A 54,284-nucleotide genomic window follows, 5' to 3' on the forward strand; every position below is an offset into this window, starting at 1 on the left:
CTTGTCGCCCATCAGCCGTTTCAGGAGCTGACTGACCTCACTCACCACATCCGGCAATTGCAACACGACCGGCCGCAAGGTCTGCTGGCGGCTGAAGGCGAGCAATTGCCGCGTGAGGCTGGCGGCGCGGTTGGAATTGGCCTTGATCTGCTGGATGTCGTCGTAATCGCTGTCGCCGGGCGTATGGCGCAGCAGCATGAGGTCGCAATAGCCGATGATCGCGGTCAGCACGTTGTTGAAATCGTGCGCCACGCCGCCCGCCAGCTGGCCGACCGCCTGCATCTTGGTGGCCTGCGCGACCTGACGGCGCAGGCGCTTCTCCTCGGTCGAATCGCTCAAGGATAACAGCACCGCCGCATCGCCCAGCCCGCGGACTCCCGCAAGGCCCAGCGAGATCGGCTCCTCCTTGTCGCCCGCCAGCCTTACGGCCATGTCCCCGCTTGCCGCAGAACCGCGCGCGAAACGGCGCACTGTGTCCGACAGCACGCCCTTGTCTTCGCGCACGACGAGATCGGACGGGTATTGCGGCAATCCCTGCTGTTCGCGCTCCACCGCGCGCAGGAATGCCTTGTTGGCGAACAGGAAACGCCCGTCGCGATCGGTCAGCGCGAGGCCGAGCGGCAGGGCCGACAGCAGCGCTTCCAACTGGGGGATCGCGGCCGACTGGGCGCCATCGGGCCGGTTGCCGATACCGACCTGCCCGTCGATCAGAACCATGGTGGACGGCGCAGGCGGCTGCCCCTGCTGGCGTGATTTGCGATCCGGCTCCAATGAAACCTGGACGAGCGTCTGCGGAGTGCCCTGCTGGCCTTCGCGGGCGAAGAAGATTCGGTCGCGATCGTCGGTACGCAGCAACTGGACGAACTCGCTGCCCCTCAGATCCGCATCGGGCGTACCCATCGCCCGGGTCGCCATGCCCGGCGTATGGGCCATCACCACGCCATCGCTCGCCACCAGGGCGACTTCGATGCCGGCACGCGACATCATATAGCCGAACGGTCCCGAAATCCGCTCCGCCACACCGTCATAGCTGTTGGCGACCACCATTTCGGTAAACCGCCAGACGAGATAGTCCTCACCCCGGCCGCTGCGTTCGACTTCCAGTTTATAATTCTTGGCGGAAGCGGCGAAGGTCAGATCTTCCGCGGTCCCGACACCGTCCCGCCACGCGACCCGGGCGGCGCCGGTCAGCCTGTCGCGATCGGATGCCTCGAAACCCAACTCCGGAGGCGCAGCCTCGCCTCCGAACCACTGGTCGTAACAGGTATTGGAACAGACGACGCGATTGGCCCGATCGGTAATCGCGATGGCGCGCCGGCGATTCTCTATCGCGGCATGCGTGACCGACCAGTCCGGCTGGCCGTGGCCGTCTTGCTCTGCCGCGCCTCGCAAACCGTTCGTCAGAAGCAGCGCCAGGATCAACACGAGAAGGCCACCGGCATAGGTCGCGGCAACCAGCATCGAGCCTCCGACCAGCCAGATCAGAATGGCGGACAGCAGCGCCGCGCCCAGCAATCCCGCCATCAACGGCAAGGGAGGCAAGCGGTCGGACCCATCGGCGAAGCGTGTGATCATGCCTCGCCCTGTGTCGGTTCGCTGCCCACCGCTTCGCCCTTCAGCGGATCGCCGCGCTGAGCCATGTCGCGAAGGCGTTTTGTGCGCTTGCGCGCCACCATCAGGCGCCAGATCAGGCTGGCCATCAGATACCCGATCGCAGCGCTAACGATCGCCAGCACCACGAAGCCGAAAGCGGTCACGCCGGCCAGTTCGAACCAGCCCGCCAGCGCGCCGCCATCATGCGCGATCTCGCGCGCCGCATCCCCGCCGACGGCATTGTCGAGATTGAGAACGAAGGCCCCGGTGCGGTTCGCCATCACTGCCCAGAAAGGGAAGGTGAAGGGATTGGTCACGAAGGTCACCAGCGCGGCGAGCGGCACGTTGGCGCGCGAGGGCAGCGCCAGAAAGGCGGCAAGAAAGATCTGCCCCAGCGGCACGATGAAGGCCGCGAACAGGCCCAGAGCCACGCCGCGCGGGACCGAGCGACGCGTGAAGCGCCATAATTCCGGGCTGAGGAAACGATGCGCGATCGGCGACAGCCAGCGATTTTCGGCCATCTCCTCGCGCGAGGGCATGTATTTGCGGATCAGGTCCGCCATGAAAGTCTTGGAGCGTCGGTCGCTCAACCCCGTTCTCGCATCAGGCGAGCCTTGTCGCGCTTCCAGTCGCGATCCTTGACCGCCTCGCGCTTGTCGTGCGCCTGCTTGCCCTTAGCCAGCGCCAGTTCCACCTTCGCGCGCCCGGTCGAATTGAAATAGACCGAGAGCGGCACCAGCGTCATCCCCTTGCGCTCGACCGCGCCGAACATGCGCTCGATCTCGCGCGAATGGAGCAGCAGTTTGCGCGGGCGGCGCGGTTCGTGGTTGAGGCGGTTGCCGTGCGAATATTCGGGGATGTTGGCATTGATCAGCCACACCTGCCCGTCGCGCACCTCGGCATAGCTTTCCTTGATGCTCGCCTCGCCGGCGCGCAGGGCTTTCACCTCGGTCCCCTGCAAAGCGAGGCCGGCTTCGTAGGTGTCCTCGATATGATAATCGAACTTCGCGCGCCGATTGTCGGCGGCGACGCGTTGCTTGTCGAAGGTGGTCGGTTTGGGGCGGGCCATATGGGGGCCGCAGATAGGCTTTCGAAGGGCTTACGCCAAGGGGGCCTTACGCGTTTCCGACGACGAAACAGGCTGCTGCGACCAGCGCGCCTGCCCAGCGGTTGGAACGGAAGCGAGCCAGCGGGTTGTCGGGATCGCTCTCGTCCAGCGTCGCGATCTGCCACGCCAGATGCCCCGCCGCCGGAATCAGCGCCAGCAGCGCAATCCAGTCCGCGCGGTAGAGCCAGAAGGCAAGCGCCCAGAGCGCCACCGCGCCGCCATAGCACAGCGCCACGCCGCCCTTCACGAACCCACCCATCCTCAGCGCGCTCGACCTGATGCCGACCAGCGCATCGTCCTCGCGGTCCTGCAGCGCATAGATCGTGTCGTATCCGATCACCCAAAGCGCCGCCCCGATATACATGGCGGCGAGCGCGTCCCAATTATCGGCCCGCAACTGGGTCCAGCCGACGAGCAGCCCCCAGGTGAAGACCAGCCCGAGCCAAGCCTGCGGCCACCAGGTAATGCGTTTCATGAAAGGATAGGCGGCGACCAGCGCAAGGCTCGCCAGGGCGACGATCTGCGCGAGGGCACGCAATTGCAGCAACACGGCCAGGCCGACAAGGCAGAGCGCCAGCAGCCAGGCCCACGCCCGCTTTTTCGATACTCTGCCGCTCGCCACCGGACGGCTGGCCGTGCGCGCCACCTTCCGGTCCAGATCGGCGTCGACGATGTCGTTATAGACGCAGCCTGCCCCACGCATCGCGATCGCGCCGAGCAGCAGCCAGCCGAGCAGCGCGACCTGCCAGCCCGCTCCCGCCAGCCAGACGCCCCAGACACACGGCCAGAACAGGAGCCACCAGCCGATCGGCCGATCGAAACGCGCCAGCATCGCGAGGTCGCGCAAATTCTGCGGCAGGCGCGCGACAAGACCGCGATGCTCGCTATCGGGAACGATGTCGGAATTGCTGGCTGGCATGGCTTGCCTCCTACTGTCCGCATCGCCAACAGGAAAGCCATGCCCGCCACGCACGATCCGAAAACCCCCGCCTGGCCGCCGCGCAGCGCGCCGCGCCTTTTCGTGACCGAGGAACTGGCGGCTGGCTCCATAATCGCGATCGAGGGCAATCAGGCGCATTACCTCTCGCGCGTCATGCGCGTGGGCGAAGGCGATATCGTGATCCTATGCGACGACGTCACCGGGGAATGGGCTGCGCGCATTTCCTCGGTCGGAAAACGGCGGATCGAAGCAGAGGCGGTGGAGCGGCTGCGCGCGCGCGAGGCGGTGCCCGATTTCTGGCTCTGCCCGGCGCTGGTCAAGAAAGATCGTTTCGATCTGATCCTCGAAAAGGCGACCGAACTCGGCGTGGCGCGAATCCGTCCGGTGATGACTCGCCGCGCCGTGGTGGACAAGCTCAACGCAGAGCGGGCGCGAACCGTCACGGTCGAGGCTGCCGAGCAATGCGCGCGCACTGCTCTGCCCGTGGTGGACGCGCCCGAAAAACTCGACGCCTTGCTGCGCGACTGGCCGCAGGACCGCACCCTTTATTTTGCGGACGAGACGGGCGGCGAACCCGCCTCCGCCGCTTTCGCGCGGTACAAGGCGCCTGCCGCCCTGCTTATCGGACCGGAGGGCGGCTTCGACGATGCGGAGCGCGCGGCCATCCGCGCTCTGCCGCAGGCGGTACCGATCGGATTGGGGCCGCGTATCCTGCGCGCGGAAACGGCAGCGATCGCGGCAACCGCGCTGTGGATGGCGGTGGCAGGCGACTGGGCCGCGTAAACGGACGGGGAAAACCCGGCGGAGCGCCCCTCTTGCTCCGGACACTCCACTTCCCCCCTTCCCTCGCTCCGATAGGTTGCGTAACGCCACCCGCCATGAGCACGCGCGACACTTCCGAGCGGGACGATCCCATTATCGAAACCCGCGACCAATTGGTCGCGCCGATGCAGGTCGGCGAGAAACCCAAGGCGGATTGGCGCATCGGGACCGAGCATGAAAAGCTGGTCTATATGCGCGGCGATCACCACGCCCCCTCTTACGAGGAGAAGGGCGGCATTCGCGACATCCTGATGGCGCTGACCGAATTCGGGTGGGAGCCGGTCGAAGAAGGCGGCAAGGTCATCGCCATGCGGGGCAGCGACGGCACGGTCAGCCTGGAACCTGCGGGCCAGCTCGAACTGTCGGGCGCGCCGCTCGAAAACCTGCACGAAACCTGTGCGGAAACCGGGCGGCATCTGGCGCAGGTCAAGGCAGTCGGCGAACAGCTCGGCGTCGGCTTCCTCGGCTTAGGGATGTGGCCGGACAAGGCGCGATCCGATCTGCCGATGATGCCCAAGGGCCGTTACGAGATCATGAAGAACCACATGCCGCGCGTCGGCGATCTGGGGCTCGACATGATGCTGCGCACCTGCACAATCCAGGTCAATCTCGACTATTCGAGCGAGGCGGACATGGCGCAGAAATTCCGCACCGGCCTCGCGCTGCAACCGCTGGCGACAGCATTGTTCGCCAATTCGCCCTTCACCGAAGGGCAACCGAACGGTTACCTCTCCTTCCGCAGCCATATCTGGTCGGACACCGATCCGCACCGCACCGGCATGCTGCCCTTCGTGTTCGAGGACGGCTTCGGATACGAACGCTGGGTCGATTACATGCTCGACGTGCCGATGTATTTCGTCTTCCGCGATGGCCGATATATCGACGCGGCGGGCCTCAGCTTCCGCGATTTCTTCGACGGAAATCTGTCGGTGCTTCCGGGCGAAAAACCGACGCAGAGCGATTGGTGGGATCACCTCTCCACCGCCTTTCCCGAAGTGCGCCTCAAAAGCTTCCTCGAAATGCGCGGCGCCGATGGCGGGCCGTGGAGCCGGATCTGCGCTCTGCCCGCTTTCTGGGTCGGCCTGCTCTACGATCAGACCGCGCTCGATGCGGCATGGGACCTCGTCAAGGACTGGACGATGGAAGAGCGCGAGGATCTGCGCAACGCGGTGCCGAAATTGGCGCTCGACGCGCCGATTCCCGGCGGCGGCAAGCTGCTCGATCTGGCGCGCGAAGTGATGAAGATCGCCCGCGCGGGCCTGTCGGCGCGCGCGCGCCTCAATTCGAGCGGGGACAACGAGACGGGCTTCCTCGAAACGCTCGATGAGATCGTGACAACCGGGAAGGTGCCCGCGCAAGTCCTGCTCGACCGCTATCATGGCGAATGGGGCGGCGATATCGACCGGGTCTACAAATACAGCTTCTAGAGCCGGAGATCAGGCGGGTACGGTCACCGGCCTCAACCCCTTGACCCAGGCGAACAATCGCGTCAGCGGCGCGGTAATCAGCCCGTTTTCGGCCATGTAGTCGTAATATTCGCGGTATTTCGCGTCTTCGCGCAGCAGATGCGCCTCCTCGGTCCGCGCGCGCCAGTAATAGATACCGTTAACGACCAGCAGGAAGAACGAGTTGCGGATCATTTCTACCGGGCTGCCGGTGGTGACGAGGAACGGCAGGGTTGCGAACCACCAGAACAGGTTCTTCGACACGTAAGCCGGGTGGCGCGTCCAGCGATAGGGGCCGTTGGTGATGACGCCGCGATAGGTGAGGTTGGAAAAGCGCAGGCCGAACACGAAGGTCGCCCAGGCATAGAAGAACGTCAGTATGACGAGCCACGTCCCCCAGCACGCGACCAGAAGATCGTTCCCCTGCATCCAGTACAGCCATTCCGGCGTGTTCTGCTGGTAATTCACGAACTGGGCGTTGCCCATGATCCCCCACACCATCGGGGGATAGCAGATCAGCGCCGCGATCCAGCCGCCGAGGAACGGATTGCCGCTGCGGATATGCGCGTCGAGCGGGCGCACGGTCATGATGTAGCCCACCGTGCCGATGATCACGTCCATCATGAACATGACTTCGATCAGGAACAGCGCCGCGCTGGCCGGTTGCGAAAAGGTCTGCGGCAGGTCCGCCGTCACCACGGTAGCAAAGGCGAATGGGACGATCGAGATCATGAAGGCGGTGTAGAACCCCTTGATGATCCAGGCGCGCCAGTGCTTCTTGATCTGCTCCGGTTCCCAGCCCGGCCTGCCGAGGATCAGCGCGCCGAAATGCCAGGCATGATCGCGCGGGTTCAGCATCACCCGGTCGAGCCACAGCACATAGGGCACCGACAGCACGACCAGCGGGAGCGCCGCCCAGGTCAGCACCTTGATCGCGAAGACGTAATTCCCGTCCCAATACCAGCGGCACAGGCAATAGAGCGCGGCGATCACCGCCCAGGTCGTCCACAGGCCGAGCAGCTTGACCATGCTGGTCCCGCGATCGGGCGCGCGGGTCTTTCGCAGGGACCAGTCGATCCCGGTCGAGGGGCGCAGATGCACCTTGTCGACGAAGACCGACCACAGCGCCATCGGCACCGCCGCCGCGACCAGTGCGGCCAGTGCGGAATGCGGCCCGCTCATCGGCTGGCGCGGCAAAGGAAGATCGAAATAGTCGGCAATCGCGGGGAAATTGCGCGACACCGCCACCCACGCGAACAATCCCGCCAGCCCCACCAGGCCGACAAAGGAGGAAACGTCGCTCTGCGGTCTGGCGGCGCGTGGCGGCGCCTGTGCGGTGTTCATGCGCGAAACTCCTACGCCGCAAGGGTTAACATGCGGGTAAGGCCGTGTCTCGCGCGGGGTTTAGCGAAAGGCGTGGATGCGCCCGCTATCGTCAAGGATGTAGAGCGTTTCGTTGGCCACCACCGGAGGCAGGCTGACCGGCTCGCCGAGCTCCTGATAGAGCTGCGCCGAGCCTTCGCCGGTGCTCACGCGCCACAATTCGCCGCGCGAATTGACCAGCCACAGCGAATTGCCCGCCAGCACCGGCCCGGTCCAGAAGATGGGATCCTTCTTCTTCTCGACATTGCGATACTCGGCCAGCTGGGTCAGCCAGCGCACCTTGCCCGTCGAGCGCGCGATGGCGAGCAGGCGGGCATCGTCGGTCAGCGTGAAGATCCACTCGCCCGCAATTGCAGGCGTGGAAATGCCCGCGAGGTTCAGCTCCCAGATCCGCTGGCCGGTGACGAGCTCGTAAGCCGCCATGCGCCCACCCTGGCCGAGCGCGTAGACGCGGCCATTGTCGATGATGGGATCGGCATCGATATCGGTCAGCGTGCCGACCTGGGTCGAGATGCTGGTGCGCGCCAGAGCGTCCGCCCACAGGCTGCGCCCGTTCTCGTAGCGATAGGCCACCAGCTCGCCCGAGCTGTAGCCTGCAATGACCGTGCCCTGCCCCACGGCAGGCGCGGCCACGCCGAACACGCCGGCCTGCGTCGAAGAGGCCGATTCCTGCCACTGGAGCGAGCCGTCATTGGCATCGAGCGCGAAGATCTGGTTGTCCTGCGTCATCACATAGACCGACCCGAACGCGACGGTGGGTGAACCGCGCAGCGGGCCGGATGGGGTGACCTTCCACAATTCGTTGCCGGTCGCCGCGTCCATGGCGATGACCTCGCCCGCGCCATTGGTGCCATAAAGCTTGCCACTGTCGAAGCTCACGCCGCCGCCGAAGGCGCTGTTGCGCAGATTGTTTTCGAGCGCGGCGTTGCGGGTCCATATCCTGGCACCGGTCTGCGCGTCGAAGGCGTAAACCGTGCCGTCCACGTCGACGGCGTAGAGCCGTCCACCGCCGACCACGGGCGCAGCGCCGAGGCGCGCGCGATTGCTCGATCCGGCGATCTGCGCGGTCCAGGCCTTGGTCGGCTGCTGACCCAAAGCGAGATGGCCGTAGGACTTGCTGGCCGTGCCGCCGGCTTGCGCGAAGCTGGCATTGGTCTGCGCGGGCGGCAGCACCACCTGGACGCTGGCCAGCGCGGGATCGACCTGTGCGCCGGTTTCGATGCGCGACAGGATCGGAATACGCTCGCCCACGGTGGGCGTGGTGTTGTCGTCGTCCCCGCCGCCGAACAGTCCGCCTGCGCAGGCCGACAGGCCAAGCGTCAACGCGCCGAAAAGGCCGGTCCGGGCCAGGATCTTCGTCTTGGAAATGCTCGTCATAGCGTTGTGCCTGTGATTGCGCGTCATTCGGCCGCCGGTGCGCCTGGCGCGTCCGGCTCCGCTTCGCGGTCGATACCCTGTTGTTCGAGAAGCGCGTCGACATCCGCAATGGCGTCGACGCCCAGAATGCCCGCCATCTGGCGCGAGCGCGAGCGCAGGCTTTCCGGCGCGGTCTCGCTCTGCGCGATCTGCGAGAACAGTTTGCCCGCCTCAGCCCGGTTGCCCCGTTCGAGCTGCGCCATGGCGACCAGTTCCGCCGCGCTGCCGAAGAAGGGATGATCGGGCTGGGCCAGCGCATTCAGTTCGCTGACCACGGCGCCCTTGTCCATCGTATCGAACCCGGCCGAAACCTTGCGGATCAACGCCAGATCGCGCAGCGGCTGCGGCGCGCTTGCATCCTTGGCGAGCGCATCGAACGCGGCCACCGCCTGTTCAGTATCGCCACGGCGGGCCAGAATCGCGCCGCGCATCATCTTGGCATTCGCGCTCGCCGCACCGCGATCGGCGGCGGCAAGGCCTTCGAGATTGTCGTAGGCCGTCTGAAGATTGCCCGCCTCCAGATTGTCGAGCGCGGCAATCAGCACCTCGCCATCGGCCTCACGCGCAGCCTCCTGCTGGTTCTGCCAGAAGAGATAGCCCGCAAAGGCGACGAGCAGCAGGACGATCGCGCCCGCGATCGGCACGCCGTATTTCTTGCCGAAGCTTTGCAGATCGCCCTGGCGGACGGCATCGTCCACTTCGCGGATCAGCGCGTCGTCTTCGGCGGCCTTGCGGCGTGCCAGTTCTTCTTCGCGGGTAAGGGCGGGTTTTTTCGGTGTGAGAGCCACGAGCGGCTGGTTTCCCGTTCAGATAAGCGTTGCGTTCGGCATCACGGCGACAATCTCGCCCACCGGTTCAGCGGCGTTCATTAGGCGGCGCACCGCGTAAGGGCAATGGGCTGGGGAAACTGCGTGGGCATGACCCGCCGCCTGCGCCCGCATGCGTGAATGGCGGCTGAAACCTTCGCTCAGAGATCGAAGCCGTGCATCGCGCTCGAATAGAGGCGGCGATAGGTAGCGATCATCTTGTCCGCATCGAATTGCGCGCGGGCCTTTGCGCGGTTCGCCTTGCCCACCGTGTCGCGCAGTTTCGCATCGTCCGACAGAGCGACGAGCTCGCTTGCGATCGCTTCCTCGCTCGGCGTGTCGGCGAGATAGGCTCGGTTTTCTTCGGCGACGATGTCCGCGATATCGCCCACTTCGGGCGCCACCACCGCACGCCCCGCCGCCATCGCCTCGACAACGGAGAGCGGGAATTGCTCGCTGTCGCTCGACAGGGCGAAGATGTCGAACAGGCCGACCACTTTGGCAGGATCGTCCACCGCTCCGGGCAGATGGACGCGATCGTTCAGTTCCAGCCGGTCGATCTCCGCCTCGATCCGCGCGCGATCCGGCCCCTCCCCGCATACGATCAGATGCCAGTCATCGGGCATGGCGGCAAAGGCGCGCACCAGACGCGGGAGATTCTTGACCGGGCGCAGACCCGCCATTGTGCCCACCCATTTTTCGCCCGGCCTTTTCAAAAGGCGTGGAATCGCATCGGTCTTGGGCTTGGCGGCAAAGGCACCGGTGTCGATACCGTTGGGAATGCGCTTCACCCGCCCGAGCGGCTGCTGCCATTCGACAAGCGCGATCTCTTCCAGCACGCTCGACGGGACGACCAGGCCAGAGGATTTGCCCAGAGCGATCCGGCGAAACCAGGTCCGCCGCTGCTTGCGTTTGACCAGCTCGCTTTCGTCGAAGCCATCCTCGTGATGGATCAGCTTGGGCAGGTCGAACGCCTCGGAAAACAGCGTGTGCGCCATCACCGCGTCCATCGCGCCCCAATTATAGGTCAGCACGAGATCGTAGCCGCGCATCGCCTTGGCGAGTTTTTGCAAGCGTCCGGGCGTCGGCAATCCCTTGAGCGCGGGAAAATCCGGCTGCAGCGTGACCGCGATCCCCGGTCGGATGCGCTTCGCCGCGCCCAGCTGGTCGGGTTCGGCGGAAACGATCGTATGCCGCGCCTTGGCCCCGAAAGCATTGATCAGCTGGACGCAGCGCAGCTCCTTGCCCCCCGGCGAGAACGTGGAGTGGATGTGCAGGATATGCGGCACGCGCGATGCCTGCCGAACGTCTTGCTTGCCCGCGCGGCGGGGCGGACCCTTGGACTTACTCATGCGAATTCGGACAGGAAAGCGTCGATCGCGGCGCGCGCCTCGGGCTCGTCGAGCGTGGGGGCATGGCCGGTTTCGGGGATCGTCACTGCCTTTGCTTGCGGATGGCGGCGCTGCATTTCCGACAGCGTTTCTGCCGCGAACAGCGTGGATATCTCGCCCCGCACCACCAGTACCGGCTTGCCCTTCAGCGCTTCGAAGGCCGGCCACATATCGGGTGGCACCGCGCCTTCGTCGGCAGCCATGATCGGCTCGGCGATCTTCATGTCGTAATCGTAGGAAATGCGGCCATTGTTGCACAGCACCAGCGTGCGCTTGGCCATCCTGATCCAGTCCTCGGTATCGAAGCGCGGGAAGGCGGCGCCATGCGTTTCCTCCAGCGCGCGCGCGGCATGCATCCAGGTGGGAAAGCTGCGCCCCTGCCCGACATAGGACTTGATCGCGTCCAGCCCCTCGGTCCGCAATTCGGGGCCGATATCGTTCAGCACCGCACCCGCAATCGTCTGGTGGCGAGTGGCGGCCAGAATCATCGTGATGATCCCGCCCATCGACGTTCCGATCGAAACGAACCGCTCGATCCCCTGATCTTCCAGCAGCGCGACGACATCGCCGACATAGGTGGGGACGGCATAGCTCGCCGGGTCGGGCGCATAATCGCTATCGCCCCGCCCGCGCATTTCGGGCACCAGCACGCGCCATCCGCTCGCCAGATGCTCCGCCAGATCGGCGAAATCGCGCGCATTGCGGGTGAGGCCGTGGAGGCAGATTATCGGCGGGCGCGCGGGATCGGCGCCTTCGCTGGCCGGATAGTCACGGTAATGCAGGGTGAGGCCGTCGGCGCTTTGCCAGGTCCGGTCGGTATAGGGCTTGTCCATTATCGGCGCGCTGTCGCTCTTCACTGGCTGTGTCGGTCATACGGAACGGTCGGACCCGCGGTTTCGGCGGGCGGCCTTGTGCCGTATCGGTCTCACCCCCACTATCGCTGGATGAACGACCCTGCGCAAGCCGCCTCCTATCGTCCCGACAACCCCATCGCCGCGCTGGCCGACTGGATCGGCGATCCGGTGGAGGCCGCAGACTTCCCCGAAACCGTACTGCGCTGGCGCAACGATCGCGCGGCGCAAACCGTCGGGCTGGCGGATTTGAGCGATACCGACTGGGTGCGCCATTTCGGGCGGTTCGATCCCTTGCCCGGCAATCTCCCCCACCCGCTCGCGCTGCGCTATCACGGGCATCAATTCCGGGTCTACAATCCCGAGATCGGCGATGGGCGCGGTTTTCTCTTCGCCCAGATGCGGGACGACTCCGGTCGCCTGATGGATCTCGGCACCAAGGGATCGGGCACCACGCCGTGGAGCCGACGGGGCGATGGGCGGCTGACACTGAAAGGTGCGGTGCGCGAGATGCTGGCGACCGAAATGATCGAAGCACTCGGCGTGAATACGTCGAAGACCTTTTCGGTGATCGAAACCGGCGAGCAGCTCGAACGCGGCGACGAGCCCTCGCCCACCCGCTCCGCCGTGCTGACGCGGCTCAGCCACGGACATATCCGCATCGGCACCTTCCAGCGCCTGCTGGCCTTGGAGGAACGCGATCATATGGTTGAGCTGATCGACTATTGCCTGGCGCAATTCCCCGGCCCTCCGCCCCCCGATGACGCCCCCGACCGCGACCAGCCTGCCGCGCGTTTGATGCACCTGGTGGTCGAACGCATGGCCGATCTGGCGGCGAGTTACATGGTGGCGGGCTTCGTCCACGGCGTCCTCAACACCGACAACATGAACATTTCGGGCGAGAGTTTCGATTACGGCCCGTGGCGGTTTCTGCCCCGCTGGGATTCCGGCTTCACCGCGGCGTATTTCGACCATGCGGGGCTTTACGCCTTCGGTCGCCAGCCCGAAGCGTTGCACTGGAATTGCGGACAGCTTGCAGTGGCGTTGCGCCTCGTTTGCGATGCTCCGCCCCTGATCGCCGCGCTGGAGCGGTTCGGTTCGCTCTATATGGAAGCGGTCGGGCGGCGCTGGTGCTGGCGGCTCGGTGTCGCGAGCCGTGGGCCGGAGGCGGATGCGGCGCTTGTGGGCGCATGCGAGCGGGCGACGCGGGACAGCGGCGAAAGCCCTGACGCTTTCTTCCACCGGCACCGGGGCGGGCGGAACGCGGAGGCAAGCCTAGCCGAGGCATTTTCGGGCCATTCGCCTACGGACAGCGCACATCCGTATTGGAACGAAGAACCCGAAACGATGGTAATCGAGGAGGTCGAGCGTATCTGGGCCGCCATCGACGAGACGGACGATTGGCAGCCTCTGGCCGAAAAAATCGCCGCCATCCGCCGCGTGGGCGCCGCGCACGGCGACGCTCCGCAGCCTGCCGGCCAGTAGCAATCACGATTTAGCGCGAAGGCGCCTGGCTCGTCATCTGAAGCGGCTGGAGGTCGATGCCGACCAGTTTCCAGCGGCCCTGTTCCCACTGATAATACAGGTCGAACCCGATCGAGATCGGGCGCATCTGGAACACGCCCTGCACGCGGAAGACGTCTTCCTGGACCAATTGCGGCGCCACCGTATAGGTCGGCGGGACCAGCAACGCGTTGGAAAGATCGATCTGAAGCTCGCGCAGGCCCGCGAAGATCTGGCCCAATTGCGCAGGCGTGTTGTTGATCTGGAACCCTTGCGCCGAGATATCCCGCAGCACCGAGTAATTGCCCGACCTGTTGGCATGATCGACCGCCGCGACGGTGGACCAAATCAGCTTGGACAGTTCGAGTTGCCCCGGGGTCGGCCGAACCGATGGCGGCGGCTGAACGCTGGACTGGGGCGCGGCCTGCTGTGCGGAAGCGGGCACGGAAGAGGCAAGCGCCGCTGCCAGTGCGACGAAAAATGCCGGGGCAGGACGCCCCGGCATTTTCCTGATGTTTGCGATCCTGAACATGGACCGGGTGTAGCCGCTTACCAGGCGATCTGGAAGCCGCCGCGTGCACCGACTTCGCCGCTGTCGAAGCCGACGCCGAGGCCTGCACCCACCGACATGTTGGTCCCGACGCGAGCCGAAACCGCCAGCGTACCGGCAGCCTGATCGTCATAATAACCGACGCCGCCCGACAGGCCGAAATTGGTCCCAGCCGGAAGCATCGGCGATTCCATCGCCAGCGCCATCGCGACACCTTCGTTCGCCCGATCGACCGCGTCGCGCAGCTCGGCAGTCTGGCCGAACAGCGTATTGATCTGCGCAGTCTGGTTGGAGGTCAGCGTCTGCAGCGAAGCGATGTTGGCGTTCGCCGTCGTGATCGCCGCCGAATTTGCACCGATCGACGCAGTATTCGCTGCGATCGACGCATTCGCGGCTGCCACCGAAGCCGTCGTGGCGAGAGCCGAACGGCCCAGCGTCCCGTTGCTGTCCGTCGTCACCGCAAAGACCGTTCCCGTCTGGCTCGCCGTGCTGGTGTCCAGTCCGGCGATGACCACCTGACCGTCATTCACAGCGCGCGCGCCATTGCCGATCGCGACCGAGTTCGCTCCCGAAGCGACCGACTGGTTGCCCATGGCAATCGCACCGCTGCCGGTCGCCGTTGCCGCTTCACCGACCGAGACAGAGCGCACGCCGCTCGCCACGGCAAGATGGCCAAGAGCGGTGGCCCGCTCGGCGGTCGCTTCCGAACGCCAGCCATAGGCGGTTGCGCCCGCCCCATTGGCAAGCGCCTGACCGCCGACCACCGTCGTCGACGGGCCAGTGGCGACAGTTGCACGGCCGTTAGCGCCATCGCGATTGCCGCCGATCGCGATCGAATCGCCGCCGGTTGCCTGCGCAGTGTTACCGATCGCAACCGCGTTGGAACCCGACGCGACGGCATCTTCCGCCCCGGCAAAGCTCTGTGCGCCCGATGCGGTAGTCTGATGGCCGACGGCAGTGGCCATCGCGCCGGTGGCACGGGCCTGCCAGCCCAGGGCGGTCGAGCCGGGCGTGGTCGCAACCGACTCGCCGCCGACCGCCGTCGTCGAATTGCCCTGCGCCAACGCGGTATCGCCAAGCGCCAGCGCGTCGATACCGTTGGCGATCGCCTCGTTACCGATCGCAGTGGAATTGTCGGTCTGCGCGTCTGCATTCTCACCCACGGCTAGCGAACGCACGCCCTGCGCGGTCGCCAGATGACCGAAAGCCTGCGCACGCTCGGCAGTCGCCATAGCCTGCCAGCCGAATGCCGAGGCGCCAGCCTGGTTGGCGACCGCTTGTCCACCTACTGCCGAAGTGCTTTGTGCGGTAGCGCGTGAAAAGGCACCGACCGCCAGTGCGTCAACTCCGGAAGCTTGCGAGGCATAACCCAAGGCGTGCGCGTTTTCCGCAAGCGCTGCAGACGCATTACCCAAAGCGACCGAGCCGAGGCCGGTGGCCTGAGAGCTTACCCCGGCCGAAAACGAACTTACCCCAGTCGCCCGGGAAAATGCACCGACGGCGGTAGAATTGCGTTCCGACGCCTGCGCCGCATAACCCAAAGCGTGCGCATTTTCCGCAAGCGCTGCTGATGCATTACCCAGTGCGACCGAGCCGAGGCCGGTGGCCTGAGAGCTTACGCCAGCCGAAAACGAACTTACCCCAGTCGCCCGGGAAAATGCACCGACGGCGGTAGAATTGCGTTCCGACGCCTGCGCCGCATAACCCAAAGCGTGCGCATTTTCCGCAAGCGCTGCAGACGCGTTACCCAAAGCGACCGAGCCGAGGCCGGCGGCCTGAGAGCTTACCCCGGCCGAAAACGAACTTACCCCAGTCGCGCTGGAAAATGCACCGACAGCAGTCGCATTGCGTTGCGTAGCTTGGGACGAATACCCAATAGCATGTGCGTTCTCACCGACCGCATTGGACGAAGCACCATAAGCAGTCGCCCCTAAGCCTGTAGCATTGGCCTGGTTTCCGAAAGCGCTGGTATCGGTATCGATCGCCACAGCACCCGACCCCACAGCAGTTGCTCCGTCACCTCTTGCAGTCGCATCGCCGCCGCAGGCCAGCGCATCGTCACCGGTCGCGTTCGCGCCGGCCAAGGTCGGGTTGGCCTGATCCTCCGTCAGCACGCATTCCGCATCGGGATTGCTTTGGGCAGAGGCGGTTGAAGGCATGATCCCCACGGCGGCAATCGCCATGAGCGATGCGCCGAATGAAAGGCCGGTCGTCTTGCTGAATTGGAAACGCATGAGTTTTCCCCTTGGTTACCTCGAAACCGGTAACGAAATTGCGCGAGCCGCGATCTCGAACCAATTCGATGGAAATGATCTGGAAAGTGCTGAAAATGGATAGGCGTCGAAACGATCGGTACGCTCTCGTACCGTCGCACGAAGTATTGTCGCTGCGCTCTCCTCCTCCCCGCCGTTCGAACCGATTTGACGTCGCGAGCGATACGGACCACATGCTTGCGCGGCGCGCAGCCGCCTGATCTGCAACGCCAGCAAAATTTCCGCAATCGGACACGATTGCACCTAACCGACGTTGCAACCGAGCAACCGACCCCGATCCATGAGGTTCCCTGAGACCGTGAGCAGCTCCGAACTAGTTTCCTTCGAACCCGCGACCGGACGGGAATTGTGGCGCGGCGGAATCGGCGATCCGGATGCCGCGATCGAACGAGCGCGGGCCGCCCTTGCCGAATGGTCGCGCCTTCCCGTTGCTAACCGGATGGAGCTGATGCGCCGCTTCGCCAACGAAGTCCGCCGTCAGGCCGAACCTTTCGCCGAAGTGATCGCGCGCGAAACCGGCAAGCCGATGTGGGAAGCGCGCACCGAAGTCGAAGCGGTCATCGGCAAAGTGGAGATCTCTATTTCCGCCTATGCCGAACGCACCGGGCAGAAGAAGCTCAACAGCGCGCTGTCCGGTACGGCGGCGGTGCGGCACAAGCCGCATGGCGTAATGGCCGTGTTGGGGCCGTATAATTTCCCCGCCCATCTGCCCAATGGCCATATCGTTCCGGCGCTGATCGCCGGGAACACGGTGATCTTCAAACCCAGCGAGAAAACGCCTGCGACGGCGGAATTCCTGGTAAAATGCTTCCACGCCGCGAAGGTACCCGAAGGAGTGGTGCAGCTTCTGGTCGGCGGGCCGGACGAAGGCAAGGCGCTGGTGGGGCACTGGCTTGTCGATGGAGTGCTGTTCACCGGATCGGCGCGCGCAGGCATCGCGATCAATCGCAAGCTCGCCACCGAACCGAACAAGATCGTGGCGCTCGAAATGGGCGGCAACAACCCCATCGTCATGCTCGACACGCCAAAGATCGACGATGCGGCGGCGCTCATCATCCAGTCCGCCTTCACCACGGCGGGCCAGCGATGCACGGCGGCGCGGCGCTTGATCGTCCTCGATTCCGTTTACGACCGCATCCTGCCCAAGCTCAAGGAACTGACCGAGCGGCTGATCGTGGACGAGCCCTTCGCCGATCCCCAGCCTTTCATGGGATGCGTGATCGACAATCAGACAGCCGATCTGCTGCATGAAAGCTTTCTGGCTCTCATGAGCCGGGGCGGACAGCCGATCCTGCATATGAAGCGCCCGCAGGAAGACCGGCCCTTCCTCACGCCCGCCATTATCGACACGACCGAGATGCACGAGCGCCCCGATATCGAGCTGTTCGGCCCGCTGCTGCAGGTGATCCGGGTGCCCGATTTCGACGCCGCGATCGCGGAAGCGAACAACACCCGTTACGGCCTGTCCGCCTCGCTTCTGGGTGGCGGACCGGAGGATTTCGAGCGGTTCTGGGACAATGCGCGCGCGGGGATCCTCAATTGGAACCGCCCCACCAACGGCGCATCCTCCGCCGCGCCCTTCGGCGGCGTGGGCCTGTCCGGCAATCACCGCCCGGCCGCCTATTATGCCGCGGATTACTGCGCCTATCCGGTCTGCAGCACCGAAATGGAGCAGCCGCGCGCGAGCATCGGAGTGGGTCTCAGCGACGCGTGATCAGGGATTGCTGGTGACGAGGTCGATTTCGGTCACGCCCGAAGGCAGGCGCCGACCGTAGACGACATAAGCCGCTTCGCCCTTGGTGCCGCTCAGGATATTGTCACCGGCCGCCTTCACATGCTCCGCCGAATAGCCGTTGGCGAGCGCGCGGGTGTTATAGAACGCCAGCACCTCGTCGAGCGGGACGGGCGAGCGGAAGCTGACGACGCGCAGCGCACATGCGCCTTCGTCCGTTCCTGCCGCTTCCTTGGTGTTGCCGCGTGGATAGACCGGGAAGGTGCCGGGAAGCTTGGCGGCCCAGGCAGTCGAATATTCGACCTGTTCGGCGCAATTCCCGCCGCCCGGGCTGACTGCTGCCTGCGCAGCCTTCTGCATCGCCTTGGTGACGGTGGCCTGGGTGCCGAGATCGCGCGGGGCCGGAGCCGGGCGCAGCGCGTTCGTGCCGCCGACCAGTTCGGCTGCGCGGCTGCGGGCCGCCGCGATCGCCTCGGGTGAGGTGTTGATCGTCGGCACCGAACCGTCGCCCGAACCCGAGAGCGCCGCATCGCCCTCATTATTGGCGGCCATATCCGGATCGGTCATCAGATCGCCATTGAGCGCCTGCTCGCTCGCCGGATCGCTCGCGCCATCCGCAGTTTGCGCGTCGGGTTCGTTGCTGCAAGCCGACAGAAGCACGAACGGCAGAGCGATGGTAAGAGCGACAGGGGTGAAGCGCATGGGACAATCTCCGACAGGATTTTCCGGAGCCGTAAGCACGCAAGCGTTAAGATCAAGAGCAGCGGCCGGCGCATGCGCCATCGCGGGACAGCCGATCGCCTGAATCTTACGGCACGGAATCGAAGACGCCGCCCACCCCGATCATGGGACGAGCGACGCCTTCCACGGTCCCCTAGGGTCCGCGCTACGACCGTGGGTGGGCACGGTCGAAGTTCGTTTCTACTTTAGCGGCACTTGGTGCTCGATCGGTCGATCGCGCGGCCCAGCAGGGCCCCGCCCGCTGCGCCGAGAATCGCGCCAAGCGTCCGATCGCCATTGCGTCCGGCGACTTCGTGTCCGATCAGTCCGCCGACGCCTGCGCCGATCAGCAGCCCGGTCGTGCCATTTTCTTTCTTGCAGTAATAACGGCCGTCATTCCCGCGCCAGACCTGCGTGTCGCGATAGACCGGCTCTGCGTAATTGCGGTCGTAACGCTGCCCGTAATTGCGATAATCACGGCGATCGCGATATTTGTCGCGCCCGTGATTGAACGCGGTTTCGCCGAATACCGAAGTCTGCGCCGAAGGGGTGGCCGTGTGGTAGGCCGGAGCGGCAGAAGCCGGGCCGGACAGAGCGAGGCCCGTGGCGGCAAGAGCGAGACCGGCGGTCTTGAGCGATAGGGTCATGTCGGTATTCCTTCCTCATTTCGCGAGAGCGGCGCGGGGCTCGTCCGCCTCTGATGTTCAGCTATAAGCGTTCGAAACTGAACGGATCGCAACCGAGACGACAGATTCCGGATTTGCGGCGAAACGACTTTCATCCGGCGACGAAATGAGCGCTTGCCGCCGTCATACCCCGGCCCTAGCGCGCCGAAATGGCCGATCCCGATCCCGATCCCGAACAGACCGACGCGAAATCGGGCCTGCCATCGGCACTCGGCGCCTATACGATATGGGGTTTCTTTCCGCTCTATCTGATCCTCGTCAGCGCGGTTCCGCCTTTCGAATTCGTGGCCTGGCGGATCATTTGGACGGTACCGATCTGCGCAGTGATCGTGCTGGTGCGCCGCCAATGGCCGCAGGTGCGGGCCGCGCTTTCCGACTGGAAAGTCCTGCGCTGGCTGCTGCTGAGCTCGGTTCTGATCGCGATAAACTGGGGCGTCTATGTCTGGGCGATTCAGCGCGGCAATGTCTATGCGGCCAGCCTTGGCTATTACATCAATCCGCTCTTCAATGTCCTGCTCGGCACGCTCGTTCTGGGCGAGCGGCTGACCCGCTTGCAGTGGAGCGCGGTCGGACTGGCGACAGTGGGCGTGTCGCTGCTTGCCGCCGGCGCGCTAACCACGCTGTGGATCAGCCTGACGCTGGCCTGCTCATTCGGAACCTACGGGCTGGTCAGAAAGCGTGTTCCGGTGGGGGCCCTGCCCGGGCTGACCATCGAATCGGCGCTGCTCATGCTGCCCTCCGCTGCGGTTACCTGGTGGTATGCCGCCAGGTACGGATCGTCCTTCGCCATCGATCCGGGCCTCAGCTTCGCAATCGCGCTCGGCGGGCTGGTGACCGCTGTACCGTTGCTGATGTTCGCCGTGGCGGCCCGGCGAATGCCCTATTCGACACTGGGTTTCATCCAGTTCCTGGCCCCCAGCATCGTCTTCGTGCTCGGCCTGACCGTCTTCGAAGAGCCGCTGAAGCCCGTCCAGATCGCATGCTTCGGCTTTATCTGGGCGGCGGTGATCATCTTCGCCTGGGATCTCGTCGCCAAGGCCCGCGCGGCGCGCGTCGTCGCTCCTGCCGGCTGACGATCAGGCTCGCAGCCGCCAGCCGAGCCTTTCCCCGGCATGGAACGGGACCACGCGCGCATCGCCGCCATCGACTTCATCGGGCACGGGAATGTCCGCGCGCTCCAGCGTCACTTCGTCTTCGTTTACGGGCAGGCGATAAAAGCGCGGGCCGTTCAGCGAGGCGAAGGCTTCGAAGCGGTCGATCGCGCCCTCCTCCTCGAACACCGTGAGATAGCTTTCGAGCGCAAAGGGCGCGTTGAAGATGCCCGCACAACCGCAATCGCTTTCCTTCGCATGGCGATGGTGCGGTGCGCTGTCGGTACCGAGAAAGTATTTGGCGGAGCCCGATGTCGCGGCCTTGCGCAGGCCCAGCCGGTGCTCCTCGCGCTTGGCGACGGGGAGGCAGTACATGTGCGGCCTGATGCCTCCCACCAGAATGGCGTTGCGATTGATGTGGAGATGCTGCGGCGTAATCGTGGCGGCGACGTTCTCACCGGCCGAATCCACGAAATCGACCGCCTGGCGCGTCGTGATGTGTTCGAAGATCACGCGCAGTTCGGGCAGGCGCTCGATCAGCGGCGCCAGCACGCGTTCGATAAAAACGGCCTCGCGGTCGAAAATGTCGATATCCGCGCTCGTCACCTCGCCATGGACGCAGAGCGGCATGCCGATTTCGGCCATGCGTTCGAGCACGCGGTCGATCTTGCGAATGTCGGTCACGCCGCTCGCCGAATTGGTGGTGGCGCCCGCCGGATAGAGCTTCGCCGCCGTCAGCACGCCCGATTCGAAACCCTGGGCCAGATCGTCGGGATCGGTATCGTCGGTGAGATAGGCGGTCATCAAAGGCGTGAACGCAACACCTGCGGGCACGGCGGCCACGATCCGGTCGCGATAGGCCGCAGCCATGGAAGTGGTCGTCACCGGGGGCGACAGATTGGGCATCACGATCGCGCGGGCAAACTGGCGGGCCGTGTGCGGCACCACTGCGCGCATGGTCTCTCCGTCGCGGAAATGGAGGTGCCAGTCGTCGGGGCGGCGGATCGTGATCGTGTCTGGGGAAGCCATGGGTTTTCCTATGGCGCGGTGCATCCTATCTGTCACCCATGCCGCATGCCCCAGCCCCGACCCGCCTGTTCGACCGCGCAATCGTGCGCCTGACGCCCGAAAGCGAAGAGGAAGATGTCAAAGGCTTTCTCCAGGGCCTCGTCACCAACGATCTTAACCAGCCGCTTCCGATCTATGCAGGGCTCTTGAGCGCGCAGGGCAAGGCGCTGTTCGATTTTCTCGTTTGGCCTTCGGGCGACAGGGAATTGCTGATCGAGTGCGAAGCGGATCTGGCGGAGGAATTGGTCAAGCGCCTCTCGCTCTACCGCCTGCGTCGTAAGATAGCGATCGCGGTTGATCCGACGGTGGCCGTCCATTGGCACGCTCATCAAGGCGATGGAGGAGTGGCCGATCCGCGGCTGGGCGAGCTGGGCCAGCGCTGGCTCGCGCCTGCCGAAGAAGAGCAGACTTCCGACGAGCGGGAAGGCGCCGATGCCGCCTGGCGCGCGCATCGCCTGCATCTGGGCGTGCCCGAGGGGCGGGCCGAATTGGGCGACATATTGTGGCTCGAAACCAATGCGGTCGATCTCAACGGCGTCAGCTTTTCCAAGGGCTGCTATATCGGGCAGGAAAATACCGCGCGGATGAATTGGCGCCAAAAGGTCAATCGTCGCCTGGTCGTCGTTCAGCTCGACCGATCGGAAGAAAAGCGCCGCAAGGCTGCGTATCCCGAACTGGGCCTCGCAGTCGATCATCTGCGCGTGGCGGATATCGATCCCGCGTTCGCGCCGCCCTGGATGAGCCTGGAACCGGCGAACTAGCCCGGCGGGAGATCGACGCCGATCGTGGCGATCGAATTGACCAGCATCCGCTCCGCCCGGTCGCGCGCGGCAGTGTCTGGCAGGCCAAGCGACCGCGTCAGCGCGCTACCGATCAGCGCATCGCCCATAGCCATCAGCACCAGTGCCAGCGTCGCTTCGTGCAGGCGCGACAGCCCTTCTGGACCGGTGCATTCGCCGGGCGCGATCTCGTCGATCAATTCGTGGATCGTCTCCACGATCGGTGCCAGCGCATCCTCGTTCCCGGTCAGGATCATCCAGCTGGCGAGTTGCCCCGCCCCTTCCTTGTCGAAGGCATCGAATGCCAGATCGACAACTTCGCGCGGGGTGCCGAGGCCGGCACGCGTGGCGCGCACCGCATCGGCGATGGCATCGCACACGGTCGCAGCCAGATGACCGGCCAATGCCTTCTGAAGGCCCGCCGCCGACCCGAAATGGTGCAGCAGATTGGCATGCGTGCGGTCGATACGCCCCGCCACGGCCTTCAGCGTGACCGATTGCGGCCCGGTCTCGATCAGCAGTCCCCGCGCCGCTTCGAGAGCGGCGAGGCGCGATTCTTCGGGGCTGAGACGCTTACGGGTGGCCATTGCGACGGAAGGGAAACCTGTTCGGCTGAGAAACTTTATGGGGAAACTTTATGGTGCGGAAAAACCTAGATCGCCCAGACCCGCGCGGCAAGCCGCATCGGAAAAATACGCGGTTCAGCCTCTCGCTCTAAATTCTTGCGAGAAGCATTGGACCTTATTGACACTCTTGTCAGTAAGCCTTACTTACATCTCTGTCAGTAACGTATACCGGACCTTTATCCATGAACGCACAGACTGGTTTCGAGACCGCCAAGCCGATCGGCGCGCCGACGCCCGCCGATCTGACCATCACCGTGCGCGACGAGCGCTTCAATCGCGACGCCACGCCCAAGCGCTGGTGGGCGGGCGAACCGTTCGGCACTGCCTGGCACAACGGGCTGTCCGCCACCTTTCCGCGCGGCGAGGCCTTTTTCATCGAAGCGGTGAAGGCGCACCGCCCCCAGGGTGGCGACGGCGCCGACCCCAAGCTAACGGCTGAAATCCGCGCTTTCGTAAGGCAGGAAATCAATCACACGCGCGAACACATTGCCTTCAATCGCCTCGCCGAAGACCATGGCTACGACATCAAGGCGATCGACAAGCGCGTCGAGGAATTGCTCGCCCTCACCAAGGGCCGTCCGGCGATCGCCAATCTGGCCGTCACCATGGCGCTCGAACATTTCACCGCCATGATCGCGGCGGAATTTCTCCAGAACCCAAAGCATTTCGAGATCTCCGATCCGGAAGTCGCCGCCATGTGGCGCTGGCATGCGGTCGAGGAGATCGAGCACAAGGGCGTCGCCTACGACACCTGGAACCACGCGACTCGCGATTGGAGCGCCTGGCGCCGCTGGCGGGTCCGCAACCTCGTCATGCTGATCGTCACCGGACGCTTCCTCAAGAATCGCTGGATCGACACGCTGATGCTGCTCGAACAGGACGGTATCACTGGCTGGAAGGCGCGGTGGGGCCTGTTCAAGTACCTTGCGGTCACGCCCGGCGTCATCCGCCGCTTGGCCCTTCCCTGGCTGTCCTATTTCAAGCCTGGCTTCCACCCGTGGGATCATGACGATCGCGCGCTCATCGGAAAATACGACGGCGAATTTTCCGACGCGCTGATGCCCGCCGAATAGGCGCTCCGCTCGAAAACGAAAAAAGGCCCCGCGAGACATCGCGGGGCCTTTTTTGTCGCATTATGGCACCGAGCTCAGGCGGCGACCGGCAATTGCGGTGCATCCTGAAGATCTAGCGCAAACATCACACAATCGGCTGCACCGCCTCTGCCGCAGCTATGGCGCTTTGCGATCTGGCCGGTCGGCTTGAACCCGGCCTTTCGCAGCACGCGCCCCGATGCCGGATTGTCCGCGAAATGGCCTGCGGACAGGCGGGCGTGCCCCAACAGCCGGGCAATTTCGATCACAGCGCGCGTCGCCTCGGTCGCGAAACCGCGCCCCCAATACGGGCGGGCTATCCAGTAACCGAGTTCGGCAGCGCCTGGCCCCGAGTCGCCATTCTGATCGATGCCGATGCACCCGACGAGCCGGGACTGCGAGGTGATGAGGAAACGGGGATACGAATCGCGCTGAGCGCGCAGGACGAAGGTCTGCGCATCTTCGCGGCTGTAGGGCCACGGCGCACTCGCCAGATTACGGACCACACCTTCGTCCGCGATACCGCCGAAAATCGCTTCGGCATCTTCCGGCCAGGCAGGCCGCAACAGCAGCCTTTCGGTCACATGGAACATCGTCTGTCTCCCCTTCGAACCACGTGCAGGTCTCCTAGGCCGGCCGCGTGACGATTGCGTGATGACGAAACAAAGTTTCGCCGTGTCGGTTGCAGAGGGAGAAACGATAAAAGGGAGCGGAACCTCCCCGACAAATCGGGCTGGTCCCATCTCCCTCTACGAATGCCGGTGGTAAACCCGGCTGGGACCGTCCCGATGGACGATCCCCTTATCGAACCGTCCGGTTATTCCGCGGCTTGCGCCTGCATGTCGACCGATACGTATTTGCGGCCGAGCTTGCCCGCGTGGAATCGCACGATTCCATCGGTAAGCGCGAACAGCGTGTGGTCCTTGCCCATGCCGACATTGCTGCCCGGGTAGAACTTGGTGCCGCGCTGGCGCACGATAATGTTACCGGCGACCACGTCCTGGCTGCCGAACTTCTTCACGCCGAGACGACGGCCGGCCGAATCGCGACCGTTGCGGGACGAACCACCTGCTTTTTTATGTGCCATGGTTAGCGATCCTTACTTCTTGTCTTCGGACTTGGCGGCGGCCTTCTTGGGCGCTGCCTTCTTGGCGGGAGCCTTCGCGCCCGTCTCGGTTTCGTGCGTGCCGGACTTGGCGGGCGCCGCATCCTTCTTCGGAGCGGCCTTCTTCGCCTTCGGCGCTGCCGTATCGTCAGCCTTGGGAGCAGCTTCCTTCTTCGACGCGGCCTTCTTTTCGGCCTTCGAATCGCCAACCGCAGTGATGCGCAGCAGCGTCATCTGCTGGCGATGACCGGCCTTGCGGCGGTAATTGTGGCGGCGGCGCTTCTTGAAGACGGTGACCTTCTCGCTCTTCGCCTGAGCGATGATCTCGGCCGACACGGTAACCTTGCCCGCATCTTCCATCTTTTCGCCTTCACCGGCGAGCAGAACGTCGCCCAGCGTGATCGTGTCGCCGGCATCGCCCGCCAGCTTCTCGACCGCGATCTTGTCTCCGGCGGCAACCCGGTACTGCTTGCCGCCCGTACGCACGACTGCGAACATGGTGCTTATCTCTCAATCAGTTTGTTTTGCCGCGTTCCCCCTCGACGAATTCGAGTAAAAGCGCGGCGCGCCCGTCAGGCCGCCGAAAGCAGCCCCGGAAAGAACGGTGCCGTTAAGGTAACCCGCTCGCGAAGTCAACGCCGGAATCTTCCGAACCGCTTGCTCGATAGCTCCGCGCTGGCGTCGGGCCGCCGCCGTGCTATCAGGACAGCACCATGCGTCCAGCCCTTATCGCCGCGATCGTCCTCCTCCCCGCCCTCGCCGCGTGCCAGACCGCGCCCGATGGCGCATATCCCTCGCTGGCCATCCGCGATGTCGAGCGGGTGGAGGGGCGGTACGAGCCGATTCCGGGCGATCCCATCGACGTGCCGCCGGTCGAAGTGCCTCTCGACGGCCCGCTCGATCAACGCCTCGCCGCTTTGCTGGAACAGGGCCGCAGCGCCCATGCGCGTTTCACGCAAGCAGCCCCGCGCGCATCGCGCCTCGCTTCGGCGGCCAATGGCGCGAGCGTCGGCAGCGATGCCTGGGCCTCCGCGCAAGTCGCGCTAGCCGATCTCGATTCGATCCGCAGCGTAACCGCAATCGCTCTCGCGGATGTCGACCTGCTCTACATCGCGGCGAGCGTCGAAGGGACGACCACGCCCGCTCTTACGGACGCACGCCAGTCCCTGCTGGCGCTGGTGCAGGAGGAAGACCGGACACTCGCCGATCTACGAGCGCGGGTGCGCTGAACGCATGAGCCTCGCCTGCGCCTCGTGTCCGGTGCGCGACCGCGCCGCATGCGCCGTACTCGCCCCCGAAGAGCGGGCGGCGCTGGCCGAGGCCGGGCATACCCGCACCCTCGCACGCGGCCAGACGCTGTTCGCGGCGGGCGATCCAGTAACCAGCTGCGCCACGCTGGTTTCGGGCGCGCTCAAGATCGCGAGCCTCGATGCCGATGGAAGCGAACATATCCTGGCCCTCGTCCATCCTTCCGGATTTGTCGGCGAGTTCTTCCAGCCTTTCGCCGCCTATGACGTGATCGCTCTCGCCGATAGCCGGTTGTGCGTGTTCGCCGGGCCGGACATGGACTCGGCGATCGCGCGCTATCCGGCGCTGTCGCGTGCGCTGCTCCGCCGCGCGCAGGAAGACCTCCATGCCAGCCGGGCTCTACTGGCGATCGGAAGCAAGACCTCGGCCCGGGCGCGGGTTGCCGCGATCCTCATCGAATTCGCCCGCGCCGCCAGCGATTCGCCGTGCCACCCGGCGCGGACATTCGACCTGCCTTTGTCGCGCGGCGACCTGGCCAGTTTCCTCGGTCTCACCATCGAGACCGTCAGTCGACAGATCACCGCTCTCGAACGCGAGGGAGCGATTGCACGCACCGGAAAGCGCGGGATCGAACTGATCGACCCCGCGCTCCTCTCCGCTGCGGCGCAATGACGATCACACGAAGGCGCGGATCGTCACTACCGCCATCCCCCAACCCAGGATCAGCACCGGCAGGATCAGCATCTGGATCGCCGCGTCGCCCCCTTCGAGCCGGCCCGTATAGGTCGCGATTCCCCGGCGCATCAGTTGCTGCAGTTTCAGGGGACGCTTGCCATGGTCCGGAGCGATCCCTGTCCACAGCGCCGGAACGCCGAAACCTGCCACGATGAACAGCGCGAAGATCACCATCGGAATGGCAAGGCCGGGGCTGGCGAAACCGACGGCCATGACCGCCACGAAACCCAGATAGAGGGCCACCGTCGCAGCATAGAGCGCGACCGGCATTTCGAAGCTGCGGTCGACGACGACCGGCTGCACCGGATCGGCGTGCAAGGCGGGGAGGATATCGGGAAGGACATCCGGCGCGGACTTGCGCTGGGTTGCGATCGGCTCTGCATGGATCCGGGCCCGCTGCGCCATCCGGTCTCGTGCGATGTGCTTGGACATTGTCTGTACTCCCGTTGCTGTGGGAGCAGGAATGCGCCGATCGCGGCGCGCGCACCTTGATCTCGATCAAACGGGAGAAATTTATTGCCAGCGGGCCAGCGCCGCATGGTCGTCGCCACGCGGTTCGATCCAGTGCCAGGCGCCGTTCGCACCGTCTCCGCGCCGTTCGCGCTTCCAGAACCATGCGGCGGATTTGAGGTGGTCCATCAGATAATCGACCGCATCGAACGCGGCGCGGCGATGGCGCGCGGCGGCGGCCACCAGCACGATCCCCTCGCCCGGCTGCATCGTGCCGACCCGGTGCCAGACGAGCACCCCGTCGAGCGCGAATCGATCCAGCGCCTGCCCGGCGAGCTTTTCCATGCCCGGCAAAGTCAGCGGTTCGTAATGCGTAAGTTCGAGCGCCTTTACGTCCTCACCCGGCCGCACCTTGCCGAGAAAGCTGGCGATCCCGCCCGCCTGATCGTGCATTGCATTGAACGCGGCCAGCGCCTCGCCCGCCGACAGCCCCTTGTCGAGCAGGCGGACATCCGCCGGGCTTTCGAGGGTCAGCCTAGCCACCGCTGACCGGTGGGAGCAGCGCCACTTCGTCGCCATCCTCGGCTCGCAGCGCGGTCTTGTCGGCCAGAACTTCTCCCGCGCAAGCGACATGGACGCGGGCGCTCCGCAATTGCTCGGCCACGACGGAGCCGGCCACCGCCAGCAATCCGTCCCAATCGAGCGGTGCGGACACTTCGAGCGAGTCGGTGCCCGCCGCCTCGCGCAGCGGGCCGAGAAAGACGATCCGGACCGCCATCAGCCGCCCGTCACCGACATATGGCGCGGTTGCGAGGGCGCTTCGCCCGGCCCGTCGATCGCAAAGGAATGGCGCAGGGGCTTGATCGCCATCGCGCGCTGCATCGCGGCCTGCAACGCGCCGTCTCCGTCACCCTCGCGCAAGGCGGCGCGCAGATCGACGCGCTCTCCGCCGCCGAGGCAGGGATAGAGTTGGCCGGTGGTGGTCACTCGCACCCGGTTGCAGCCTTCGCAGAAATTCTGAGTCAGCGGCGTTATCAGGCCGAGCCTGCCGCCTGTTTCAGCAACGTCAAAATAACGCGCCGGGCCGCCGGTCCGGTGATCGGACGAGGTCAGCGTCCAGCGTTCTTCCAGCCGGGCGCGAACGGTTTCGAGCGAAAGGAAATGATCGAACCGATCCTCGTCCACCTCGCCCAGAGGCATCGCTTCAATCAGAGTGACCGAATGGCCTTCGGAATGCGCCCAGGCGATCAGGTCGGGCAACTCGTCCTCGTTCCGGCCCTTCAGCGCCACCGTGTTGAGCTTGACCTCCAGCCCCGCAGCCTTGGCCGCAGCGATCCCTTCCATCACCTTGTCCAGCGCATCGCGCCGGGTCAGTTCGGCAAACAGCGCCCGGTCGCGCGTGTCGAGCGAGACGTTGACGCGCATGACGCCTGCCGCCGCCAGAGCGTCGGCATGCTGCGCCAATTGCGTGCCGTTGGTGGTAAGCGTGACTTCGTCGAGACCGGTTCCAATCTGCCGCCCCAGTGCGCGGACCAGATCCATCATGTCGCGCCGGACCAGCGGTTCGCCGCCGGTCAGGCGGATACGCCGGACGCCGTGGGCGATGAACGCCGTGGCCAGCCGATGCAGCTCTTCCAGCGTGAGCACTTCCGCCTTGGGGAGGAAGCGCATCTTTTCCGGCATGCAATAGGTGCATCGCAGATCGCACCGATCGGTGACCGACAGGCGCAGATAGGTGATGCGGCGTTGGAATGTGTCGACGAGCATGAACGCCCTATTGTGCCGGATCGCCCGCGCCCTGGCCATCCCCTTCGAGATATTGGCCGGTTATTCCGGGCGCTTCGGCGAGATAGGCTTCGAAAGCGTCCAGCACGTCGCCTTCTCCAGCGACCACATTGGCGCGGGCTGGCGCGTGGGCGCGCGCAAGACCCGTGGCGAGCGCCAGCCGCCATTCGCGGTGCGTATGATCGGCCGGCGGCAGGGCGATCATCACATCCTCACCGCTCGTCATGATCGCTTCGACCGACGCGAGATGATCGCGATGGAACGCGCCCGACGCGGCGAGCGGTGCCGCGGGCAGGTCGACCACGGTCACTCGCCGCATCAGCGCCGCTCACGGTGGAGCGTGATGCCGATCTTCTCGCCCGCTTCGGCAATGGCGAGTTTCACGATCTTCACCGTCACCGCCTCGATCCGCTTATCCTGCAGGAACAGGGTCTCGCAGATGTGGTCCGCCACGGCTTCGATCAGCTTGAAATGCACGCCTTCCGGCAGTGCCCCGGACGCGGCGAACTTCAGATCCATGTAATTCTTGGAATGTTCGAGCGAGGTGTCGGGATCGTACTGGTCCAGCGGCTTCATCCGCGCCTGGATCGTGAAGCGCAGCGGTTGAGGCTTGCCGGTCTCCTCGGAATAGATTCCGGTGAGCACGTCGTGTTCGAAATCGGCGATTTCGAGGATGAGCGAATCGGTCATGCGTCCGCCCTAGCCCGGATTGGACCAGCGCGCGAAGATCGCGGTGGGAAGCAGGCGCGGATCGTCGCCCTGTTCCGCAACCGCCAGATCGCCGTGCTCGATCGTGCCGGGCAGGTCGGCGAACACCTCTGCCAGCAACCCGCCGAGCGCGAGGCTGCTCATGCGGACGGCATAGACGGTCAGGAAGAGGAAGCGGCTGTCCGCATCGAGCAGCTGGCGGCAATCCGAGACCAGCGGCGCCAGCCCCTCCTCGATCCGCCAGGTCTCGTTCTTCGGCCCGCGCCCGAATTTCGGCGGGTCGAGGATAATGCCGTCATAGCGATTTTCGCGCCGCACTTCGCGGCTGGCGAACTTCATCGCATCGTCCACCAGCCAGCGGATCGGCCGGTCCTCGAGTCCCGAAAGAGCCGCGTTCTCGCGCGCCTGAGCGACCGATTTCTTGCTCGCATCGACATGGGTGACGGGGCCGTGCCCGCTCAGCGCGAGCGATCCCACCCCGGTATAGCCGAACAGGTTGAGCGTGGGGCGCGGTTCGCCCGCGCGCCCTTTGAGTCGCTCGCCCATCCAGTCCCACACCGGGGCCATGTCTGGGAAGAAGCCGAGATGGCGGAACGGCGTACACTGGGCGGTGAAGCGCACAGTGTCGCCCCAGCCCAGTTCCCAGCCATCTTCGGGAACGTCCGGCGATAGCTGCCACCGCCCGCCTCCATCCTCGTCGCTGCCCGGCACGAATTCGCCATGCGCGTCCCATTCGGCAAGGCGCGGCGCCCACAGGGCCTGCGGTTCGGGCCGGATGAAGCGAAAGGGGCCGTAGGCCTCGAACTTGCGGCCATGCCCACTGTCGAGCAGGCGATAGGCATCCCACCCTTCGCCCACCATCAGAACCGGATTGCGGACCAGCTCCGCCATCAGCGCGCCTTGGCGAGGATATGCGCCTTCACCGCCTCGTAATCGCCCGGCAATTCGTCGAAGCGCTCCTCGCGCGCGAACAGGTCGCCGACGCGGGTGGGCAGTGGGGGGCGCGTGCCCGTGGCCCGCTCCACCGCATCGCGGAACTTGGCCGGGTGTGCGGTGGCGAGCGTGACCGTGGGCACAGTGGCGGGCAGATCCTGAAGCCGCGCCGCATGCAGGCCGATCGCGGTGTGGGGATCGATGATCTCGCCCGCTTCCTCATAAGCCCAGCGCATCGCCGCCGCCATATCGTGCGCATCGGCGCGCGCGCTGGCGAACAGGGCAGCGCCGCCGCGCTGCGCGTCCGTCAACCGCATGGCCCGCGCGCCTTCGAAGCCGCGCATCTGGTCCGCCATTGCCACGCCGTCACGCCCGCCGACATCGAACAGCAGCCGTTCGAAATTGGAACTGACCTGGATGTCCATGCTGGGCGAGGCCGTAGGCGTGACGTCTCCGGCGGAGTAATCCCCATCGGACAGCGCGCGGTGGAGAATGTCGTTCACATTGGTGGCTACCACCAGCCGTTCGATCGGAAGGCCCATGCGCGCGGCGACATGGCCTGCGAACACATCGCCGAAATTGCCCGTCGGCACGCTGAAGGCGATGCGGCGCTCGGGCCCGCCGAGCTGAAGCGCGGAAGTGAAATAATAGACCACCTGCGCCATCAGCCGCGCCCAATTGATCGAATTGACCGCCCCGATCCGGTGTTTCGCGGTTACGTCCTCGTCGGCGAAGATCCGCTTCACCATCGCCTGCGCATCGTCGAAACTGCCGTCGATAGCGATGTTGTAGACGTTGGGCGCCAGCACCGTCGTCATCTGGCGGCGCTGAACATCGCTCACCCGGCCTGCGGGGTGCAGCATGAAGATCTCGACATTCTCGCGCCCCGCAACCGCATCTATCGCGGCGCTGCCGGTATCCCCGCTGGTCGCGCCCACGATGGTAAGGCGGCTGTCGTCGCGCGCGAGAAACTCCTCGAACAGCAGGCCGAGCAATTGCAGGGCCACATCCTTGAAGGCAAGCGTCGGCCCGTGGAACAGTTCGAGCAGCCACTGACGGTCGTCGAGCTGGACCAGAGGTGTCACCGCAGCATGCGCGAACCGGCCATAGGCCTGCTCGCACAATTCGCGCAGACGCTCTGAAGAAAGGCTGTCCCCGACGAAGGGCTGCATCACGCGCGCCGCCAGCTCCGCGTAGGGCAGGCCGCGCATCGCCGCGATCTCGGCGGAGGAAAACTCCGGCCAGCGTTCGGGCAGGTACAGCCCGCCATCGCTGGCAAGACCTGTCAGCGTGACCTCGGCGAAATCGAGCGTGGGCGCCGCGCCGCGAGTGGAGATATATCGCATGGGTCCGCCGGTTAGCTCCGCCGGGCCAAGCGAGCAAGCGAGGCCCGCTTTACGCCCGTGAAGATCGGCTCACGCCGATGGGCGACGCCGCCTCAGCGCAAGCCAGTAGATCACCAGCGCAGTGAGCGCGAAGAAGAACCACTGGCCCGCATAGGCCAGATGATTGTTCGGAATCCCCGAAGGATCGGGGCGGGCAAGCGGTTCGAGCCCCGCGACCGGCGGTTCGCTGGCGACGAGCCGCGGCCCGGGCGCGATCACCCCCGTAACCTCGCCTCCGCTCCATTCAGCCGCGGCCGGTTCGCGCGTCCAGCCGAGATCGATGGCCACAGGCGCGCTCGCCCCCTTCACCTCGCACGAGGCGCGCTGCGCCCAGCCGCTCTGCCCGCTTGCACTGCGTCCGGCAGTGGGCTGGACGCCGAGCACGCGCAGGCAGTCGAGCGAACTGCGGCGGAACCAGTCCTGCTCCCCGTCCCCTCGAATCGGGAAGGCGACCGGGGCGGCGATGCCTTCGGCGGCGGCGTAGCGCGCGAGCAGCGCCTCCTTCTGTTCCAACCGCTGCAATTGCCACACGCCGAGTGCGACCATGACCGCAGCGGCGGCGAGGACGACTATCGTGGCGAATATGGGCACGCGTCTCACTCGTCGCGCCCCGCTTCACCGGCCTTGTTGCGGTATTCCGCGATCAGGAGCAGCGCCTTGGACACGCGAAGCCCTGCCAGCACCGCCGCCACTGTGACCGGAACCCAGATCACGATATGCACCCAGAACGGCGGGCGCACCGACAGGTCGAGCCAGATCGCAAGCCCGGTAATGAGCGCGCCGATGATCAGCGTCAGAAAGCCTGCCGGACCGTCGCCCACATTGAAGCGCGTGAAATCGAGCCCGCAGGCGCGGCACCGCTCCGCGAATTTCACCGGACCGTCGAACAGCGTTCGCGCGTCGCAGCGCGGGCAGCAACCGAAAAGGGCGGCCTCTGCGAGAGAGGGCCGCCCTTTCGTGTTTTCCGGCGTATCGTCCGGAGAACCGGGCTGCTCCGTCAATGGATTTCCGCGCCCCAGCCGCCCCAGACATAGACGACCACGAAGAGGAACAGCCACACCACGTCGACGAAGTGCCAGTACCACGCCGCCGCTTCGAAGCCGAAATGCTGGCGCGGGGTGAAGTGGCCGAGATAGGTGCGGCGCAGGCAGACGATCAGGAAGATCGTGCCGATCAGAACGTGGAAACCGTGGAAGCCGGTCGCCATGTAGAAGGCGCTCGAATAGGTGTTGCCGCCGAATGCGAACGGGGCGTGCATGTATTCGTAAGCCTGGATGAAGCTGAACACCACGCCGAGAAGGATCGTGGCCCACAGGCCCTTTTTGAGGCCTTCGCGATCGCCATGGATCAGCGAATGGTGCGCCCAGGTCACCGTGGTGCCAGAACACAGCAGGATCAGCGTGTTGAGCAGCGGCAGGCTGAATGGATCGATCACCGCCTCGATCGCTTCGGGCGGCCAGACCCCGCCGACCACTTCGGACAGAACGCTGGGGAACAGCGAGAAGTCGAACCAGCTCCAGAACCAGCCGACGAAGAACATGACTTCGGAAGCGATGAACAGGATCATCCCGTAGCGCATGTGCAGCTGGACCACCGGCGTGTGGTCGCCGCGCTCGGCTTCCTTCACGATGTTGGAGAACCAGGTGAAGAAGGTGGCGATAAGACCGGCGATGCCGAGACCCAGGATCAGGTATCCACCCGCCATGTCGTGCATGAAGAATACCATGCCGGTGGTGAACACCAGCGCCGACAGCGAGCCGACGAACGGCCAGATATCGGGTTCGAGAATGTGGTAGTCGTGATTTACGGTGCCGGCCATGGTCTCGTATCGTCCTGTTGGTCTGTCGCCTTCGCCCTTATCGCGCGCGTGGCCGATGGTCTAGGGGCTAGTGTCCGGTTTCCCTATCGCAGGCGTCCCGCTCACCCTTCGGGCGAATCCTTCGCCTTGTGGAAGGTGTAGCTCAGCGTGATCTGTTCGACGTCCTTGGCGTTCTCGTCTTCGAGGATCGCGGGGTCGATGTAATACAGCACCGGCATGCGGACTTCCTGGCCCGGCATAAGGGTCTGTTCGGTGAAGCAGAAACACTGGATCTTGTTGAAATAGCGCCCGGTCTGTTCCGGTTCGACATTGAAGGTGGCCGTGCCGGTGATGGGCACGTCGCTATTGTTGCGCGCGGTGTAGAAAGCCATGTCGCGCTGGCCGATCTGGACGGTATCGGTCGATTGGACCGGCTGGAACGTCCACGGCACATCACGCGCGGTGCTGGCATCGAAGCGCACCGAAATCGCCTTCGCCCCGGCGCTCAGCGCGGCCTGCGCGGCGATATTGGCATCGCTTTCGCTGGCGCGCTGCGTCGTCCCGCCGAAGCCGGTGACGCGGCAGAAAAGATCGTAAAGCGGCACTGCGGCATAGCCCATGCCCAGCATGAACAGCGCGCCCAGCAAGGCATAGAGGGCAGTGCGGGAATTGCGGTTTTCGAGAGGCGCAGTCGCCACGGTCAGTCTCCCATGCGAACGATGGTGATGGCGTAGAACAGCACGACCAGGAACAGCAGCACCCCGGCCAGCACCAGATTGCGCGTCTTCTGGCGGCGCTTCAGTTCGGTCTCTTCCTCGGGCGTCATGCGATTACTCCGGCATCGATCAGCAGGCGGTCGGCGACCAGCGCGGCGAACAGGGCGAACAGGTAGAACACGCTGAAGGCGAACAGTCGCTTTTCAGGCCGCATTCCATCGCCCGGTACCGCTTGCCGCATTCCGACCGGCAGCGAAAGCGCAAGGAAGGCAAACGTCAGTGCGAGCGCCGCAATCCCGTAGACCGGGCCCGTACCGCCGATCGCCCACGGGGCAACCGCGACGGGCACCAGCGCCACGCAATAGGCGACGATCTGGCGGCGGGTGGATTTCTCGCCCCGCACCACCGGCATCATCGGAATCCCGACCTTGGCGTAATCCGACTGGACGAACAGGGCGAGTGCCCAGAAATGCGGCGGGGTCCATACGAAGATGATCGCGAAGAGGAGGATCGGCATCGCCGTGATCTCTCCCGTCACCGCGATCCACCCGATCAGCGGAGGGAAGGCGCCCGCCCCTCCTCCGATCACGATATTCTGCGGCGTGCGCGGTTTCAGCCAGATCGTGTAGACGACCGCGTAATAGACGATCGAGACAGCCAGGATCGCGGCGGCGAGCCAACCGATCGCCAGCCCCATCACCATCACCGATCCGGCGGACAGCATGATGCCGAAATCGCGCGCATCCTCGCGCCGCATCCGCCCGGTAGGGAGCGGGCGGTTGGACGTGCGCTTCATCCCCGCATCGATATCGGCTTCCCACCACTGGTTGAGCGTGGCCGCCCCGCCCGCGCCCAGTGCGATGCACAGGATCGCGGTGAAGCCGAGCACCGGATTGATCGATCCCGGCGCGGCAAGCAGGCCGCACAGGCCCGTAAACACGACCAGTGTCATCACCCGCGGCTTGGTCAGCGCGAAGAAGTCCCGCCAGTCGGCAGGCATGGCAAGGGGAGCGGTGGATTGAGTCATCGAATATAGGCCATCGGGGATTTGCCCCGCCTATACAGAGGCGCGATCGAAAGGGAAAGCGGGCTCGGGCAAAGCGGGCGGTGTCAGCCGCGGCTGGCCCGCGTTTGCGACCGCATCAATGCACCTTCCACTTGAAGCGCCGCTCCTTTCCCGATCGACGCTCCAGCGAAGCCATCTTCGCGGCGGCGGCCTTGCGCTTTTTGCGCTCCAGAAGCGCCAAAACCTCCGCTTCTGGCAAAGGCTGTCCGAGGAAATAGCCCTGACCGAAATTGGCCCCCAAATGGAGAGCGGTATCGCGGTCCTCCTCGGTCGCGATAAATTCGGCGACGCTTTCAAGCTTCATCGCCGACAGCATCTTGATGACGCCGTTCAGCATATCCCGACCGGCACTGTTGCGAGCTTCCTGAATCAGCGATCCGTCGATCTTCACCTTGTCGAACCGGATTTCGCGCAGATAGACCAGCGAGGCGAAGCCTGCGCCGAAATCGTCCAGCACGATGCGGCACCCCGCCTGGCGCAACTCCTCGATATTGCGCCGGGCGGCGTCGAAATTGATCATCATCGCCGTTTCGGTAATTTCCAACTGCAGGCGATGGAGGGGAAAGCCGCTCTGCTCGACCAGCGAGACGATCTCGCCTGCGGCATCCTCTGCGCAGATATGGGCAGCGCTCAGATTGAACGAGAGGCGGCAGTCTGAATCCCAGCGGCTTGCAAATTGCAACGCCTTACACAGCAGCGCGGTCGTTATGTCGCGGATTGTCCCGGTGCGCTCTGCGATGGGTATGAATTGGGACGGTGAGATTTCGCCGAGCGTCGGATGGTACCAGCGCGCAAGGGCCTCAAACGAGGATAGTTTGCCGTTCCTCAAATTGACGATCGGCTGATAGGCGAGCGAGAACTGTTCTAGTGCGCCGCGTTTCGACATCGCCGCCTCGATCGCGTTCAGGCGTGTGGCATCGATCCTGATGGCATCGTCGAAGACCCGGATCGTATCCAATCCTTCGCGCTTGGCTACGTAGAGGGCGGAATCGGCGTCCTGCAATGCCTGCGCAACGCCGATCTCAGGGCAATAGAGAATTCTGCCGCCCGCGCTGCTTCCGATCGTCACCAGCGAACCGGACATGCGCATGGGGCGGCGCAGGCGCATCAACGCACGATCGCAATGGGACGCAAGCTCGCCCAATTCCTGTGTGTTCGATGTGCCGCCGACGAACACTCCAAACTCGTCCCCACCAAGCCTGCCAACGATAGCCGAGCCGGGAAGCGCCCTTTGGAGACGTCGCGCGACGAACCGCAGGACGAGATCGCCGGCAAAATGCCCATACAGATCGTTGATCGGCTTGAAGCGATCGAGATCGATCACCGCCAGCATCCCGCCTTGCCCGTTCAGAAGAGCGGCTTCGACGTCGCGAATGAAGGCGTAGCGATTGCGGACCCCGGTCAAGCCATCGAACTCCGCGCGATATTGTGCGCTGCGCCGTGCCTCCATCAGGTCGAAATTGGTTTTCTCCGCCTCCAACAAAGCTTCGTCGGCATCGACCTGCGCGCCGAAGAGCTTCAGGCGCGTCTTGTGGCTCAGCTCCGCAAGATAGAAGGAGATGGCAGTCAGCACCGCTCCCGCGATGGGAACGGCGAGGAGTCCGTTTGGAAATCGAAAGGCGGCGAGCAGAACCAGGGGAAAAGCGAAGCACGCAAAGGCGACGCGCGAGGCATAGATGATGCCACTCAGCGCGGCCCCTTGCGTCAGGGCCGCAAGCAGGCCGACGCCCAAAACCTTCAGCCACAAGAAAGCGTCCGGACCGGCTGCGTCAATCTCGAAAACCAGATCGATGTAGAAATACGCCTGAACGCACGACAACATGACGACCATGACGCCCGTAAAGCGGGCGGTGGCCGCATTGGTGTCCTCGCTCTGGCCCTCGACTGGAGGCGACACCCAGTGACGAAAGCGCAGCAATACTGCCAACAGAAGAAATCCTCCGACAATTTGTGTCGGAAGTCGATCAGGAAAACTCGCTGCAATGCTGGCGAAAGGCACCAGGATCGCAAGATAATAGACGAAAATGATGTCGCGTACGGAGCGGATGCGCTCTCTGCCGAACTCGACCAAGTTCGCGTCTTCACCGGAGAATCCGATCATCCGGTCGAAACGCTCGACGATTTTCACGCAGTTTCCTCCATGGAAGCGCAAAAATACACCAAGGCGTCCTAATTCGCGCTGAATGGCGCTTCGGTAAATTTACGGGGGTGCTACTGCCGTCCTTTCAGCGCGCAGTTCCGACCGGTGATGCCGGAAAGCGACTCGGTGTGGATCAACCGTTCTTCTGGCGGGGCCGATGCTTCCTATACGATCGGTATCGCGGCGCAGCCTGGTCAGGCCTCCAGCCCCTCCAGCCAGTCGATAAGGATGCGCGTGACCGCTTCCGGCTTTTCCTGCTGCGTCCAATGACCCACACCTGACAGGATATGCCCCTCCACCTTGGGCGCGAACATCCGCATCATGGCGACAGGATCGCTCACCGCCCCGAACAGGAAGGTCGCCGGATCGCTTGTCCCGCCGATGAAGAGGCTGGGCTGCTCGATTTTACGGTCCTTATATCCCTGCAGCCACGCGAAATCGCGCTCGTGATTGCGATAGCGATTGAGCGGTCCGCGAAAACCGGACTGGCGGAATTCGGCCTCGTAGAAATCGAGATCGTCCTCGGTCAGCCAGGCGACCGGCGCGGGATCGGGCAGGCCCTCCAGAAAGGTCGCCCCGTAGGGTTTGTCGAAATGATTGCCGGGGGGCGCATCGCCGCTGATCGCGTACATCATCCGCTGGACGAAATCGCGCGGATCCTTTTCCGCCTCGGCTTCGGCAACGCCGGGCTCCTGAAAATATTCCTGGTAGAAGAATTTGCCCTTGTCGGTGAAATGCTGGCGGAAAACTTCGGTAAAGGGGCGCTGCGGTACACCGGCAAACGGTACCGACAGGCCCGCGACGGCGCGGAAATGATCCGGGTTCGTCAGAGCTGTGTTCCACACGATCGGCGCACCCCAGTCGTGGCCGACCAGGATCGCCTTCCGCTCGGGTGAGAGCGCCGTTTTCAGCCCGACAAGGTCGCCGACGATCTTTTCGAGCGCATATTCCTCGATGGCCTGCGGCTTGTCCGATCCGCCGTAGCCGCGCACGTCGATTGCACAGGCGGTGTAACCGGCTTGCGCCACCGGTCCGAGCTGATGGCGCCAGCTATACCAGCTTTCGGGGAAGCCGTGGACGAAGATGACGAGCGGCGCGTCGGACGAGGGATCGCCCTCGATCGCGCATCGCAGGCTGATGTCACCGACATCGACAGTTCGCATTTGGGGCATTGAGCGTCCTCTCACCAGATCGGACGGCACTCTAACCCTTCGCTGCGGGCGAAGTCGAGCGTGCGATGCGCTGTCTGATTTTGATCTCGCATTCGATGCGCACAGCAAAACGGCCGGTCCACTGGGACCGGCCGTCGATTGTTTCCGATTGTCGCGAGGCGTGACCGGATCAGGCGGGCTCGCGCTGATCGGCCGGGCGGTGATCGTGATAGTCGTGATGCTCTTCGATCACAGGCAAGGTTTCGAACTGGTGGAACGGCGGCGGACTGGACAGCGTCCATTCCAGCGTCGTTGCACCCGGACCCCACGGATTGTTGCCCACCTTCTTGCCCGCCACGAAGGCGTAGACGAGATTGGCGAAGAACAGCAGCATGCTGGCAGCCATGATGACATAGCCCCACGAGCTGATCGCGTTCCAGTATTCATAAGCCGGGGTGTAGTCAGGATAGCGGCGCGGCATGCCCTGGAGGCCCAGGAAGTGCTGCGGGAAAAAGATCACGTTCACGCCGATGAAGAAGCCCCAGAAATGCGCGTGAGCGAGAAATTCGCTGTGCATCCGGCCGCTCATCTTCGGGAACCAGTAGTAGAACGCCGCGAACAGCGAGAACACCGCACCCATGGAAAGCACGTAGTGGAAGTGCGCGACTACGAAATAGGTATCGTGGACCACATCGTCGATACCGCCATTGGCGAGATAGACGCCGGTCACGCCGCCCACGGTGAACAGGAAGATGAAGCCCATCGCCCACACCATAGGGGATTTGAACTCGATCGATCCGCCCCACATCGTGGCGATCCAGCTGAAGATCTTCACGCCGGTCGGCACCGCGATCACCATGGTCGCCGCCGTGAAATACATCTTGGTGTTCACGTCGAGGCCGACTGTATACATGTGGTGCGCCCACACGATGAAGCCGACCACGCCGATCGCAACCATGGCGTACGCCATGCCGAGATAGCCGAACACCGGCTTGCGGCTGAAGGTCGCCACGATCTGGCTGACCATGCCGAAGCCCGGCAGGATCATGATGTAGACTTCGGGGTGGCCGAAGAACCAGAACAGGTGCTGGTAGAGCACCGGATCGCCGCCGCCCGCCGGATCGAAGAAGGTCGTTCCGAAGTTACGGTCGGTCAGCAGCATGGTGATGGCGGCCGCAAGCACCGGCAGTGCAAGCAGCAGCAGGAAGGCGGTGACCAGCACCGACCACACGAACAGCGGCATCTTGTGCAGGGTCATGCCCGGCGCGCGCATGTTGAAGATGGTGGTGATGAAATTGGTCGCGCCAAGGATCGAGCCCGCGCCGGCAAGGTGCAGCGCGAAGATCGCGAAATCGACGGCCGGGCCCTGGCTACCCGTAGTGGATAGTGGCGCGTAGACGGTCCAGCCGGTGCCCGCACCGGGGCCGGTGCCGCCGGGAACGAACATCGAGAAGATGAGGCTGAAGAAGCCCGCAACGGTCAGCCAGAACGACACGTTGTTCATACGCGGGAACGCCATGTCCGGCGCGCCGATCATCAGCGGAACGAACCAGTTGCCGAAACCGCCGATCATGGCGGGCATGACCATGAAGAACACCATGATCAGGCCGTGTGCGGTGATGAACACGTTCCACATGTGGAGCGAGGTGTCGAAATCGGACGTGCCGCCCATCAGCTGGGCCCAATAGGTCAGGTACTGAATACCGGGCTCGTGCAGCTCGGCACGCATGATGCCTGAGATCGCGCCGCCGACGATACCCGCGACGATCGCGAAGATCAGGTAGAGCGTGCCGATGTCCTTGTGGTTCGTGGACATGAACCAGCGCGCGAAGAAACCGGGCGTGTGATGCGCGTCATGATCGTGCGCATGATCCTCGGTATGGGCCTGGAAATGGTCGGCGGTGGTAGCCATGGTCTGCTGTTCCTAGCGCTCGGTAAGTCGTCTGTTTCGTTCGATCGGTATCGGGCGGTCTATATCAGGTCGTCGGCGACGTGTCTTCAGTCGGCGGGGCACCTGCGCCCGGCGCGCCGGGCTCGGCGCTTTCGGGACCCTGGATCGGCGCCAGCTCGGGTGCGGCATCCTCGGCATCGCCGAAGGTACCACCCTGGGCGAGCACCCAGGCGCGCCACTGGTCGACCGGAAGAGCTTCGATCGCGATCGGCATATAGGCATGGCGCGCTCCGCAAAGCTCGGAACACTGGCCATAATACACGCCCGGCTCGTCGATCGTCAGCAGGCGCTCGTTCAGACGGCCCGGGATCGCGTCGATCTTGAACCACAGGCTCGGAATGGCGAAGCTGTGGATCACGTCCGCGCCGGTGGTCTGCAAGCGGATCGGCACGCCGACCGGAAGTACGAGACGATTGTCGACCGCCAGCTGCGGCGGCTCGCCCTCGGCGACGGCCTGCGCTTCGTCCTTCATGTTCGAAATGATCTCGAACCCGCCATTGTCGGGATAGGTGTAGCCCCAATACCACTGATACCCGGTCGCCTTGACGGTGACGGCATCTTCCGGCGGCGTTTCGTACTGACGCGCCAGCAGCGAGATGGAGGGAATCGCAATACCGACCAGGATCAGGACCGGAACCAGCGTCCAGGCCACTTCGAGCGCGGTGTTGTGAGTCGTCTTCGACGGGGTCGGATTGGCGCGGCGGTTGTACTTCACAACCACCCAGATGAGCAGAGCGAGCACGAACACGCTGATGACCACCATCACCCAGAACAGGCCGAAGTGAAGGCCGCGCGCGAATTTGCCGATTTCGGAATGCTGGTCCTGCACGTCGATACCGGCATAGACCGGCATGCCCTTACCTTCGGTCGGAGCCATCGGCGTGTAGCTGCTGCTCGGATCCACGACCGCATCGGGATCGGCGACTCCGGCCGCCTGATCGTCGGGCACCTGTTCGAGCGCGGCGGGCGGCGTGATCGCCGGAGCCGGAGCGACCAGATCGCCGGACTGCAGGGTCGTTTCCGATTGCGCCTGCGCCGGGTTCGCCGCGACGAAGGCGGCCGCGAAGGCGAGCGCCAACAGGACGACGAGGCCCGCAAGAATGCGGGAGAGGCCGGGGCGGGATGCGGTAGGATTAAGGATCGACATGCTGTTCCGCTTCGCTAGGCGGGTGCCCCTTCACGCGACAGGAGGGCTCCCCGTGATCGAAAAACGTCCTGGGCAGCGCATAAGCGCCCTATGCCCACGGGCCGGTTCGGAACGGCCTATAAGCGCGGTTTGCCCCGGCCTCAAGCGCGCGGGGAAAAAAATACGTTTTGCCTGGGAACCCAACCCGGTTCGCGCCCGGTGCTCGAAGAGCGGCAGTCTGCCCCAGGCGCTTATGGGGCTTGCAGAACGCACCACAACAGGCTTTGAACCCGCGCCATGAACGACCCCATGACAGACGAAACCATCCTCGCCGAATTTCGCGCCAGCGAAGCCCTGCTCGAAGGGCATTTCCTGCTCTCCTCCGGCCGCCATTCCGCGCATTACCTCCAATGCGCGCGCGTGCTCATGGATGCCGAGCGCGCAGGAAGGCTGGCCCGCGCGCTGGTCCAGCGCCTTCCGCGAGAGCTGCGCAACCGGATCGACATGGTGGTAAGCCCGGCCATGGGCGGGCTTATCATCGGGCACGAAATCGGCCGCGCGCTGGAAAAAGACGCGATCTTTCTGGAGCGCCCCGACGGCGTTTTTCATCTGCGGCGCGGCTTCCGGCTGGAAGCGGGACAGAAGGTGCTGATGGTGGAAGATGTCGTGACCACGGGGCTATCCAGCCGCGAGGCGATCGCAGCGGTGGCGCGCGAAGGCGGCGAGGTGATCGCCGAAGCGGCGCTGGTCGACCGCAGCAATGGGTCGGTCGATCTGGGCGTGCCTTTCTATCCCCTGCTCGACATCAACTTCCCGACCTATGCAGAGGACGATGTGCCGCCGGAACTCGCCGCCATTCCCGTGACCAAGCCCGGCAGCCGCGCCTGAGATGACGCGCGGCTCTCCCCTGCGCCTGGGCGTAAATATCGATCACGTCGCCACGATCCGCAATGCGCGCGGCGGCGATCATCCCGATCCGGTGCGCGCTGCTGAGATCGTGGCCAGCGTGGGCGGAGACGGGATCACCGCCCATCTGCGCGAGGATCGCAGGCATATCCGCGATGCCGATCTCAAACGCATTCAGGAAGCGACCGACCTTCCCCTGAATCTCGAAATGGCGGCGACCGAGGAAATGCTGGCCATCGCGCTGGCCCATGCGCCGTATGCAGCCTGCATCGTCCCCGAAAAACGCGAGGAACGCACCACCGAAGGCGGTCTGGATGCAGCGGGCCTGCATAACACTCTTGCCCCCATCGTCGATCGCCTGCGCGAGGCCGATATCCGCGTCTCGTTGTTCATCGAGGCGCAGGAGCGGCAATTGGACGCGGCCCTGCGGCTGGGCGCGCCGGTGGTCGAATTTCACACCGGGGAATACGCCCACGCCTTCGAATCCGGCGACAGCGAGCGGACCGCCCGCGAGCTGAAGCGCATTGCTGATATGGCCGCTCTTGCTGCCAAGAACGGGATCGAGCCGCATGCGGGCCACGGGCTGACGTACGAGAACGTCCAGCCGATCGCCGCCATTCCCCAGCTCGCGGAACTGAATATCGGACATTACCTGGTGGGCGAGGCGGTTTTCGTCGGCCTGGAACAGGCAGTGCGGCACATGCGCGAATTGATGGACGACGCGCGCTGATGGCGAAAGCCTCGTCATCGCGGGACGGTGTGCTGGCGCTCGCCGCAGCGATTCCGTTTCTCTTGAGCCTCGCCCTGCTCGGCTTCGCGCTGAGTCGGCAGACCCTGCTCGCCTTCGCGATCGGCTGGCCGCTGGTCCAGGTGTTCGGTTACGGCGGTTCCCTGAAGCTCGCGAAGGGCACAATCGACCATCCGCTCGTCAAGACGCAGATCGTCCTGCACTGGATGATGCTGGCCCTTTTCATCGCTATTCTGGTGCGCGCGACATGATTATCGGCCTCGGCTCGGACCTCTGCAATATCGAGCGAATCCAGTCCTCTCTCGACCGCTTCGGAGAACGCTTCGAAAATCGTGTCTTCACCGAGACGGAACGCGCCAAGGCGCGCAAGCGCCCTTTCACCATCGCCGGAACCTACGCCAAGCGGTTCGCCGCCAAGGAAGCGTTCTCGAAAGCGGTCGGCACCGGCTTCAGGCGCGGCGTGTTCATGAAGGATATCGGCGTCGTCAACGCTCCCTCGGGCGCACCCACGCTCGCGCTGACCGGAGGGGCTGCAAAGCGCCTTGCGGAAATGGTGCCGCCCGGCCATGAGGCGCATGTTCATCTCACCCTCACCGACGATCACCCATGGGCGCAGGCCTTCGTGATCATCGAGGCCTTCCCCGCATGAGTAGCTCCCCCGCCGTGACCAAACGCGCTTCCGATACAACGCAAGATGGCGAGGAAAACGTCAACTGGCTGGCCGAACTGCGCGGGCTTCTGGTGATGCTGTTGGCGGTGTTCGCCTTCCACAGTCTGGTGGCGAAGCCGTTCTACATCCCGTCCGAATCGATGATGCCGAACCTGCTGGTCGGCGATCGCCTGATCGTGAGCAAATATCCCTATGGCTGGAACTGGTCCTCGATCAGCTTCCACCTCGCCCCGCGTGGGGACTGGCGGATCATGGGATCGACGCCCGAATATGGCGACATCGTGATCCCCGTCCATCCGGAGCGGGACGAGGATTACATCAAGCGCGTGGTCGGCCGTCCGGGCGACCGGTTCGAGGTCAGGAACGGCCAGATCATCCTGAACGGTGTGCCCGTGCCCCAGAAGGTCGAGCCGCCGGTCGATATTCCGGTCGATCTCAATTCGACCTGCAACGACTATCCGGAAATGAAGACCACCCTGCCATCGGGCGAACGGGTGTGCGAAATGCCGATCCTGCGCGAAACGCTGCCCAATGGGGCGACTTATCGCATCATCGACCATCTCGATCAGGGGCTCGACAATTATCCCGAGATCGTGATCCCCGAAGGCCATGTCTTCGTGATGGGCGACAATCGCGACCATTCGGCAGACAGCCGCGCCAGCCTCGACGCGCTGGGCCTTGGCGGGCCCATCCCGCTGGAAAATATCGGCGGGCGTGCGGAATTCATCACCTTCTCGCTCGACGGGACGACGAACTGGAACCCGATCAGCTGGTTCACCTCACTACGGGAAGGCCGCGCCTTTACCACTCTGCGCCCACCCATCGTCGAGTCCGCCGCGCGCGCTTCGAAGGACTGATATATGGCAGACGGCGATTCTTCCGCTGACGGCAGCGCAGACGCCAAGGGCGAAGACAGAATCGGAACCAGTCCCTCCCGCCTGACCGATCCGGTAATGCGCGAAGAGATGCGGCGGGCCCTCGTCTGGGCAGGGGTGATCGGCCTGATCGCGCTTACGGTCTATATCTCGCGGTCGCTCCTGGTGGTGTTCGGCGCGCTGGTCTTTGCCGCCATGATCGATGGCGGCGCGCGCCTGCTCGGACGTATTCTGCCAATCGCACGCGCCTGGCGCGTGGCGCTCGTGCTGATCCTCTCCGTGCTCTTCTTCGTCTGGCTCGGCTATTTCGCGGGCTCGACGATTTCGAACGAAGCTGCGCAGTTCCCGGAGCTGGTCCAAGGACAGATTTCAGACCTGTTGGCTTGGGCGCAAGGCAAGGGCCTCCAGATCGATCAAAGCCAATTACAGAACTACGCGGGCAGCATCACCAGCGGCATCGGCACCCTGACCAGCGCGCTGGGCGGTATTCTGGGCGGCCTGACCACCATTGTCCTGATTTTGATCATCGGCATCTACGTCGCAGTGGAGCCCAGGCTTTACGAACGCGGCGTCGCCTGGATGATGCCGCGCGAGCGGCGCGATTCCTTCCACGTCACCGTCGCACGCATGGCGCATACGCTGCGCCGTCTCATGGCCGGGCGGCTGCTCGGCATGTTCGTCGAAGGCGTGTTCACGTACATCATGCTCGCCTGGGTGGCTCCACTGGTCGGGATCGGCGCAGTGCCGATGGCCTCGCTTCTGGCAATCCTGACCGGCCTTCTCGCCTTCGTGCCCAATCTGGGCGCGCTGGTGTCGGGCGTACTGATGGCGCTGGTCGGATTTTCGGGCGGGATGGATATGGGGATCTACACCATCGCAGTGTATTTCTTCGTCCAGAATTTCGATGGCTATGTCGTGATCCCGATGATCGCGAAAAAGACGGTCGACCTCGCGCCAGCGCTAGTCCTTGCCGCGCAATTGGTGATGGGGGTGCTGTTCGGCATCATCGGCATCTTCCTTGCAGATCCGCTGCTTGCGATGCTCAAGGTCGCGCTGGAACGCCGCGCGGAAGAGAACGAGGCCAAGGGCGAGCGGGTCGCGAGCCTTGCGGAAGGGTCCAAGAGTGGCGCGTAAGTTCCTGTATGTCATTGCTGTCCTGATCGTCCTCGTGATCCTGGGCGCGATCGCGCTGTCGATCTGGTCGCGGCAGGCGACCGAAATCGCCTTCGTTCCGCGCGGGGACTTCGTGGAGCAGGAACCGCTCGCCGAAAACGCCTATCAGGATCCGGCCATGTGGTATTCGCGCCCGGGCCTCGGCACCGACGATCCGGCGCGCTATCAGCCCGCCCTCGCCCCGGTTCCGGAAGACTCGGCGACCGAAACGCCTTCCCCGCAAGCGCCCGCCGCAGAACGTGGCCTCGGCACATCCGCGCCGGTGCTGGAGCCCGAGAGCAGCCGCCGAGCCGACCCGGTCGAGGCGGAGGAAATCCCCGATTTCGCGGTCTTCTTCGTGCCCCCAACAAGCTACATCCAGGCGGGAGGGGACTGGAACGCCTCGCTCGAAGACGGGCTGACCGACGATCGCGCGCGCCTGTTCCTGCGCGGCATGGCCAGCGCCTTCAATCGTGCCGACGAAATCTGGGCTCCGCGCTATCGCCAGGCGGCGGTCGGCGCCTTTCTGACCGACAGGCCCGAAGCGGTGATGGCGATCGACGCCGCCTATGCCGACGTGCGCGATTCCTTCCGCTATTTCCTCGACAGCGTCGATCCCGACAAGCCCATCGTGCTTGCGGGCCACAGTCAGGGCTCGCTCCATGTCCTGCGCCTGTTGATGGACGAGGTTCGCGGCACGCCCGTCAGCGACCGGATCGCAGCCGTCTACGCGCCCGGCTGGCCGATCTCGGTCGATCACGACCTGCCCGAACTGCCCTTCCCCGCCTGTGCTGCCGCCGGGCAGACCCAGTGTGTGCTATCGTGGTCGAGCTTTGCCGACGGGGGCGATCCCGATTTCATCATGCGCCGCTATTCCAGCACGCCCGGCTTCGATGGCGAGCCGCGCGGCGAAGGCCCGATCTTGTGCGTCAATCCGCTGACCGGCGGCACCGGCGGTTCGGCACCGGCGTCGCGCAATCTGGGTACGCTGGTGCCCGACGAGACGATGACGCGGGCCGATCTCGTGCCCGAAGCCGTCCCGGCACGCTGCGACGAGCGCGGCCTCCTCCTGATCGGCGATCCCCCGCGCATGGGCGAAGGCGTGCTGCCGGGCGACAATTACCACGTCTACGACATCCCCCTGTTCTGGGCGAATGTGCAGGCCGACGTAGTCGAGCGGGTGCGGGCATGGATCGACCAGCGCTCGTAACCGATTTCGCGCGGGATTTCGGCGATGCGCTGCCCGATGGCGGCGCGCTGCTGGGGCTCGATCTCGGCACCAAGACCGTCGGGATCGCGACCTGCGATGCCGGATGGCGCTATGCGAGCCCGGGCAAGACGCTGCCGCGCGGAAAATTCACCAAGGATTGCGGCAAATTGCGCGAAATCGTGAACGAACGGTCGATCGCGGGCATCGTCATCGGCCTGCCCCGCAACATGGATGGCAGCGAAGGCCCCCGCGCGCAGGCGAGCCGCGCCTATGCCAAGAACCTCGCCGCAGCGCTGGAGCTGCCGGTGCTCCTGTGGGACGAGCGCTGGTCGACCGCCAGCGCCGAAGCCGCGCTGATCGGCCAAGATATGAGCCGGGCCAAGCGCGCGACCCGGATCGACAGCCACGCTGCGGCAGTGATCCTCCAGGGCGCGATCGACAGCCTCGCGGGCAGCGCGTTCTAACCGCCCGGCCGTTTTCCCGGCTTGTCATTCCCCGATCCGGCGGGCAGACGCCCGCCCATGTCCGACACGCAAACCGCCTTCGATCTTGCCGCCGCCGCGCCCTTTTTGGCATCGCGCGCCCATAATGGCTGGCTTGGCCTGCGCTTTTCCGATCACGGAGAGGATTGGGTGGAGATGGAACTGCCCTGGCGCGATGATCTGCTGGGCGAGGAAGGCCGCGACGTGCTCGCCTCCGGGCCGATCGTCAGCCTGCTCGACATGGCCGGTGGACTGTCGATTTGGGCACGGATGGGCAAATTCCGCGCCATCGCCACGCTCGATCTGCGGGTCGATTACACCCGCCCCGCGCGCGAGCGAGCCTCGGTCTTCGGGCGCGTCCAGTGCTATCGTACAACGCGCTCCGCAGCTTTCGTGCGCGGCATCGCGCATGACGGCGATCCGGACGATCCGGTCGCGCATATGCAGGCGGTCTTCATGACGGTCGACAAGCGCACCGTCGATCTGCCGAGGGAAACGAGCGGGGAGACGGCCCGTGGCTGACACACCCGATATCGCCCTGCTGACGCCCTATGCCCGCTCGCTCGGCATTTCGCTCGACCGGTGGGACGGGGAAGCGCCCGTGCTGCGGGTGGACTTTTCCGAAGCGGTGCTGGGACGCCCCGGCGCGCTGCATGGCGGCGCGATCAGCGGCCTGCTGGAAACGGCGGGATATGGCGTGCTGCGCGCGGCATTGGCCCGCAGCGGGCGCGAGGCCGGTTTCGTGCCGATCAACATCACGGTCCAGTTCATGCGCGCCGGCAATGAAAAGCGCAGTTTCGCCCGCGCGCGCATCGTCAAGCTGGGACGGCGCACGGCCAATCTGTCGGTCGAAGCGTGGCAGGACGATCCGCTTAAGCCGATCGCCAGCGCGGTGATGAACGTGATGATCCGCGACGCGGATTAGAAGTTTTCGACGTCCGCCGCGCGCTCCTCGGCTTCGCGGCGTATCTCCTCGGCGCGGCGGCGTGCTTCTTCGATCCGTTCCGAATCGACGCGTACGCCCCCTTCGTTGAGGCGAATGTCGAACGGTTCGCCATTGAGATCGGTCGAATAGATCAGTTCGCCTTCGCGGATCTGCAGGCGCGAGCCGTCTTCCATCGGGATATCCGCACCGTCCGGCACATCGAGCGGTTCGACCGGCCCGCCCGGATCGGCCTGTTCGGTCGGGTTGCTGCGCGGTGCGGGGGCAGCGCCGATCGCCTGGCGCATGAAATCCCTCCAGATGCGCGCAGGCACCGTGCCGCCGCTGACCTTGCCGAGCGGGGAATTGTCGTCGTTTCCAACCCAGACGCCAACGACCAGCCGGTCCTCGCCCTCGCCCGCATAGCCCACGAACAGCGCATCGCGATTGTCCTGCGTGGTGCCGGTCTTGCCGTAATTGGGGACCGACAGCATGGCGGCACGGCCCGTGCCCGAATTGACCGCCTGGCGCAGCATGGCCTCCATCGCCTCGTGCTGGCGGCCGGACAGGCTGTCCGGCCCGTCCATCAATTTCTGCCACCAGCTTCGCTCGGGCCGGACGAAAGCGTGCGGCTCCACAGGGAAGGCATTGCCCGCAATCCCGGCATAGGCGGCGGTCAGCTCCAGAAGGCTCATCGTATTGGTGCCCAGCGCTAGGCTGGGATCGCCTTCGGCCAGCGCGGACGACACGCCGAGATCGCGTGCCGCCTGGATCACCGCCTCGCTCCCCACCTCGCCATACAGGCGCACGGCAGCGACATTGCTGGATTGGGCGAAGGCTTCGCGCAGCAGCAGGCTTTCGGAATAGCGGCCCAGCGCATTCTTGGGGCGATAGCTGCCTTGCACGATCTCGGTGTTGTCGATCCGGTCGTCGGGATCCCAGCCGTTCTGAAGCGCGGCGAGATAGACGAACAGCTTGAAGGTCGATCCCGGTTGGCGCTTCGCCTGCGTGGCCCGGTTGAACGGCGATTTGGCGTAATCGGTGCCCCCGATCATCGCCACCACCTCGCCATTCGGCCGCATCGCCACCAGCGCCACCTGTGCGCCGCCCAGAGAAGCCCGGCTCGTCACCTGCCGGGCGAAATTCTGCAACCGGCTGTCGAGCGTGGTGGTCAGGGTCTGCCGTTCGTAACCGCTTTCCGCCAGCTCGCGCGCCTGCGGCAGGGCCCAATCGGCGAAATAAGTGCCGGTCGGCAGGTCGCTCTTGGTCCTGACGTCGAGCGCGGGCGGACGAATGCGCGCCGCCTCGGCCTCGGTCAGATAGCCCGCCGCCACCATCGCGCCGACCACCGTCTGCATCCGCCGTTCGGCCCGCTCGTAATGCTTGACCGGATTGTAGCGCGAGGGCGCCTGCACCAGCCCCGCCAGCATCGCCGCCTGACTGTCGGTCAGGTTTTCGGGCTTGCGATAGAAGAAATGGAGGCTCGCTGCGCGCAGGCCGTAAACGTTGTCGCCGAAATAGGCGTTCGACAGATAGCGTTCGAGAATTTCGTCCTTGGTCAGCCAGCTTTCCAGCCAGAAGGCGATCAGCATCTCGCGCGCCTTGCGGGTCAGCGTCTGTTCGGACGTCAGGAAAGTGAATTTCGCGAGCTGCTGGGTGATGGTCGATCCGCCGCCATATCCGGTCCAGGCGGCACGCGCGATGCCGCGCGGATCGATCCCCCAATGCGAATAGAAGCGCCGATCCTCCACCGCCAGAAACGCCTCGACCACATGCGGCGGCAGCGTCGCGATCTTTACCGGCTCGTCCACGATTGCGCCATTGCGCGCGATCGGCGTTCCGTCGGCAGCCAGAAGCGTGATCTGCGGCGGCGCAATCGGCTCGAGCGATTTGTTGAGCGGCGCGGTGATCGCCAGCCAGGCGACCAGCAGAATGAATACGCCGATCGCGGCCGCGACAATACGAACCGCCCACCAGCGCTTGCGCCGGTCGCGCCAGTAAGCGGGCCGCCACCACGGAAGCCGTCGCCGCTCCTCGCTCTCGATCGCCTGGTCGACATGGCCGAGCCGGGCATCCCAGTCGTCATAGGCTGGCGTGCGGGGATCGGGACGGAAGCCCGTGAACCGCTCGTCGTCATCGTCGTCGGGATCGGGATCGGGGCCCAGCCCGTCATGCAGCGCGAAATATCCGCGATGCGGAGCAGGCTCCGCATCGTCGTTACGCTGGCGCCGGAAGGAATCGAACAGGCCCATCGCCTACTGTGCTAGTCTAACAACACAGTCATTTCTAGTGGGACGAAGCTTAACCCTTGCCGACCACGCTTTCGGGCAGGTCCTCGCCGAACACGCGCTGGTAGTATTCGGCCACCAGCATCCGCTCTTCCTCGTCGCATTTGTTGAGGAAGCTGAGGCGGAAGGCGAAGCCGACATCCTTGAAGATCGCATAGTTCTGCGCCCAGGTGATGACCGTGCGCGGGCTCATCACGGTCGAGATATCGCCATTGATGAAGCCCTGGCGCGACAGGTCGGCGACCTTGATCATGTCGGCCAGCATCTTCGGGTCGAGATCGGGGTTCTTCGCCGCGACGATGGCCTGCTCGGTCTCGGCGGGCAGATAGTTGAGGCCGACCACGATATTCCAGCGGTCCATCTGCCCCTGATTGATGGCCTGCGTGCCGTGATAAAGGCCGCTCGTATCGCCGAGGCCGACCGTGTTGGAGGTCGCGAACAGGCGGAAGTTCGGATCGGGCCGGATCACGCGGTTCTGATCGAGCAGCGTCAGCTTGCCCTGCTGTTCCAGCACGCGCTGGATCACGAACATGACGTCCGGGCGGCCCGCATCGTATTCGTCGAACACGAGCGCCACGGGGTGCTGCAAGGCCCAAGGCAGCAGGCCTTCGCGGAACTCGGTCACCTGCAATCCGTCGCGCAGCACGATCGCATCGCGCCCGATCAGGTCGATACGGCTGATATGCGCGTCCAGATTGATGCGGATGCACGGCCAGTTGAGGCGCGCGGCGACCTGTTCGATATGAGTCGACTTGCCCGTGCCGTGATAGCCTTGCACCATCACCCGGCGATCATGCGCGAACCCGGCGAGGATCGCCATGGTCGTATCGGGTTCGAACACGTAGCTGTCGTCCCGATCGGGCGTGCGCTCGTCCGGCTTGGAGAAGGCCGGGACCTGCCAGTCGATATCGATCCCGAACGTCTCGCGCACGTCCACCGTGGTGTCGGGCGCCGTCAGCACGGTTTTGGCGGAAGGTTCGAAGCTTTTGTCGGTCGTGTCGCTCATCGCAGGCGGACCTAGGCATTTATCCTGCGAGCGCCAACCCTATATTGGATAGCGATGCCGACAGATCCCCTTTCCGAACGCCTGCGCCTCGCCCTTGTCGGCAGGGTGCGCGCGGTGTTCAACGATGCGCAAAGCGGGGAACAGCCGGTGCCGCCATCGGGGGAGGCCATGTTCGAGAAGGACAGCCCGATCCGCATGGTCCATGCCGATGTCGTCGGCATGATGGTGGGCGGGATACGCGGGCTGCTGTTGCAGATGCTGCATCCCCACGCGCTGCAAGGCGTGCTCGACCATTCCAATTTCCGCGCCGACATGCACGGGCGGCTGCGCCGCACCGCGCGCTTCATCGCGACGACGACCTTCGGCCATCGGGACGAGGCGATGCAGGCGATCGAGCGAGTCAATCGTATCCACGCGAAAGTGGGCGGAACGCTACCCGACGGAACACCCTATTCCGCCACCGATCCCCGCACGCTCGCCTGGGTGCATGTGGCGGAGGCGACCAGTTTCCTCGCCGCTTATCTGCGCCACGTCCGTCCGGGCATGCCGGGGCACGAACAGGACGAATATTATCGCCAGTTCGCCGTGATCGCCCGCGCTCTTGGTGCCGATCCGGTCCCGCTGGACCGCAACGAGGCCGAAACGATCTTCCGCGACCTGCGAAGCGATCTGACGACGAGCCCCGAAGCGCGAGAGATCGCCGATCTGGTGCTCAACCAGCGGCCGGAAGGTGCGCCACCGGCAGTGCAGGCCATGCTCGGCGGCGAAGCAGTGGCGTTGCTACCGCCTTTCGCGCGATCCATGCTGGGGCTGGAGCGACCCGGCCTGTCCGCCCTGCCCGCCCGCGCCGCGACCTGGGGCATGGGCAAGACGCTGCGCTGGGCCTTCCGGCAAAGCTGACGGCGCGCTCAGGCGAAGGCCGAACTCTTGCGGAGCACCTGATAGGCCTCGACCACGCGGACCAGCCTATCTTCGAACTTGCGATCGCCGCCATTGCGATCTGGGTGATACCGGCGCACGAGCTCCGAATAACGGCGGCGCAGGCGCTGGCGATCCGTATCGAGCCCCAGCCCCATCGTATCGAGGGCCTTGGCCTCTTCCTTCGAAAACCGCCCATCCATGGCGAGATCGGCCTGGCGCTTCGCCCGGCTCTTGATCCCCGATGCGCGCGCCGCGATCGCGTCGAGCGGATCGTCGTAATCGGTCCAGCGCGGCATCCCGTCGACGCCCGCATTGGCGCGAAAGGTCGGGCTCTCGGTCCGCCACCCGCTCGACGGGGCCTGCGCATGCAGGATTTCTTCCGCGCTCATCCCTTCGAACCAGTCATAGCCCGCGTTGAATTCGCGCACGTGATCGAGGCACATCCAGCGCCAGCCACCCGGCCCGTCGAAGCCGTGGCCGTGGCCGGGCGCGCGGAATTCCCCCGGTTCGTTGCAGGCCGGATGCTCGCACACCCGCCCGTCCGCCTCGTATCGTCCATGAAACTTTGTCTGCCGCATTCGGTTGAGAATGGGGATTGGGCACGCATATGCAAAGCCCGGATACAGGAGATCGAACGCATGGCCGAAACCGTCCAGCAGGAAATGGAGCGCTTGCTCACCGAAGCTTTCAGTCCGACCCGGCTCGAAGTGATCAACGACAGCGCCAAGCATAGCGGCCACATGGGCGACGACGGGAGCGGGGAATCGCATTTCACCGTCGCGATCGAAGCGCCGGCCTTCGCCGACAAAAGCCGCGTGGAGCGCCAGCGCATGGTCAACAAGGCACTGGGCGACATTCCGGGCGAGCGCGTCCACGCGCTCGCCATTCAGGCTTCGGCCCCAACCCCATGAGCAGCGCTACCTTGAGCGACGA

At 64.7% G+C, this 54,284-nt stretch carries 63 protein-coding genes and 1 pseudogene (2 of these 64 running past the window's edge); 24 read left to right on the forward strand and 40 right to left on the reverse strand.

The genetic code is table 11. From position 1 onward, the window contains the following. The 4 genes in view from A3736_RS08840 to ubiA are tightly spaced (at most 46 nt apart) and all read right to left on the reverse strand, a layout consistent with a single transcriptional unit that may run on beyond the window. Window positions 1-1,575 carry the 5' portion of a response regulator gene (locus A3736_RS08840; RefSeq protein ID WP_067681830.1) on the reverse strand. 912 nt of this gene lie to the left of the window's left edge, so 1,575 of the gene's 2,487 nt are visible here — the first part of the coding sequence; it begins with the start codon at window positions 1,573-1,575; the stop codon falls past the left edge of the window. After that, window positions 1,572-2,183, reverse strand: coding sequence for a DUF2062 domain-containing protein (locus A3736_RS08845; protein WP_233999332.1), 612 nt, complete (start codon window positions 2,181-2,183; stop codon window positions 1,572-1,574). Before A3736_RS08845 ends, A3736_RS08840 begins: the two co-directional genes overlap by 4 nt. Next, window positions 2,180-2,662, reverse strand: a complete 483-nt coding sequence (gene smpB / locus A3736_RS08850; RefSeq protein ID WP_067681833.1) for an SsrA-binding protein SmpB — start codon at window positions 2,660-2,662, stop codon at window positions 2,180-2,182. Before smpB ends, A3736_RS08845 begins: the two co-directional genes overlap by 4 nt. 46 nt (window positions 2,663-2,708) lie before the next feature. Next, window positions 2,709-3,620, reverse strand: a complete 912-nt coding sequence (gene ubiA, locus A3736_RS08855) for a 4-hydroxybenzoate octaprenyltransferase (protein WP_067681836.1) — start codon at window positions 3,618-3,620, stop codon at window positions 2,709-2,711. A 39-nt stretch (window positions 3,621-3,659) separates the two neighbouring features. Between ubiA and A3736_RS08860 the strand changes: the two genes are divergently transcribed. Both A3736_RS08860 and A3736_RS08865 read left to right on the forward strand, forming a co-directional pair. Continuing rightward, entirely contained in the window at window positions 3,660-4,424 is a 765-nt protein-coding gene (locus tag A3736_RS08860) for a 16S rRNA (uracil(1498)-N(3))-methyltransferase (RefSeq protein WP_067681839.1), read from the forward strand. 95 nt (window positions 4,425-4,519) lie between these two features. Beyond that, window positions 4,520-5,890 carry a glutamate--cysteine ligase gene (locus A3736_RS08865; protein WP_067681842.1) on the forward strand — a complete coding sequence of 457 codons (1,371 nt, stop codon included), beginning with the start codon at window positions 4,520-4,522 and terminating at the stop codon, window positions 5,888-5,890. Between the two features lie 9 nt (window positions 5,891-5,899). Here the strand turns inward: A3736_RS08865 and A3736_RS08870 are convergent, their stop codons facing one another. The 5 genes from A3736_RS08870 to A3736_RS08890 all read right to left on the reverse strand — a co-directional run bounded on the left by A3736_RS08870 (window position 5,900) and on the right by A3736_RS08890 (window position 11,737). After that, a complete protein-coding gene (locus A3736_RS08870) occupies window positions 5,900-7,252 on the reverse strand; it encodes an isoprenylcysteine carboxylmethyltransferase family protein (RefSeq protein ID WP_067681845.1) in 1,353 nt (450 codons plus the stop codon). A gap of 60 nt (window positions 7,253-7,312) precedes the next feature. Next, the gene (locus A3736_RS08875) at window positions 7,313-8,668 is read right to left on the reverse strand and encodes a PQQ-binding-like beta-propeller repeat protein (protein ID WP_067681848.1); all 1,356 of its coding nucleotides are present in this window, start codon (window positions 8,666-8,668) and stop codon (window positions 7,313-7,315) included. Between the two features lie 23 nt (window positions 8,669-8,691). Next, a complete protein-coding gene (locus A3736_RS08880) occupies window positions 8,692-9,495 on the reverse strand; it encodes a tetratricopeptide repeat protein (RefSeq protein WP_067681851.1) in 804 nt (267 codons plus the stop codon). A gap of 179 nt (window positions 9,496-9,674) precedes the next feature. Beyond that, entirely contained in the window at window positions 9,675-10,865 is a 1,191-nt protein-coding gene (locus tag A3736_RS08885; protein WP_082851403.1) for a glycosyltransferase family 4 protein, read from the reverse strand. Beyond that, the gene (locus A3736_RS08890; RefSeq protein ID WP_067681854.1) at window positions 10,862-11,737 is read right to left on the reverse strand and encodes an alpha/beta fold hydrolase; all 876 of its coding nucleotides are present in this window, start codon (window positions 11,735-11,737) and stop codon (window positions 10,862-10,864) included. Before A3736_RS08890 ends, A3736_RS08885 begins: the two co-directional genes overlap by 4 nt. Window positions 11,738-11,848: 111 nt before the next feature. Here A3736_RS08890 and A3736_RS08895 point away from each other — a divergent pair, with 111 nt between their 5' ends. Next, a complete protein-coding gene (locus A3736_RS08895) occupies window positions 11,849-13,240 on the forward strand; it encodes a protein adenylyltransferase SelO family protein (protein WP_067681856.1) in 1,392 nt (463 codons plus the stop codon). 10 nt (window positions 13,241-13,250) lie between these two features. Here the strand turns inward: A3736_RS08895 and A3736_RS08900 are convergent, their stop codons facing one another. The 3 genes and pseudogenes from A3736_RS08900 to A3736_RS18270 form a co-directional block, all read right to left on the reverse strand. Further along, the gene (locus A3736_RS08900; RefSeq protein WP_082851404.1) at window positions 13,251-13,763 is read right to left on the reverse strand and encodes a hypothetical protein; all 513 of its coding nucleotides are present in this window, start codon (window positions 13,761-13,763) and stop codon (window positions 13,251-13,253) included. A 44-nt stretch (window positions 13,764-13,807) separates the two neighbouring features. Continuing rightward, complete coding sequence (locus tag A3736_RS17985) at window positions 13,808-15,040, reverse strand: YadA-like family protein (protein ID WP_067681861.1); 1,233 nt, start codon at window positions 15,038-15,040, stop codon at window positions 13,808-13,810. Window positions 15,041-15,133: 93 nt separating this feature from the next. After that, window positions 15,134-16,042 (reverse strand): annotated as a pseudogene (locus tag A3736_RS18270) (hypothetical protein); the annotation flags it as partial. Between A3736_RS18270 and A3736_RS17605 the strand changes: the two are divergent. Both A3736_RS17605 and astD read left to right on the forward strand, forming a co-directional pair. After that, window positions 15,966-16,145: a hypothetical protein gene (locus A3736_RS17605; protein ID WP_067681863.1), complete on the forward strand. Its 180-nt coding sequence runs from the start codon at window positions 15,966-15,968 to the stop codon at window positions 16,143-16,145. The pseudogene A3736_RS18270 and the gene A3736_RS17605 sit on opposite strands and share 77 nt — an antisense overlap. Window positions 16,146-16,361: 216 nt before the next feature. Continuing rightward, window positions 16,362-17,795 carry a succinylglutamate-semialdehyde dehydrogenase gene (gene astD, locus A3736_RS08915; protein ID WP_067681866.1) on the forward strand — a complete coding sequence of 478 codons (1,434 nt, stop codon included), beginning with the start codon at window positions 16,362-16,364 and terminating at the stop codon, window positions 17,793-17,795. Here astD and A3736_RS08920 read toward each other — a convergent pair whose 3' ends face one another. Then, window positions 17,796-18,515, reverse strand: coding sequence for a hypothetical protein (locus A3736_RS08920; RefSeq protein WP_067681868.1), 720 nt, complete (start codon window positions 18,513-18,515; stop codon window positions 17,796-17,798). Window positions 18,516-18,739: 224 nt separating this feature from the next. Beyond that, on the reverse strand, window positions 18,740-19,180 hold the full coding sequence (locus A3736_RS08925) for a glycine zipper 2TM domain-containing protein (RefSeq protein ID WP_067681870.1): 441 nt from the start codon (window positions 19,178-19,180) through the stop codon (window positions 18,740-18,742). A 188-nt stretch (window positions 19,181-19,368) separates the two neighbouring features. Here A3736_RS08925 and rarD point away from each other — a divergent pair, with 188 nt between their 5' ends. Beyond that, window positions 19,369-20,292: an EamA family transporter RarD gene (gene rarD / locus A3736_RS08930; RefSeq protein ID WP_067681873.1), complete on the forward strand. Its 924-nt coding sequence runs from the start codon at window positions 19,369-19,371 to the stop codon at window positions 20,290-20,292. 3 nt (window positions 20,293-20,295) lie between these two features. On the opposite strand, the gene pyrC is transcribed toward rarD, so the two are convergent. Then, window positions 20,296-21,339, reverse strand: coding sequence for a dihydroorotase (pyrC, locus tag A3736_RS08935; RefSeq protein WP_067681876.1), 1,044 nt, complete (start codon window positions 21,337-21,339; stop codon window positions 20,296-20,298). A gap of 38 nt (window positions 21,340-21,377) precedes the next feature. On the opposite strand from pyrC, the gene A3736_RS08940 reads away from it, so the two are divergent. Beyond that, window positions 21,378-22,139: a folate-binding protein YgfZ gene (locus A3736_RS08940; protein WP_067681879.1), complete on the forward strand. Its 762-nt coding sequence runs from the start codon at window positions 21,378-21,380 to the stop codon at window positions 22,137-22,139. On the opposite strand, the gene A3736_RS08945 is transcribed toward A3736_RS08940, so the two are convergent. Beyond that, window positions 22,136-22,744 (reverse strand): TetR/AcrR family transcriptional regulator, encoded by a 609-nt coding sequence (locus A3736_RS08945; RefSeq protein WP_067681882.1) that lies wholly within the window; start codon window positions 22,742-22,744, stop codon window positions 22,136-22,138. The two genes, A3736_RS08940 and A3736_RS08945, sit on opposite strands and share 4 nt — an antisense overlap. A 221-nt stretch (window positions 22,745-22,965) precedes the next feature. Here A3736_RS08945 and A3736_RS08950 point away from each other — a divergent pair, with 221 nt between their 5' ends. Beyond that, the gene (locus tag A3736_RS08950) at window positions 22,966-23,856 is read left to right on the forward strand and encodes a metal-dependent hydrolase (protein WP_067681884.1); all 891 of its coding nucleotides are present in this window, start codon (window positions 22,966-22,968) and stop codon (window positions 23,854-23,856) included. A 74-nt stretch (window positions 23,857-23,930) separates the two neighbouring features. Here the strand turns inward: A3736_RS08950 and A3736_RS08955 are convergent, their stop codons facing one another. The 3 genes from A3736_RS08955 to rplU all read right to left on the reverse strand — a co-directional run bounded on the left by A3736_RS08955 (window position 23,931) and on the right by rplU (window position 25,477). Beyond that, entirely contained in the window at window positions 23,931-24,467 is a 537-nt protein-coding gene (locus A3736_RS08955) for a GNAT family N-acetyltransferase (protein WP_067681888.1), read from the reverse strand. A 224-nt stretch (window positions 24,468-24,691) separates the two neighbouring features. Further along, window positions 24,692-24,961, reverse strand: coding sequence for a 50S ribosomal protein L27 (gene rpmA, locus A3736_RS08960; RefSeq protein WP_067681890.1), 270 nt, complete (start codon window positions 24,959-24,961; stop codon window positions 24,692-24,694). A 12-nt stretch (window positions 24,962-24,973) separates the two neighbouring features. Next, a complete protein-coding gene (gene rplU / locus A3736_RS08965; RefSeq protein ID WP_067681896.1) occupies window positions 24,974-25,477 on the reverse strand; it encodes a 50S ribosomal protein L21 in 504 nt (167 codons plus the stop codon). 215 nt (window positions 25,478-25,692) lie between these two features. Between rplU and A3736_RS08970 the strand changes: the two genes are divergently transcribed. Both A3736_RS08970 and A3736_RS08975 read left to right on the forward strand, forming a co-directional pair. Continuing rightward, window positions 25,693-26,208 (forward strand): hypothetical protein, encoded by a 516-nt coding sequence (locus tag A3736_RS08970; protein WP_067681900.1) that lies wholly within the window; start codon window positions 25,693-25,695, stop codon window positions 26,206-26,208. 4 nt (window positions 26,209-26,212) lie between these two features. Beyond that, on the forward strand, window positions 26,213-26,899 hold the full coding sequence (locus tag A3736_RS08975; protein ID WP_082851406.1) for a Crp/Fnr family transcriptional regulator: 687 nt from the start codon (window positions 26,213-26,215) through the stop codon (window positions 26,897-26,899). A 3-nt stretch (window positions 26,900-26,902) separates the two neighbouring features. Here the strand turns inward: A3736_RS08975 and A3736_RS08980 are convergent, their stop codons facing one another. The 15 genes from A3736_RS08980 to A3736_RS09045 all read right to left on the reverse strand — a co-directional run bounded on the left by A3736_RS08980 (window position 26,903) and on the right by A3736_RS09045 (window position 37,376). Further along, window positions 26,903-27,394: a hypothetical protein gene (locus A3736_RS08980; protein ID WP_067681902.1), complete on the reverse strand. Its 492-nt coding sequence runs from the start codon at window positions 27,392-27,394 to the stop codon at window positions 26,903-26,905. 81 nt (window positions 27,395-27,475) lie between these two features. Beyond that, complete coding sequence (locus A3736_RS08985; RefSeq protein ID WP_067681905.1) at window positions 27,476-27,955, reverse strand: molybdenum cofactor biosynthesis protein MoaE; 480 nt, start codon at window positions 27,953-27,955, stop codon at window positions 27,476-27,478. Next, window positions 27,948-28,190, reverse strand: a complete 243-nt coding sequence (locus A3736_RS08990; protein ID WP_067681907.1) for a MoaD/ThiS family protein — start codon at window positions 28,188-28,190, stop codon at window positions 27,948-27,950. Before A3736_RS08990 ends, A3736_RS08985 begins: the two co-directional genes overlap by 8 nt. Beyond that, window positions 28,190-29,179 carry a GTP 3',8-cyclase MoaA gene (gene moaA / locus A3736_RS08995; protein WP_067681909.1) on the reverse strand — a complete coding sequence of 330 codons (990 nt, stop codon included), beginning with the start codon at window positions 29,177-29,179 and terminating at the stop codon, window positions 28,190-28,192. Before moaA ends, A3736_RS08990 begins: the two co-directional genes overlap by 1 nt. Window positions 29,180-29,186: 7 nt before the next feature. After that, the gene (locus tag A3736_RS09000) at window positions 29,187-29,516 is read right to left on the reverse strand and encodes a Rossmann fold domain-containing protein (protein WP_067681914.1); all 330 of its coding nucleotides are present in this window, start codon (window positions 29,514-29,516) and stop codon (window positions 29,187-29,189) included. Further along, the gene (locus A3736_RS09005; protein ID WP_067681921.1) at window positions 29,516-29,887 is read right to left on the reverse strand and encodes a dihydroneopterin aldolase; all 372 of its coding nucleotides are present in this window, start codon (window positions 29,885-29,887) and stop codon (window positions 29,516-29,518) included. The genes A3736_RS09000 and A3736_RS09005 overlap by 1 nt, the downstream gene beginning before the upstream one ends. Window positions 29,888-29,896: 9 nt before the next feature. Beyond that, complete coding sequence (locus tag A3736_RS09010) at window positions 29,897-30,796, reverse strand: class I SAM-dependent methyltransferase (protein ID WP_067681923.1); 900 nt, start codon at window positions 30,794-30,796, stop codon at window positions 29,897-29,899. Continuing rightward, complete coding sequence (gene thrC, locus A3736_RS09015; RefSeq protein WP_067681926.1) at window positions 30,796-32,184, reverse strand: threonine synthase; 1,389 nt, start codon at window positions 32,182-32,184, stop codon at window positions 30,796-30,798. The genes A3736_RS09010 and thrC overlap by 1 nt, the downstream gene beginning before the upstream one ends. A gap of 69 nt (window positions 32,185-32,253) precedes the next feature. After that, window positions 32,254-32,814 carry an SURF1 family cytochrome oxidase biogenesis protein gene (locus tag A3736_RS09020; protein WP_369815441.1) on the reverse strand — a complete coding sequence of 187 codons (561 nt, stop codon included), beginning with the start codon at window positions 32,812-32,814 and terminating at the stop codon, window positions 32,254-32,256. A gap of 5 nt (window positions 32,815-32,819) precedes the next feature. Next, window positions 32,820-33,224, reverse strand: coding sequence for a DUF983 domain-containing protein (locus tag A3736_RS09025; protein WP_067681933.1), 405 nt, complete (start codon window positions 33,222-33,224; stop codon window positions 32,820-32,822). After that, window positions 33,221-34,042 (reverse strand): cytochrome c oxidase subunit 3, encoded by an 822-nt coding sequence (locus tag A3736_RS09030; RefSeq protein ID WP_067681936.1) that lies wholly within the window; start codon window positions 34,040-34,042, stop codon window positions 33,221-33,223. The genes A3736_RS09025 and A3736_RS09030 overlap by 4 nt, the downstream gene beginning before the upstream one ends. A 101-nt stretch (window positions 34,043-34,143) precedes the next feature. Then, complete coding sequence (locus A3736_RS09035; protein WP_067681938.1) at window positions 34,144-34,719, reverse strand: cytochrome c oxidase assembly protein; 576 nt, start codon at window positions 34,717-34,719, stop codon at window positions 34,144-34,146. Between the two features lie 2 nt (window positions 34,720-34,721). Beyond that, on the reverse strand, window positions 34,722-34,847 hold the full coding sequence (locus tag A3736_RS18160) for a hypothetical protein (RefSeq protein ID WP_255362978.1): 126 nt from the start codon (window positions 34,845-34,847) through the stop codon (window positions 34,722-34,724). Then, window positions 34,844-35,764, reverse strand: a complete 921-nt coding sequence (locus A3736_RS09040) for a heme o synthase (protein ID WP_067681945.1) — start codon at window positions 35,762-35,764, stop codon at window positions 34,844-34,846. Before A3736_RS09040 ends, A3736_RS18160 begins: the two co-directional genes overlap by 4 nt. 115 nt (window positions 35,765-35,879) lie before the next feature. Next, window positions 35,880-37,376, reverse strand: a complete 1,497-nt coding sequence (locus tag A3736_RS09045; protein WP_197465562.1) for a bifunctional diguanylate cyclase/phosphodiesterase — start codon at window positions 37,374-37,376, stop codon at window positions 35,880-35,882. Between A3736_RS09045 and A3736_RS17610 the strand changes: the two genes are divergently transcribed. Beyond that, a complete protein-coding gene (locus A3736_RS17610; protein ID WP_197465563.1) occupies window positions 37,335-37,976 on the forward strand; it encodes a hypothetical protein in 642 nt (213 codons plus the stop codon). The genes A3736_RS09045 and A3736_RS17610 overlap by 42 nt on opposite strands. 161 nt (window positions 37,977-38,137) lie before the next feature. Here A3736_RS17610 and A3736_RS09050 read toward each other — a convergent pair whose 3' ends face one another. From A3736_RS09050 to coxB, 3 genes are all read right to left on the reverse strand, one after another. After that, window positions 38,138-39,115, reverse strand: a complete 978-nt coding sequence (locus tag A3736_RS09050; protein ID WP_067681951.1) for an alpha/beta fold hydrolase — start codon at window positions 39,113-39,115, stop codon at window positions 38,138-38,140. Between the two features lie 169 nt (window positions 39,116-39,284). Next, on the reverse strand, window positions 39,285-41,006 hold the full coding sequence (gene ctaD / locus A3736_RS09055) for a cytochrome c oxidase subunit I (RefSeq protein WP_067681954.1): 1,722 nt from the start codon (window positions 41,004-41,006) through the stop codon (window positions 39,285-39,287). Window positions 41,007-41,070: 64 nt separating this feature from the next. Continuing rightward, a complete protein-coding gene (gene coxB, locus A3736_RS09060) occupies window positions 41,071-42,192 on the reverse strand; it encodes a cytochrome c oxidase subunit II (protein WP_082851409.1) in 1,122 nt (373 codons plus the stop codon). Between the two features lie 288 nt (window positions 42,193-42,480). Here coxB and pyrE point away from each other — a divergent pair, with 288 nt between their 5' ends. Genes pyrE through A3736_RS09110 form a run of 10 tightly spaced genes read left to right on the forward strand, consistent with a single transcriptional unit; the run spans window position 42,481 to window position 49,139 of the window. After that, window positions 42,481-43,059 (forward strand): orotate phosphoribosyltransferase, encoded by a 579-nt coding sequence (gene pyrE / locus A3736_RS09065; protein ID WP_067682115.1) that lies wholly within the window; start codon window positions 42,481-42,483, stop codon window positions 43,057-43,059. A 1-nt stretch (window position 43,060) separates the two neighbouring features. Beyond that, window positions 43,061-43,807, forward strand: coding sequence for a pyridoxine 5'-phosphate synthase (locus A3736_RS09070; RefSeq protein WP_067681956.1), 747 nt, complete (start codon window positions 43,061-43,063; stop codon window positions 43,805-43,807). Further along, the gene (locus A3736_RS09075) at window positions 43,807-44,076 is read left to right on the forward strand and encodes a hypothetical protein (RefSeq protein WP_067681958.1); all 270 of its coding nucleotides are present in this window, start codon (window positions 43,807-43,809) and stop codon (window positions 44,074-44,076) included. The genes A3736_RS09070 and A3736_RS09075 overlap by 1 nt, the downstream gene beginning before the upstream one ends. Continuing rightward, window positions 44,073-44,474 carry a holo-ACP synthase gene (acpS, locus tag A3736_RS09080; RefSeq protein WP_067681961.1) on the forward strand — a complete coding sequence of 134 codons (402 nt, stop codon included), beginning with the start codon at window positions 44,073-44,075 and terminating at the stop codon, window positions 44,472-44,474. Before A3736_RS09075 ends, acpS begins: the two co-directional genes overlap by 4 nt. Then, entirely contained in the window at window positions 44,471-45,352 is an 882-nt protein-coding gene (gene lepB / locus A3736_RS09085) for a signal peptidase I (protein WP_067681967.1), read from the forward strand. Before acpS ends, lepB begins: the two co-directional genes overlap by 4 nt. A gap of 3 nt (window positions 45,353-45,355) precedes the next feature. Further along, window positions 45,356-46,504: an AI-2E family transporter gene (locus A3736_RS09090; RefSeq protein ID WP_067681969.1), complete on the forward strand. Its 1,149-nt coding sequence runs from the start codon at window positions 45,356-45,358 to the stop codon at window positions 46,502-46,504. Further along, window positions 46,494-47,732: a DUF3089 domain-containing protein gene (locus tag A3736_RS09095; protein ID WP_067681972.1), complete on the forward strand. Its 1,239-nt coding sequence runs from the start codon at window positions 46,494-46,496 to the stop codon at window positions 47,730-47,732. Before A3736_RS09090 ends, A3736_RS09095 begins: the two co-directional genes overlap by 11 nt. Next, entirely contained in the window at window positions 47,711-48,196 is a 486-nt protein-coding gene (ruvX, locus tag A3736_RS09100) for a Holliday junction resolvase RuvX (protein ID WP_067681975.1), read from the forward strand. Before A3736_RS09095 ends, ruvX begins: the two co-directional genes overlap by 22 nt. 57 nt (window positions 48,197-48,253) lie before the next feature. Beyond that, entirely contained in the window at window positions 48,254-48,736 is a 483-nt protein-coding gene (locus A3736_RS09105) for a PaaI family thioesterase (RefSeq protein ID WP_067681977.1), read from the forward strand. Further along, on the forward strand, window positions 48,729-49,139 hold the full coding sequence (locus tag A3736_RS09110) for a PaaI family thioesterase (RefSeq protein WP_067681981.1): 411 nt from the start codon (window positions 48,729-48,731) through the stop codon (window positions 49,137-49,139). The genes A3736_RS09105 and A3736_RS09110 overlap by 8 nt, the downstream gene beginning before the upstream one ends. Here A3736_RS09110 and A3736_RS09115 read toward each other — a convergent pair. Together A3736_RS09115 and A3736_RS09120 are read right to left on the reverse strand one after the other, a co-directional pair. Continuing rightward, a complete protein-coding gene (locus A3736_RS09115) occupies window positions 49,136-51,388 on the reverse strand; it encodes a transglycosylase domain-containing protein (RefSeq protein ID WP_067681982.1) in 2,253 nt (750 codons plus the stop codon). The two genes, A3736_RS09110 and A3736_RS09115, sit on opposite strands and share 4 nt — an antisense overlap. A 49-nt stretch (window positions 51,389-51,437) precedes the next feature. Further along, window positions 51,438-52,430: an AAA family ATPase gene (locus A3736_RS09120; RefSeq protein ID WP_067681987.1), complete on the reverse strand. Its 993-nt coding sequence runs from the start codon at window positions 52,428-52,430 to the stop codon at window positions 51,438-51,440. Between the two features lie 54 nt (window positions 52,431-52,484). Between A3736_RS09120 and A3736_RS09125 the strand changes: the two genes are divergently transcribed. Further along, the gene (locus A3736_RS09125) at window positions 52,485-53,330 is read left to right on the forward strand and encodes an oxygenase MpaB family protein (protein WP_067681989.1); all 846 of its coding nucleotides are present in this window, start codon (window positions 52,485-52,487) and stop codon (window positions 53,328-53,330) included. Window positions 53,331-53,338: 8 nt separating this feature from the next. On the opposite strand, the gene A3736_RS09130 is transcribed toward A3736_RS09125, so the two are convergent. Further along, window positions 53,339-53,929 carry a J domain-containing protein gene (locus A3736_RS09130; RefSeq protein WP_067681990.1) on the reverse strand — a complete coding sequence of 197 codons (591 nt, stop codon included), beginning with the start codon at window positions 53,927-53,929 and terminating at the stop codon, window positions 53,339-53,341. A 60-nt stretch (window positions 53,930-53,989) separates the two neighbouring features. Here A3736_RS09130 and A3736_RS09135 point away from each other — a divergent pair, with 60 nt between their 5' ends. Then, on the forward strand, window positions 53,990-54,262 hold the full coding sequence (locus tag A3736_RS09135; RefSeq protein ID WP_067681995.1) for a BolA family transcriptional regulator: 273 nt from the start codon (window positions 53,990-53,992) through the stop codon (window positions 54,260-54,262). After that, window positions 54,259-54,284 carry the 5' portion of a hypothetical protein gene (locus tag A3736_RS17990; RefSeq protein WP_233999333.1) on the forward strand. It continues 241 nt past the right edge of the window, so only the first 26 of its 267 coding nucleotides appear in the window; its start codon is at window positions 54,259-54,261; the stop codon falls past the right edge of the window. Before A3736_RS09135 ends, A3736_RS17990 begins: the two co-directional genes overlap by 4 nt.

The organism is Erythrobacter sp. HI0063, from assembly GCF_001635685.1.
In the GTDB taxonomy this organism is placed as follows: domain Bacteria; phylum Pseudomonadota; class Alphaproteobacteria; order Sphingomonadales; family Sphingomonadaceae; genus Qipengyuania.

Bases quoted from the DNA above. Each gene is read 5' to 3' on its own strand.
- A3736_RS08890 (WP_067681854.1), bottom strand. From the start codon at position 11,737: ATGGACAAGCCCTATACCGACCGGACCTGGCAAAGCGCCGACGGCCTC.
- ctaD (WP_067681954.1), bottom strand. From the start codon at position 41,006: ATGGCTACCACCGCCGACCATTTCCAGGCCCATACCGAGGATCATGCG.
- pyrE (WP_067682115.1), top strand. From the start codon at position 42,481: ATGACAGACGAAACCATCCTCGCCGAATTTCGCGCCAGCGAAGCCCTG.
- A3736_RS08945 (WP_067681882.1), bottom strand. From the start codon at position 22,744: ATGGCCACCCGTAAGCGTCTCAGCCCCGAAGAATCGCGCCTCGCCGCT.
- pyrC (WP_067681876.1), bottom strand. From the start codon at position 21,339: ATGGCTTCCCCAGACACGATCACGATCCGCCGCCCCGACGACTGGCAC.
- acpS (WP_067681961.1), top strand. From the start codon at position 44,073: ATGATTATCGGCCTCGGCTCGGACCTCTGCAATATCGAGCGAATCCAG.
- rplU (WP_067681896.1), bottom strand. From the start codon at position 25,477: ATGTTCGCAGTCGTGCGTACGGGCGGCAAGCAGTACCGGGTTGCCGCC.
- moaA (WP_067681909.1), bottom strand. From the start codon at position 29,179: ATGCTCGTCGACACATTCCAACGCCGCATCACCTATCTGCGCCTGTCG.
- A3736_RS08925 (WP_067681870.1), bottom strand. From the start codon at position 19,180: ATGACCCTATCGCTCAAGACCGCCGGTCTCGCTCTTGCCGCCACGGGC.
- A3736_RS18160 (WP_255362978.1), bottom strand. From the start codon at position 34,847: ATGACGCCCGAGGAAGAGACCGAACTGAAGCGCCGCCAGAAGACGCGC.
- A3736_RS09135 (WP_067681995.1), top strand. From the start codon at position 53,990: ATGGCCGAAACCGTCCAGCAGGAAATGGAGCGCTTGCTCACCGAAGCT.
- A3736_RS09040 (WP_067681945.1), bottom strand. From the start codon at position 35,764: ATGACTCAATCCACCGCTCCCCTTGCCATGCCTGCCGACTGGCGGGAC.
- A3736_RS08920 (WP_067681868.1), bottom strand. From the start codon at position 18,515: ATGCGCTTCACCCCTGTCGCTCTTACCATCGCTCTGCCGTTCGTGCTT.
- coxB (WP_082851409.1), bottom strand. From the start codon at position 42,192: ATGTCGATCCTTAATCCTACCGCATCCCGCCCCGGCCTCTCCCGCATT.
- A3736_RS09050 (WP_067681951.1), bottom strand. From the start codon at position 39,115: ATGCCCCAAATGCGAACTGTCGATGTCGGTGACATCAGCCTGCGATGC.
- A3736_RS09125 (WP_067681989.1), top strand. From the start codon at position 52,485: ATGCCGACAGATCCCCTTTCCGAACGCCTGCGCCTCGCCCTTGTCGGC.
- A3736_RS08865 (WP_067681842.1), top strand. From the start codon at position 4,520: ATGAGCACGCGCGACACTTCCGAGCGGGACGATCCCATTATCGAAACC.
- A3736_RS08955 (WP_067681888.1), bottom strand. From the start codon at position 24,467: ATGTTCCATGTGACCGAAAGGCTGCTGTTGCGGCCTGCCTGGCCGGAA.
- A3736_RS09030 (WP_067681936.1), bottom strand. From the start codon at position 34,042: ATGGCCGGCACCGTAAATCACGACTACCACATTCTCGAACCCGATATC.
- A3736_RS08980 (WP_067681902.1), bottom strand. From the start codon at position 27,394: ATGTCCAAGCACATCGCACGAGACCGGATGGCGCAGCGGGCCCGGATC.
- A3736_RS08940 (WP_067681879.1), top strand. From the start codon at position 21,378: ATGCCGCATGCCCCAGCCCCGACCCGCCTGTTCGACCGCGCAATCGTG.
- A3736_RS08885 (WP_082851403.1), bottom strand. From the start codon at position 10,865: ATGAGTAAGTCCAAGGGTCCGCCCCGCCGCGCGGGCAAGCAAGACGTT.
- lepB (WP_067681967.1), top strand. From the start codon at position 44,471: ATGAGTAGCTCCCCCGCCGTGACCAAACGCGCTTCCGATACAACGCAA.
- A3736_RS08860 (WP_067681839.1), top strand. From the start codon at position 3,660: ATGCCCGCCACGCACGATCCGAAAACCCCCGCCTGGCCGCCGCGCAGC.
- A3736_RS09105 (WP_067681977.1), top strand. From the start codon at position 48,254: ATGTCCGACACGCAAACCGCCTTCGATCTTGCCGCCGCCGCGCCCTTT.
- A3736_RS09090 (WP_067681969.1), top strand. From the start codon at position 45,356: ATGGCAGACGGCGATTCTTCCGCTGACGGCAGCGCAGACGCCAAGGGC.
- A3736_RS09005 (WP_067681921.1), bottom strand. From the start codon at position 29,887: ATGACCGATTCGCTCATCCTCGAAATCGCCGATTTCGAACACGACGTG.
- A3736_RS09130 (WP_067681990.1), bottom strand. From the start codon at position 53,929: ATGCGGCAGACAAAGTTTCATGGACGATACGAGGCGGACGGGCGGGTG.
- rarD (WP_067681873.1), top strand. From the start codon at position 19,369: ATGGCCGATCCCGATCCCGATCCCGAACAGACCGACGCGAAATCGGGC.
- A3736_RS08990 (WP_067681907.1), bottom strand. From the start codon at position 28,190: ATGGCGGTCCGGATCGTCTTTCTCGGCCCGCTGCGCGAGGCGGCGGGC.
- thrC (WP_067681926.1), bottom strand. From the start codon at position 32,184: ATGCGATATATCTCCACTCGCGGCGCGGCGCCCACGCTCGATTTCGCC.
- A3736_RS17605 (WP_067681863.1), top strand. From the start codon at position 15,966: ATGATCCCCACGGCGGCAATCGCCATGAGCGATGCGCCGAATGAAAGG.
- rpmA (WP_067681890.1), bottom strand. From the start codon at position 24,961: ATGGCACATAAAAAAGCAGGTGGTTCGTCCCGCAACGGTCGCGATTCG.
- A3736_RS09115 (WP_067681982.1), bottom strand. From the start codon at position 51,388: ATGGGCCTGTTCGATTCCTTCCGGCGCCAGCGTAACGACGATGCGGAG.
- A3736_RS08975 (WP_082851406.1), top strand. From the start codon at position 26,213: ATGAGCCTCGCCTGCGCCTCGTGTCCGGTGCGCGACCGCGCCGCATGC.
- A3736_RS08950 (WP_067681884.1), top strand. From the start codon at position 22,966: ATGAACGCACAGACTGGTTTCGAGACCGCCAAGCCGATCGGCGCGCCG.
- A3736_RS08970 (WP_067681900.1), top strand. From the start codon at position 25,693: ATGCGTCCAGCCCTTATCGCCGCGATCGTCCTCCTCCCCGCCCTCGCC.
- A3736_RS08870 (WP_067681845.1), bottom strand. From the start codon at position 7,252: ATGAACACCGCACAGGCGCCGCCACGCGCCGCCAGACCGCAGAGCGAC.
- ubiA (WP_067681836.1), bottom strand. From the start codon at position 3,620: ATGCCAGCCAGCAATTCCGACATCGTTCCCGATAGCGAGCATCGCGGT.
- A3736_RS08875 (WP_067681848.1), bottom strand. From the start codon at position 8,668: ATGACGAGCATTTCCAAGACGAAGATCCTGGCCCGGACCGGCCTTTTC.
- A3736_RS09120 (WP_067681987.1), bottom strand. From the start codon at position 52,430: ATGAGCGACACGACCGACAAAAGCTTCGAACCTTCCGCCAAAACCGTG.
- A3736_RS08895 (WP_067681856.1), top strand. From the start codon at position 11,849: ATGAACGACCCTGCGCAAGCCGCCTCCTATCGTCCCGACAACCCCATC.
- smpB (WP_067681833.1), bottom strand. From the start codon at position 2,662: ATGGCCCGCCCCAAACCGACCACCTTCGACAAGCAACGCGTCGCCGCC.
- A3736_RS08900 (WP_082851404.1), bottom strand. From the start codon at position 13,763: ATGCCGGGGCGTCCTGCCCCGGCATTTTTCGTCGCACTGGCAGCGGCG.
- A3736_RS17985 (WP_067681861.1), bottom strand. From the start codon at position 15,040: ATGGCGACTGCCGAGCGTGCGCAGGCTTTCGGTCATCTGGCGACCGCG.
- A3736_RS09075 (WP_067681958.1), top strand. From the start codon at position 43,807: ATGGCGAAAGCCTCGTCATCGCGGGACGGTGTGCTGGCGCTCGCCGCA.
- ruvX (WP_067681975.1), top strand. From the start codon at position 47,711: ATGGATCGACCAGCGCTCGTAACCGATTTCGCGCGGGATTTCGGCGAT.
- A3736_RS09010 (WP_067681923.1), bottom strand. From the start codon at position 30,796: ATGGCGGAGCTGGTCCGCAATCCGGTTCTGATGGTGGGCGAAGGGTGG.
- A3736_RS09070 (WP_067681956.1), top strand. From the start codon at position 43,061: ATGACGCGCGGCTCTCCCCTGCGCCTGGGCGTAAATATCGATCACGTC.
- astD (WP_067681866.1), top strand. From the start codon at position 16,362: ATGAGGTTCCCTGAGACCGTGAGCAGCTCCGAACTAGTTTCCTTCGAA.
- A3736_RS09000 (WP_067681914.1), bottom strand. From the start codon at position 29,516: ATGCGGCGAGTGACCGTGGTCGACCTGCCCGCGGCACCGCTCGCCGCG.